The organism is Nonomuraea sp. NPDC059007, assembly GCF_042740555.1.
Classification (GTDB): Bacteria; Actinomycetota; Actinomycetes; order Streptosporangiales; family Streptosporangiaceae; genus Nonomuraea.
On sequence record NZ_JBHYJD010000009.1, the window covers coordinates 1 to 55991 of the forward strand.

The window sequence follows — 55991 nt, forward strand, 5'->3', positions numbered from 1 at the left end:
CCGCCCGCCGCGCCCGCCGCGGGGGGGGGGGGGGGCGGGGGCCCCCCCCCCCCCCCCCCCTGGGGGTCGTGGGGGGCTCGGCCCCCCACAGAGGGGAGCCCGGAGCCTATAACGCGAAGCGCCTGTTTGCGCAGGCCCATGGGTCGTGGGCGCCCCGGCCAAGGCTCGGGGGACGGGGGGCCGGGAGGCCCCCGGCAGGGGGTCGTGGGGGCTTGGCCCCCCACTGAAGGGAGCCCGGAGCCCCTTGCGCGAAGCGCCTGTTTGGGGAGGCCCTTTTGCGCGGAGCGCCCATAATGCGCCTGGTGGGATGCCGGACGGTGTCGGGGCACCGGAGCACCGTGCGGCATCCCGTCATCATCCCGGACTGCGTCCACCGGCCGAGCCGAGGCCGGTGGCCGGGGTGACGTCGAGGCGGTGCTCGCCGGCATAGACGTTCATCGACTCCCCCCGCAGGAAGCCGATCAGCGTCATCCCCTCCTCGGCCGCCAGTTCCACGGCCAGGGAGGAGGGTGCCGAGACCGCGGCCAGCACCGGTACCCCGGCCATGACCGCCTTCTGCACCAGTTCGAAGGAGGCGCGGCCGGAGACCATCAGGACGGTTTCGCGCAGCGGCAGCAGGTCGCCGCGCAGGGCCCAGCCAAGGAGTTTGTCCACGGCGTTGTGGCGGCCCACGTCCTCACGTACGCACATCGCCTCGCCGGTCGGCGTGAACAGGGCGGCCGCGTGCAACCCGCCGGTCCGCTCGAAGACGCGCTGGGCCGAGCGCAGCCGGTCCGGCAGGGCGGTGATCGTCTGGCGGCTCAGCCTGATCGGGTCTTCGCGCGGCGTCCAGCGGGCGACGGTGCGTACCGCCTCCAGCGACGCCTTCCCGCACACGCCGCAGGAGGAGGTGGTGTAGAAGTTGCGGGGTTCAGGGCGGGGTACGCCGGGCGCCAGCCGTACATCCAGGACGTTGTACGTCTGCGTCCCGTCGGCCAGCGCGCCCGCGCAGTAGCGGATGGCGGCGACGTCGGCAGCACGACCGACGGCGCCCTCACTGACCAGAAACCCGGCGGCCAGGTCGAAGTCGTCCCCGGGGGTACGCATGGTGACGGTCAGCGGGGTGCCGTCGAGGCGGATCTCCAGGGGTTCCTCGGCGGCCAGGGAGTCGAAGCGGCGGGTGGTGGTGTCGCGGACGCGCAGGATGGGGCGCTTGATCGTCACTCTAGACATAGCCGTACCCGAAGCGTCCCTTCACGCAGAGGTTGCCGTGGGTGACGGGGTTGTCGTGGGGCGACGTCACCTTGACGATCTTGTTGTCCTGGACGTGGAGGGTGAGGTTGCAGCCGACGCCGCAGTAGCTGCAGATGGTGGTGGTCTCGCTCTGGCGGTCCTCGTCCCAGGTGCCGTCGGCGCGCATGTCGAACTCGGTCTTGAACGACAGTGCCCCGGTCGGGCAGACCTCCACGCAGTTGCCGCAGTAGACGCAGGCCGAGTCGGTGAGCGCCGCGTCCCATTCGGTGGAGATGGTCGCGTCGAAGCCGCGCCCGGCCACGGAGATGGCGAAGGAGTTCTGCCACTGCTCGCCGCAGGCGTCCACGCACTTGTAGCAGAGGATGCATTTGCCGTAGTCGCGCACGTAGAGGTCGTTGTCCACCTTGGGGGGCTGTTCGACGGTGGCCGCGTCCTCGCCGAACCTGGCGGGGTCGGCCCCGTACTCGGCCATCCATTCCTTGGCCCGCGGGGTCGTGGACAGGTCGGTGGAGGAGGCCAGCAGTTCGAGGACGACCTTGCGGCTGTGGCGGGCGCGCTCGGTGCCGGTGGCGACCTTCATCCCGGCCTCGGCCTTGCGCGAGCAGGCCGGGGCCAGCGTGCGCGCGCCCTCGACCTCGACGACGCAGACGCGGCAGGCGTTCTTCGGGGTGAGGGTGTCGCCGTGGCAGAGCGTCGGGATGTCCTTTCCCGCCGTCGCGCAGGCGTCGAGGAGCGTCGCTCCTTCCGGTACGCGTACGGCTTCGCCGTCGATCTCGACGTCGATCAGCCGCCGAGGGGGCTGCAACGGGATCACTTGAAGACTCCCAACCGGTCGATGGCGGATTCGACCGCGTTCCAGGCGGTCTGGCCGAGCCCGCAGATGGAGGTGTCACGCATGGTCTGGCCGACTTCGCGCAGCAGGACCAGGTCGGAGTGGTCGACGCGGCGGGAGAGGCGGTGCAGCGCCTCCTCCTGCCGCACGGTCCCGACCCGGCACGGTACGCACTGCCCGCACGACTCGTCGCGGAAGAACTCGGCGATGCGCAGCAGGATGGCCTTGAGGTCGACGTCGTCGCCGAGTACCAGCACGACGCCGGAGCCCAGGGTGGCACCGGCCTGCCGGGTGCCCTCGAAGGTCAGCGGGATGTCCAGGTCGGTGACGAACGCCCCGGCCGCGCCGCCCAGCAGCACCGCCCTGACCGTGCCGGTGGGCACGGCCAGGTCGAGAAGCTCCCTGAGCGTGGCGCCGAAGGGCAGCTCATAGACCCCCGGTTTCGCGATATTTCCGGATACGCAGAACAACTTGGGCTCCGCCCCCCGATAAGCCGCCGGCCCCCTCTCCAGAATCGGCAGCACGTTGACCAGCGTCTCCACGTTGTTGACCACGGTCGGCTTGCCGAACAGCCCCTTCTCCACCGGGAACGGCGGCTTGCTGCGCGGCTCCCCGCGCTGCCCCTCGATGGAGTTGAAGATCGCCGTCTCCTCCCCGCAGATGTACGCCCCCGCCCCCCGCCGCAGCTCGATGTCGAAGGAGAACCCCTGGCCCAGGATGTCCGCGCCGAGCAGACCCCGGGCACGGGCCGTGGCCATGGCGTTCTCCAGCGCGTGCCGCGCCCGCGGATATTCGCCCCTGATGTACAGGTAGCCCTTGGCGCACCCGGTGGCGTAGGCGGCGATCGTCATGGCCTCGATCAGCGCGTACGGGTCGCCCTCCATGATCACGCGGTCCTTGAAGGTGCCCGGCTCGCTCTCGTCGGCGTTGCAGACCAGGTAGTGCGGATGGTCGGGCTGGCGGGCCGTGGCCTCCCACTTGCGGCCGGTCGGGAACGCGGCGCCGCCCCTGCCGACCAGCCCGGAGTCGGTGACCTCCCTGATCACCCCGGCGGGGCCGAGCCGGAAGGCCCGGCGCAGCGCCTGGTACCCGCCCTGCGCCCGGTAGTCGTCCAGGCTCAGCGGATCCACGACCCCGACCCGCCGCAGCAGCACCAACCCGTCCTGCCCGGCCTGCGGCACCGCCGCCGCCACGGGCGGCTCACCGGCCTGACCCGCGGAATAGGGAGCGTCCACCGCGGCGGAGGGCGGATCGCCCGCGGTCAACGTCAGACAGGCCGGTGCCCGCTCGCACAACCCGAGGCACGGGCTCTCCTGCCAGGATTTCCCTGGCGGTCCGAGCCGGTCGGCGACGGCCTGCCGTACCTCGGAAGAGCCCTGAGCGTGGCAGGCCAGGTCCGTGCAGACGTGCAGCACGGAGGCGGGCCGCTCGGACAGGGAGAACAGCGAGTAGAACGACGCCACCCCGAAGGCCTCGGCGGGCGGCACGGTCAGCCGGCGGCAGATGTAGTCGAGCGCGCCCTCGCTGATCCAGCCCACCCGGTCGTTGACCGCGTGCAGCGCGGGCAGCAGCAGGTCCCGCGCCGGTTCGGCGCGGGCGGCGAAGCGCAGGTCGGCGGCGGTTCTGTCGCCGCCGTCCCACGCGGTGGCGGGCGGTCCGAGCAGCGCGTCGACGGCCGCGCGCTCCTCGTCGGTGGGCTGGGCGTCGCGGAAGCGCAGGTCCATCAGCCCACCTTCACAAGCTTCTCGACGCGTACGGCTGCCGCCTTGAACTCGGCCGTCCCCGCGATGGGGCAGGTCGCCTCGATGGTGAGGGCGTTGGTGTCGACCTCGTCGGGGAAGTGCATGGTCATGAAGACCAGCCCCGGCCGCAGCGCGGGGTCGATGAAGACGGGCGCCACGACCGAGCCGCGCCTGGAGGTGATACGCACCTCCTCCCCGGCGGTGAGCCCGAGGCGCAGCGCGTCCTCCGGGCACAGTTCGATGGTCTCGCCGCGGCGCAGCGGCGAGGCGAACCCGGAGGACTGGACGCCGGTGTTGTAGGAGTCGAGCCGCCGCCCGGTGGTGAGCCGGAGCGGGTACTCCTCGTCGAGCAGGTCCACCGGCGGCGAGTGACGCAGCACGGCGAACGGCGCCGGTGTGCCGCGCTTGACAGGGTCGCTCTGCCAGAGCCGTCCGTGCAGGTAGGGCGGTTCGACGGAGTCCTCGGAGGGGCAGGGCCACTGGATGCCCTGCAGGTCGGCCAGCCGCTGGTAGGTCATGCCGGCGTGGGCGGGGGAGAGGGCGCGCAGTTCGTTCCAGACCTCTTCGGCGCCGTCGTAGTGCCAGTCGTGGCCGAGCCTGCGCGCCAGCTCGCACATGATCCAGATGTCGTCGCGGGCCTCGCCCGGCGGGTCGAGCGCCTTGCGGACGCGCTGGACGCGGCGCTCGCTGTTGGTGAACGTGCCGTCGCTCTCGCACCAGGCGGCGCTGGCGGGCAGGACGACGTCGGCCATCTGGGCGGTCTTGGTGAGGAAGATGTCCTGGACGACCAGGTGGTCGAGCATGGACAGGCGCTTGACGCAGGCCAGCGAGTCGGCCTCGGACTGGACGGGGTTCTCGCCGATGAGGTAGCAGGCGGTGACCTCGCCCTCGGCCATCGCCTCCAGCATCTGGGTGAGATTAAGACCATATTTCGGCTGAATCCCGATATTCCAGGCTGACTCGAAGCGCCGCCGTACGGCCGGGTCGAGGATGTCCTGGAAGCCGGGCAGCCGGTTGGGGATGGCGCCCATGTCGCCGCCGCCCTGCACGTTGTTCTGGCCGCGCAGGGGTGACAGGCCGGAGCCGTAGCGGCCGACGTGGCCGGTGAGCAGCGACAGGTTGATCAGCGCGCGTACGTTGTCGGTGGCGTTGTGGTGCTCGGTGATGCCGAGCGTCCAGCACAGCTGGGCGCGGTCGGCGCGGGCGTACGCGTGGGCCAGTTCCTTGATCGCCTCGGCCGGTACGCCGGTCACCTGCTCGGCGGCGGTGAGCGTCCAGGGCTCGACCGAGGCGGCGAACTCCGCGAAGCCCGCCGTCGCCCGCTCGATGAACGCCTGGTTGTGCAGGCCGGCGTGGATGATCTCGCGGGCCACGGCGTGGGCGAGGGGGATGTCGGTGCCGACGTTCAGGCCGAGCCAGCGGTCGGCCCACTGCGCGGTGCCGGTGCGCCTGGGATCGACGGCGAACATGCGGGCGCCCTTGTGGATGCCCTTGAGTACGTGGTGGAAGAAGATCGGGTGGGCGTTCCTGGCGGCCGAGCCCCACATCACGATCACGTCGGTGTCCTCGACCTCCTGGTAGGAGGAGGTGCCGCCACCGCTGCCGAACACCGCCGACAACCCCGCCACGCTGGGGGCGTGGCAGGTGCGGTTGCAGGAGTCCACGTTGTTGGTGCCCATGACCACACGGGTGAACTTCTGGCCTATGTAGTTCATCTCGTTGGTGGAGCGGGCGCACGACAACATCGCGAAGGTGTCGGGGCCGTGCCGGTCGACGGCGCGCCTGAAGCCCTCGGCGGCGCGGTCGAGCGCCTCGTCCCAGGTGGCCTCGCGCAGCACGCCGTCCTCGCGCACCAGTGGATGGGTCAGGCGGTCATAGCTCATGATCCCTCCATTCTGTATACAGCCTACGGTATGCCTGGCTAGGCCGTAGGAGCAACGTTCTCGTTCAGCAGATCGCTCACCGCGTGGATCGCACGCAGCACCGGCACCTCGGCGCCGGTCAGGTCGGCCAGCTCGACCACCGCCGCCAGCAGGACGTCCAGTTCCAGCGGCTTGCCCTTCTCCAGGTCCTGCAGCGTGGAGGTCTTGTGCTCGCCCGCCTTCTCCGCGCCGCGCAGCCGCCGTTCGATCGACACACCCGGATCGCACCCGACCCTTCCGGCCACCTCGACGGTCTCCCGCATCATGGCCATGACCAGTTCGCGGGTGCCCTGGTGGCGGGCGATTCCGGCCATGGTGGCGCGGGCCAGGGCGCTGATCGGGTTGAAGGCGATGTTGCCCATCAGCTTGATCCACACATCGCGCCGGACGTCGGCCTCGACCGGGCACTTGAGCCCGCCCTCGACCGCGGCCCGGCTGAAGGCGGCGCACCGGGCGCTCAGCTGCCCGCCCGGCTCGCCGATGGAGAACCGGGTTCCCTCCAGGTGCCGGATGACGCCCGGCGCCTCGATCTCGGTGGCGGCGTAGACGACGCAGCCGATCGCGCGCTCCAGCGGCAACGCCGCGGTGACGGCCCCGTCCGGATCGACGCTCTCGATGCGGTAGCCCCGGTAGGGACTGTTGAGCCCGTGGAAGTACCACCACGGGATGCCGTTCTGCGCGGCGATGATGCTCGTGGCCTCGTGCAGCAACGGCTTGATCATGGGGCCCGCGGCGGCGTAGCTGTTCGCCTTGAGGCCCAGGAAGACGTGGTCCACCTGGCCGACGTGGGTCGGATCGTCGGTGGCATGGGGGTGGGCGACGAAATCGCCCCGGGGGCTGAGCACCCGTACTCCCTCGCGGCGGATGGCCGCAAGGTGCTCGCCTCTCGCGATCAGATGCACCTCGACTCCCGCCCTGTGCAGGGCGGCTCCCACGTATGCGCCGATGGCGCCGGCGCCAAGAACAGCGACTTTCATGCTGCGCTCCGTTCTCGCGTCGGAATCTGCATTCGGTATACAGTATGGAAAAATGCCAGTCAAGGAGCCGCCCATGAGCACGCTGTCCTGGGAGCGGGCCCGTGCCCTCGCCGCCGCCCGCGCCCGCCCGCCCGCACCGGCCGATCTCCCCCTCGCCGAGGTGTACGGCTGCCGCCTGGCCGAACCCCTCCGCGCCCTGGTCCCGGTACCGGGCACGGACGTGTCGGCCATGGACGGCTACGCGGTCTGCGGCCCGCCGCCCTGGCGCCTGGTGGGCAGGGTGCTGGCCGGGGGAGCGGCGTACCCGTCGCTGGCCGGCGGCGAGGCCGTCGAGATCGCCACCGGAGCCCCGGTGCCCGCACGGGCGGCGGCGGTGCTGCCCTACGAGGCCGCCGACGCCGACGGCCAGTGGGTCAAGGGCCCGGCCGAGACGGGACGGCACATCAGGCGCCGGGGCGAGGACATCCCCGAGGACGCCGTGGTGCTCGGCGCCGGAACCCTGGTCACCCCGTCCGTGCTCGGGCTGGCCGCCGGGCTGGGGCACGACCGGCTGCGCGTGGTGCCCAGGCCCGCCGTGTCGGTGCTGGTGACCGGTGACGAGGTGGTCTTCGCGGGCGTGCCGGGGCTCGGCCGGGTCCGCGATGCGATCGGCCCGATGCTGCCCGGCCTGGTCGAGTGGGCGGGCGGCCGCCTGGCCGGCGTCGCCAGGCTGCCCGACGGCGAGCGGGCGCTACGCGAGGCGCTCACGAGCCAGGACGCCGACGTGGTCGTGGTCTGCGGGGCCTCGTCGAAGGGGCCCGCCGACCATCTGCGTGCTGTGCTACGAGGCGCGGAGGTGCTGGTCGACGGGGTGGCCGTGCGTCCCGGGCATCCGCAGATCCTGGCCGGGCTGGAGTCGGGGGCCATGCTCGTGGGCCTGCCCGGCAATCCCTTCGCCGCGCTCGGGGCGGCTCTCACGCTGCTGGTGCCGCTGCTCGGCGGGCCGTACCGGGGACAGATGAGCGCGCTGGCGGGGCCGGTGCGGGCGCATCCGCGCGACACCCGCCTGGTGCCGGTCCGGCGTTCGGAGAAGGGCGCGGTTCCCGTGGGGCACGACCGGCCGGGTTCGTTGTGGGGAGCGGCGCTGGCCGAGGCCCTGGCGGCGGTGCCGCCGGGGTGGTGCGGCGGGCCCGTGGAGTTGATCGAGTTGCCGTAGAGGTCTGGACAGGCCGTTCACAAGGGAGTAACCATTGGCGTCATACGGTATGCAGTATGCGGGAGACAGTCGCCGAGAAGGGTACACGATGTCGGAAACGATCTCTGGCGGTCATCTGGTAGCCAAAGCGCTCAAGGCCGAGGGCGTGGATGTGATCTACACGCTGTGCGGCGGGCACATCATCGACATCTACGACGGTTGCGTCGATGAGGGCATCGAAGTGATCGACGTTCGTCACGAGCAGGTGGCCGCGCACGCCGCTGACGGCTACGCGCGCATCACCGGCAAACCCGGCTGCGCGGTGGTCACCGCGGGACCGGGCACGACCGACGCGGTCACCGGCGTGGCCAACGCCTTCCGCGCGGAGAGCCCCATGCTTCTCATCGGCGGCCAGGGCGCGCTGAGCCAGCACAAGATGGGCTCACTCCAGGACCTGCCGCACGTGGACATGATGACGCCGATCACGAAGTTCGCCGCCACGGTGCCGAGCACCGAACGCGTGGCCGACATCGTGTCGATGGCCTTCCGCGAGTGCTACCACGGCGCCCCCGGCCCGTCGTTCCTGGAGATCCCGCGCGACGTGCTGGACGCGAAGATCCCGCTGGAGAAGGCGCGCATCCCCAAGAACTACCGGGCCTCCACCCGGCAGGCCGGCGACCCGGAGGCGATCGAACGCCTGGCCGACATGCTCGCCCACGCCGAGAAGCCGTGCATCCTGCTCGGCAGCCAGGTCTGGACCTGCCGGGCCACCGACGCGGCGATCGACTTCGTCAGAAGCCTGAACGTGCCCGCCTACATGAACGGCTCCGGCCGCGGCACGCTCCCGCCCGGCGACCCGCACCACTTCCAGCTGTCGAGAAGGTACGCCTTCACCGAGGCCGACCTCATCATCATCGTCGGCACGCCGTTCGACTTCAGGATGGGGTACGGCAAGCGCCTGTCCCCGGCCGCCACCGTGGTCCAGATCGACCTCGACTACCGCACGGTCGGCAAGAACCGCGACATCGACCTGGGCATCGTCGGCGACGCCGGGCTCATCCTGTCGGCCGCGGTCCAGGCGGCCGGCGGCCGGATCAGCGACGCCGCCGCCCGGCGCAAGGAGTGGATCGAGGAGCTGCGCGCGGTCGAGACCCAGTCCTACGACAAGCGCCTGTCCAGGCAGCTGTCGGCCAGCTCGCCCATCGACCCCTACCGCCTCGTCCACGAGATCAACGAGTTCCTGACCGAGGACACCATCTACATCGGCGACGGCGGCGACATCGTCACCTTCTCCGGCCAGGTCGTACAGCCCAAGTCGCCCGGCCACTGGATGGACCCGGGCCCGCTGGGCACCCTCGGCGTCGGCATGGCGTTCGCGATGGCCGCCAAGCAGGCCCGCCGCGACAAGGAGGTGCTCTGCCTGTTCGGCGACGGCGCCTTCTCCCTGACCGGCTGGGACTTCGAGACGATGATCCGCTTCGACCTGCCGTTCATCGGCGTCATCGGCAACAACTCCTCGATGAACCAGATCAGGTACGGCCAGGCCGCCAAGTACGGCGAGGACCGCGCCCGCGTCGGCAACACGCTGGGCGACATCCGCTACGGCGACTTCGCCAAGCTGCTCGGCGGCTACGGCGAGGAGGTCCGCGACCCGGACGAGATCGCCCCGGCCCTGCGCAGGGCCCGCGAGTCCGGCAAGCCCTCGCTGATCAACGTGTGGGTCGACCCCGAGGTCTACGCCCCCGGAACCATGAACCAGACGATGTACAAGTGAGGCTCAGATGAAGGCTCTGGAAGGCGTCCGCGTCCTCGACATGACCCACGTCCAGTCCGGCCCTTCGGCCACCCAGCTGCTCGCCTGGCTCGGCGCCGACGTGGTCAAGCTGGAGGCGCCCACGGGCGACATCACCCGTCAGCAACTGCGCGACAAACCCGGCGTCGACAGCCTCTACTTCACGATGCTCAACTGCAACAAACGCAGCATCACCCTCAACATGAAGTCCGAGCGGGGCAAGGAGCTGTTCACCGAACTGGTGAAGGGCGCCGACATCCTGGTCGAGAACTTCGGGCCCGGCGCGGTCGACCGGATGGGCTTCACCTGGGAACGCCTGAGCGAGCTCAACCCGCGCCTCATCTACGCCTCGATCAAGGGCTTCGGCGCAGGCAAGTACGCCAAGTTCAAGGCGTACGAGGTGATCGCCCAGGCCATGGGCGGCTCGATGACCACCACGGGCTTCGAGGAGGGGCCGCCGCTGGCCACGGGCGCGCAGATCGGCGACTCGGGCACCGGTGTGCACGTGGTGGCGGGCATCCTCGCCGCTCTGTACCAGCGGGAGGGCACCGGGCGGGGGCAGCGGGTGCAGGTGGCGATGCAGCACGCCGTACTGAATCTGTGCCGGGTGAAGCTGCGTGACCAGCAGCGGCTGGCGCACGGGCCGCTGCGCGAGTACCCGAACAGGAACTTCGGCGACGAGGTGCCGCGCTCGGGCAACGCCAGCGGCGGCGGCCAGCCCGGATGGGCGGTGCGCTGCGCGCCGGGCGGACCCAACGACTACATCTACGTGATCGTCCAGCCGGTCGGCTGGCGGCCGATCGCCGGCATCATCGGCCGCCCCGAGCTGGCCGACGACCCCGAGTGGGCCACCCCGGAGGCCCGGCTGGGCAAGCTCGACAAGATGTTCCAGCTCATCGAGGAGTGGACCATCCGCCACGACAAGTGGTCGGTGCTCGACCGGCTCAACGCCGAGAACGTCCCGTGCGGCCCGATCCTGTCGACCAGGGAGCTGGCGCAGGACGAGAGCCTGCGCCAGGAGGGCATCGTCGTCGCGGTGGAGCACCCGGAGCGGGGCGAGTTCGTCACCGTGGGCAGCCCGCTGCAGCTTTCCGACTCGCCGGTGGACGTGCGCACCCCGCCCCTGCTCGGCGAGCACAACCAGGAGATCTACGGTGCGCTCGGCGTGAGCGCGGGCGAGCTGGCCGAGCTGAAGACGAACGGAGTCATCTGATGTCCGCGAGGGAAGTCATCGAGAAGGCGCTGGCCGAGGGCCGCACGGCCCTGACCGCCCCCGAGGGGAGGACGATCTGCGAGGAGTACGGCATCGCCACCCCGGGCGAGGGCCTGGCCGCCACCGCCGAGGAAGCGGTCGAAATATCAGCAAAAATCGGCTTCCCCGTGGTCTTGAAGATCGTCTCGCCGGACATCCTGCACAAGACCGAGGCCGGCGGCGTGCTCGTGGGACTCAAGACCCCCGAGGAGGTCCGCGAGGGCCACCAGAAGATCGTCGCCAACGCGCTCGCCTACGACCCCGGCGCCCAGATCGACGGCGTCCAGGTCCAGCAACTGGTCGGCGGCGGCCACGAGGTCATCGTCGGCGCCGTCACCGACCCCACCTTCGGCAAGGTCGTCGCCTTCGGCCTGGGCGGAGTCCTGGTCGAAGTGCTCAAGGACGTGACCTTCCGCCTGGCCCCCGTCTCGGGTGATGATGCCCTGACGATGCTCGACGACATCAAAGCGGCGGAGGTGCTGCGTGGGGCGCGCGGTGCCGAGCCCGCCGACCGCGCCGCCCTCGCCCAGCTCATCGAGCGCGTGGGCAGGCTGGTCGACGAGCACCCCGAGATCGTGGAGATCGACCTCAACCCCGTCTTCGCCGGCGCCTCCGGGGCCGTCGCCGCCGACGTGCGCATCCTCGTCGGCGCCGCGCCCCCGCCGGTCGAACGCCTGCCGAGGGAGCGCATCCTCGACCAGATGACCCGCATCTTCAAGCCGCGCGCCATCGCCGTCATCGGCGCCTCCGCCGAACAGGGCAAGATCGGCAACTCGGTCATGCGCAACCTCATCAACGGCGGCTACCAGGGCCAGATCTTCCCGATCAACCCCAAGGCCATCGAGATCATGGGGCTGCCCGCCTACAAGAGCATCGCCGAGGTCCCCTACGACGTGGACGTCGCCGTCTTCGCCATCCCCGCCGCCTTCGTCGCCCCCGCGCTGGAGGAGGCGGGCAAGAAGGGGGTCGCGGGCGCGATCATGATCCCGTCGGGGTTCGCCGAGACCGGCAACGTCGACGGGCAGCGTGAGATCGTCGAGATCGCCCGCCGGCACGGGGTGCGGATGCTCGGGCCCAACATCTACGGCTACTACTACACGCCGGAGAACCTCTGCGCCACGTTCTGCACGCCGTACGACGTGAAGGGCAGTGTCGCGCTGACCTCGCAGAGCGGCGGCATCGGCATGGCCATCCTGGGCTTCAGCCGTACCACCAAGATGGGCGTCTCGGCGATCGTCGGCGTCGGCAACAAGGCCGACGTCGACGAGGACGACCTGCTCACCTTCTTCGAGCAGGACGACAACACCCGCGCGGTCGCCATGCACCTGGAGGACCTCAAGGACGGGCGCGGCTTCGTCGACGCCGCGCGCAGGGTCGTCAGGAACAAGCCCGTCATCGTGCTCAAAGCCGGGCGTACGGCGATGGGCGCGCGGGCGGCCGGCTCGCACACCGGAGCGCTGGCCGGCGACGACAAGGTCTACGACGACATCCTGCGCCAGGCCGGAGTCGTGCGCGCCCCCGGGCTCAACGACATGCTGGAGTACGCCAGGGCGCTGCCGCTGATGCCCGCCCCGCAGGGGGAGAACGTCGTCATCATCACCGGCGCGGGCGGATCCGGCGTGCTGCTGTCCGACGCGTGCGTGGACGCCGGGCTCACGCTCATGGACATCCCGGCCGACCTGGACGAGGCCTTCCGCGCCTTCATCCCGCCCTTCGGAGCCGCGGGCAACCCCATCGACATCACCGGCGGCGAACCGCCGTCGACCTACGAGAACACGGTCAGGCTCGGGCTGTCCGACGAGCGCGTCCACGCGCTGGTCCTCGGGTACTGGCACACGATCGTGACCCCGCCCATGGTCTTCGCCGAACTCCTCGCCCGCGTGGTGGCGGAGGAGCGGGAGAAGGGCAACGTCAAGCCGGTCGTCGCGTCCCTGGCCGGTGACACCGAAGTGGAGGAAGCCTGCGCGTACCTGTTCGACCACGGAGTCATCGCCTACCCGTACACGACTGAGAAGCCGGTGGCCGTGCTCGGCGCGAAGTATCGCTGGGCCAGAGCGGCCGGACTGCTGCGTTAAGAGCCGGACGCGGCAGGCGAGGGGGCACATCGGGGCAGCCCACAGGAACCAACCTTTCCCCCCAGGAGGTCCTTAGGTGGACACATCCAAACCATCGGCGGCCGCAGCGCCACCGGTTGAGGACGAACGCGTATGGAAAGCGGGCCGGCTGGAGCCGATGCCCATCAGAAAACTGCCCGACGCGCCCCCGTCGGTGCACATTCTCGGGCCGACCGTCTTCCTGGTCGCCCTGGGCGTGGGGATGGGCGAGTCCTACATGTGGCCCAGGCTCGTCCTGCTGTTCGGGCCGGAGATCAGGTGGTTGTTCCTGATCGGCGTCACCCTGCAGGCCGTCGTGATGCTGGAGATGGCGCGGTACGCGATGGCGACGGGGGAGAGCATCTTCTCCGGCGCCGCCCGCGTGTTCAAACCGATCATGTGGTTCTTCTTCGTGACGGCCATCGCCGTCTACATCTGGCCGGGCCACCTGTCGGCGGGCGCGGCGGCCTTCGAGGAGATCACCGGCATTCCCTGGGTGGTCACCGCGGTCATCGGGCTCATCCTGGTCGGGGTGGTCTTCTCCCTGGCCAAGGTGATCTACAACGTGCTGGAGAACCTGCTGTCGGTGCTCATCGGCGTGCTCGTGCTCAGCACCGCGGTGGTCGCGGCGATGGTCGGCTCCTGGGGTGACGTGATCTCCACGATCACCGGCATGTTCTCCTTCGGCTACCTGCCGCCCGAGGCGCTGTCGGCCGCGTGGTTCCCGGTCATCGTCGGGGCGTGCGCGTTCGCCGGGCCGTCCGGGATGCAGCAGATGTGGTACACGCTGCACCTGCGCGACTCCGGCGCCGGCATGGGCGCGCACATCCCGCGCATCCGCGGCCTGCGCCACGCCGGCGAGGAAGAGGCGATGCCGGCGCGCGGGTTCATGTTCGACACCGACGACCCCGCCGAGATGGCCAAGTGGAAGGGCTGGCGGCGCTGGGTCACCTTCGACGCGCTCCTCCTGTTCTGGGGCGTGACCATGCTGGTCACGATCTCGTTCACGGTCATCGCCCAGGCGGCCGTCCGGCAGAACCCCGGGGTGCGCGCGGTCATCTCCGGCGACGACCGCGAGGTGGCGCTGACCGCCATGTCGAACGCCGTCTCCTCGGCCGGCAGCTCGGTGCTCGGGGTGGTCTTCCTCGGCTTCATCGCGCTGATCGGCCTCAACGCCACGCTCGGGCTGTTCGACTCGTTCTCGCGCGGGCAGGCCGACATGACCTACAACTTCGTGCCCGGCGCCCGTAAGCGGAAGATGTCCCACCTGTACGCGGGCTTCCTCTGGGGCGTGATCATCTTCGGCATCCTGATCCTGCTCTTCGGCCCGGCAGACGGGCCCAGCGGGATCCTGGACACGCTGGCGTTCCTGTCGACGTTCGCCATGGGCGCCTACTGCGTGACGCTGCTGCTGGTCAACAACCGCATGCTGCCCAAACCTATCCGGCCGAAGTGGTGGACCAACGTGATCGTCGGCTTCGGCGCGGTGTTCTACCTGGGCATGCTCTTCTACAGCCTGTTCGCGTTCGGCGTGGTCGTGGACTGATGGCGATCCGGCACAGCCTCGAACCCGCCCTGCCCGGGGCGGCGATCGGAGCCGTCGCCGGCGTGGCCGCCGGGGGGCTGACCCTGCTCGCGGGGCAGCCTCTCGGACGGGCCGCGCTGTCGGCGCTCGCGCTGGCCGTACCCCTGGCGCTGTGCGGCGGCGCGTACGGCCTGCTCATCGGACGCTGGCTCTTCCGGCCCGGGGCCTTCGCGCCTGTCGCCCTGTTCTGGATGGTCGCGTTTCCGATGTCCAGACTCATCCAGGAGAGCCTGGCCGGGGTGGGGATGCGGGACGGCGTCCTGTTGTTCCTGGCCTACCAGGCGATGGTGAGCGTCGGCTTCGCCATCGGCTTCGTGTGGCTGCACGAACGCCTGACCGTGAGGAGACGATGAACCTGCCCCTGTGGGTCTGGCTCGCCACGATCGGCGGCTTCGGCCTCATCCTCGCCCTCGACTTCTACCTCGTCGCCCGAAACCCGCGCGAACCCTCCTTCAAGGAGTGCGTCGGCTGGGTCTCCTTCTACGTCTCCCTCGCCGTGCTGTTCGGCTTCGGGCTGCTGGTGTTCTCGGGTCCCGCGCACGGCGGGGAGTTCTTCGCCGGCTGGATCACCGAGTACTCCCTCAGCGTCGACAACCTCTTCGTCTTCCTGCTGATCATGAGCAGGTTCCGGGTGCCGCGGCAGTACCGGCAGAAGGTGCTGCTCATCGGCATCGTGCTGGCGCTGGTCATGCGCGGCGGCTTCATCGCGGCCGGAGCCGAGGCGGTGACCCGCTTCGACTGGCTCTTCTACGTCTTCGGCGCCTTCCTCGTCTACACCGCGTGGAAGCTGATCGGGCACGAGGAGGAGGAAGCGGAGTTCTCCGAGAACATCGCGCTGCGGACGGTACGCCGCGTGCTGCCGGCCACCGACACCTACCACGGCGCCCGCCTGACCGTGCACCACGGCCGCCGCATGGTGACCCCGATGCTCATCGTCATGGTCGCCATCGGGACCACCGACCTGTTGTTCGCCCTGGACTCCATCCCGGCCATCTTCGGCCTGACCAAGGAGCCCTACCTGGTGTTCACCGCCAACGCCTTCGCGCTCATGGGGCTGCGGCAGCTGTTCTTCCTGATCGGCGGGCTGCTGGACCGGCTCGTGTACCTGAGCAAGGGACTGTCGGTGGTGCTGGCGTTCATCGGGGTGAAGCTCATCCTGGAGGCGCTGCACCACGACGGCGTGTCCTGGGCGCCGGAGATCCCGATCCTGGTCTCTCTCGGCGTCATCCTCGGGACGCTCGCCGTCACCACGGTGCTCAGCCTGCTGAAGTCCCGTGCCGTTCGGGACAAGGAGCCGGCTGAGCGCTGACACGGCCGCGGGCGGGCACGGCCGGTCCGCCCGCGGCTTAGACGCCTTCGAGCTTCGCTACGAGCCTGGCCAGCAGGTTACTTGTCTCCATCTGATTGGCCTTGATGTCGTTGATGTCATCTCTCATGACGGCCATGGATTTCTCCATGTTGCCAACCGACCGCTGAAGGACGCCTATGTCGCCCTTCATCACGACGATGTCGCCCTTCATCACGACGATGTCGCTCTTCATGACGACGATGTCGCTCTTCATCTCGGCAATGTCGGCCTTGACGACCGTCATGTCCGCTTTCAGGTCGGAGATGTCGCTTCGCATCTCCTTGATGTCGGTTTCAACGCTGTCCATGCGTTGTTCGAGGTACGGCATGGAAACAAGGGTACCGGCGGGGCTGTCACGGTCGAGGGGATCTGTGGATATCGCGGTCGGCGGTCCACAGGCGCAGGTAGCGGTCGGCCTGCTCGGCCGAGTACTGCCTTCTGAGCGCGGCGCTCAGGCCGACGCCGAAGGAGCGTCCGTCTCCGCTCTGGCCCATGGGATCACCGCGGAGAAAGCTCATCAACGCCTTCATCGTCACGTCACCTCCTGTCCGGTGTCATCCTCTGCCCGAGGAGGGGTCTGGTAATCGGCGGGTCAGCCGGTGCGGCGGCGGCGCCGTACCGGCTTGGGGGCGGGTTCGACGGGCTGGCCGGCGCGCGACTCCAGGTAGGAGGCGCGGGTGTGCTCGGTGTGCTCGCGCATGATCCGCGCGGCGGTCGCCTCGTCGCGGGCCTCGATGGCGTCGATGAGCGCGGTGTGCTCCTCCCACGAGGTCATGCCGCGCCGCCTGGCCACGGGCGTGTGGTACCAGCGCACCCGCCTGGCCACCTGGGCGGCCAGCTCGGCCAGCACCTTGTTGCCCGACAGCGCCGTCACGAGCGCGTGGAGCTCGGAGTTGGTGGCGACCGCGCCGTCGACGTCGTCCGACCGCACCGCCGCGACGCCGCGCGCGCACAGGGCGCGCAGTTGCCGCACGCCGTCCTCGCCGGCGTTCTGCGCGGCCAGCCGCGCCGACTCGGTCTCCAGCAGCGTGCGTACGGCGAGCAGCTGGTCGGCCTCTTCGAGGGTCGGCACGTGGACGAAGGCGCCCTGGCCGGGGAAGAGGTCGACCCAGCCTTCGCCGCTGAGCTGCTGGAGCGCCTCGCGCACCGGTTGCCTGGAGACGCCGAGCAGCTCGGCCAGCTCGCTCTCGACCAGGTGCTGACCGGGCTTGAGCTGGCCGGAGACGATGAGCTCCTGGATGGCCTCGATGACGCTCTCGCGGAGCGTGGCGGGGCGGGGAATCTTGGCCGCGGTCTGACCGGCCTGATCCGACAGCAACATGTTCGCGGCTCCACTAACGGTTTGTCGTCGACTGCCTACAGCATACAGTTTGCGCTTCTCACCTTTCCGGTGAGCCTCATCACACGGGGATCGTGACCGGCCTGCCGGGCGCGCGCAACCGGCGGGCGGCCAGCGCGGGCAGCCCCGCGCACGCGGCGGCGAGCAGGAGCGCGGGCGCGGCGGACCCGGACAGCGCGAGCCAGCTCAGCGCCACCGCCACCAGCCCGGCCGCGGCCTTGGCGCTGTAGACGACGGGATGGATGGTGCCGGTGCCGGCCACGCCGAAGTAGTCGCGGACCAGGCTGGCGACCAGCGGGTAGAAGGCCCCGCCGCCCAGGCCCGCCGCCACCGCCCCCGCCCAGATCCCGAGCGAGGTGCCGGTGCTCGCGTGGGCGGCCAGCAGGAGCTGGCCCAGCGCGAGCAGGGTGAGCACGACGGCCAGCACCGCCGTACGGCCCAGCGCCTCCGAGCACCGCATGGCCAGCGCCCTGCCCGCCCCGTTGAGCCCCACCAGGATCGCCACCGCGCCCCAGGCGCCCGACGCGGCCACGATGACCACGTCGGCGATCGAGACCGCGCCCGCGCCCACCAGGATGGCCGCCAGCACCGGCAACGCCCTGGTGCGCAGCGCCTGGGCCAGCGAGAACTCGCGGAGCGCCCCGGGCGTGCGGCGCAGGACGGCGGCGTCCAGCGCGTACGAGCGGGGGTCGACGGTGTCGGGCCACCACAGGGGAGGCGGCATGCGCAGGTGGCGGGCGGCGGCGCCGATGACCAGGGCCGCGACGATCCCGGCGGCCAGGAACGCCTGGTGGAGCGTGCCGGGGAACAGGCCCGCCCACAGCAACAGCGGCAGCGCCCCGTAGCCGAAGGCGCCGGTCACCAGGCCGACGCGCAGGGCGGGCCGTTCCGGGTGCCAGGCGGCGACGGTCTCGCCGCACACGCCGTAGACGAGTCCGGCGCCCAGGCCGCCGAGTACGGCGTACACGGTGAGGAAGGGCCAGGAGCCGCCGAGGCCGAGGGCGAGGAGGCCGGCGGTGGTGAGGACGGCGCCCGCGGTGAGGGAGAGGTGGCGGCGCAGCAGGGCTCCGGCCGCCTGGCAGACGATCCACACGCCCAGCGGGATGAGCGCGGCCTGGTCGCGGGTGAGCAGGGCGGCGTAGCCGTATTGGAGGGGGGCTATGGCCGCCATCGAGGCCCAGGCGAGCCAGAACGTGCGCGGACGGTCGGCGGGTACGGGGCCGGGCAGGTACGCGCGGCCGCGCCAGTCTCGGATTGCATTCTCCATACTGTATGGAATATCCACACGATCGGATACTTGTCGAGCCTCTGGACGAGGAATATTCCATACGGTATACCGTCTACAAAGGAGGCTCGCATGGACCTGTACGAGTACCAGGCGAAGGAACTCTTCGGTCGCCACGGCATCCCGGTCCCGCTCGGCGACGTGGCCCGCACCCCCGCCGAGGCCCGCGCGATAGCAGCCGAGATCGGCGCTCCCGTCGTCATCAAGGCCCAGGTGAAGACCGGCGGCCGGGGCAAGGCGGGCGGCATCAGGGCCGCACCGGGGCCGCGGGCGGCCGAGGAGGAGGCCGAGCGCGTCCTCGGGATGGACATCAAGGGACACCTCACCCGCGCCGTGCTCGTGGAGGTGGCCACGGTGCCCTTCGAGGAGTACTACGCCGCCTTCCTCGTCGACCGGGCGGTCGGGTCGTTCCTGGCGATGGTGTCGGCGCAGGGCGGCATGGAGATCGAAGAGCTGGCGGAGCGCGACCCCGGCGCGCTGGTCAGGCTGGCGATCGACCCGGCCGTGGGCGTGGACGCCGGCGTCGCCCAGCAGCTCGTGGCCAAGGCGGGCCTGCCCGAGGCGGCCGCGGCCACGCTGCAGCGGCTCTGGGACGTCATGGTGACCGAGGACGCCCTGCTGGTCGAGGTCAACCCGCTCATCCTCACCACCGACCAGCGGATCGTGGCGCTCGACGGCAAGGTCACCCTGGACGACAACGCCGCGTTCCGGCACGAGCGCGTACCCGAGGAGCCGACCGGCGGCCTGGAGGACCGCGCCCGCGCGAAGGGGCTCAACTACGTCAAGCTGGACGGCCGCGTGGGCGTGATCGGCAACGGCGCCGGGCTGGTCATGAGCACGCTCGACGTCGTCGCCGGGGCCGGCGCCGACCCGGCGAACTTCCTCGACATCGGCGGCGGCGCCTCCGCCCAGGTCATGGCCGACGGGCTGGAGATCATCCTGTCCGACCCGGACGTGCGCTCGGTGCTGGTCAACGTCTTCGGCGGCATCACCACCTGCGACGCGGTGGCCACGGGCATCGTCACCGCGCTGGAACTGCTGGGTGAACGCGGCCGGGCCCGGCCCATCGTGGTCCGGCTGGACGGCAACAACGCCGAGGTCGGCCGGCGCATCCTCAGCGACGCCCGGCACCCGGCGGTCCGCCAGGTGCCCACCATGGACGGCGCCGCCCAGCTGGCGGCCAGACTCGCGGCAGGTGCGTGATGGCGATCTTCCTGACCAGGGACAGCCGCGTGCTCGTCCAGGGCATGACGGGCTCCGAAGGCGCCCGGCACACCTCGCGCATGCTGGCCGCGGGAACCAACGTGGTGGCCGGGGTGACGCCCGGCAAGGGCGGGCGCACGGTCGACTTCGGCGAGCGGACGGTTCCGGTCTTCGGCTCGGTCGCCGAGGCCGCGGGCGAGACCGGCGCCGACGTGTCCGTCGTCTTCGTGCCGCCGCGCTTCACCGGCGCGGCCGTGGAGGAGGCGGTCGTGGCGGCGGTGCCGCTGTGCGTGGTGATCACCGAGGGCGTGCCGGTGCACGACGCGATCAGGTTCCGCGCCCTGGCCCGCGGCGGGACGCGGATCATCGGCCCCAACTGCCCCGGCCTGATCAGCCCCGGCCAGTCGTCGGCCGGGATCATCCCCGCAGACATCACCACCGCCGGGCGCATCGGCCTGGTCTCCAAGTCGGGCACGCTCACCTACCAGCTCATGTACGAGCTGCGCGACCTGGGCTTCTCCACCGCGGTCGGGATCGGCGGCGACCCGGTCATCGGCACCACGCACATCGACTGCCTCCAGGCGTTCCAGGACGATCCGGGCACCGACGCGATCGTGATGATCGGCGAGATCGGCGGCGACGCCGAGGAGCGGGCCGCCGCCTACATCTCCGCGAACATCACCAAACCGGTCGTCGCCTACGTGGCCGGCTTCACCGCCCCGGAAGGCAAGACGATGGGCCACGCCGGCGCGATCGTCTCCGGTTCCTCGGGTACCGCGCAGGCCAAGAAGGAGGCGCTGGAGGCGGCCGGCGTGCGGGTCGGGCGTACCCCGTCGGAGACCGCGCGGCTCATGCGGTCGGCGCTGGCCATGACATGACGCGCGTCCCCTGCATGGAGGCGGTGGCCGCGGTGCTGGAGTCGGAGGGAGTGACCACCGTCTTCGGCGTGCCGGGCGCCGCCGTCCTGCCCCTGTACGCCGCGCTCCGCCACAGCTCCATCCGGCACGTCACGGTACGCCACGAGGAGAGCGGCGCCCACGCCGCCGACGGCTGGGCCAGGGCGACGGGCGACGCCGGCGTCTGCGTCGGCACCTCGGGCACCAAGATGGTCGCCGGTCTCCACGCCGCGCTGGCCGACTCCGTCCCGATGATCTGCGTCACCGGCCAGGCGGCCGGCATCGTGGAGATCGCCAGACCCGTCACCAAATGGGCCGTCCGGCTCAAGGAGCCCGCCCAGGCGCCGTGGGTCTTCCGCGAGGCGTTCAGGGTCGCCCGCTCCGGCCGGCCCGGCCCGGTCCTCATCGACCTGCCCGTCGACGTGCGGCGCGGCACCTGCCTCTACGACCGCGCGCTGGACGCGCCGCTGCCGGTCACGGTCCCGCGCCCGCTGCCGCAGGTCGTGCGCGCCGCCGTCGACCTGGTGTGTACGGCCAGGCGGCCCCTCATCCTGGCCGGAGGCGGGGTCGTCGGCGCCGGGGCCTGCGCCGAACTGCTCGAACTCGCCGAACACCTCCAGATCCCCGTCCAGGTCACGCTCATGGGCAAGGGCGCCTTCCCCGAGGACCATCCCCTGTTCGCGGGCATGGCCGGGATCCAGACGCAGACCCGCTGGGGCAACGCCGCGTTCCTGGCCAGTGACCTGGTGCTCGCCGTCGGCGCCCGCTTCGGCGAGCGGCACACCGGCGACCTGGACGTCTACCGCAAGGGCCGCCGCTTCATCCACGTCGACATCGAGCCCACCCAGTTCGGCAGGGTCTTCGAGCCGGACTTAGGGGTGTTCGGGCATGCCAGGCCCGTATTGGCTGAGATGGTGGCGGAGGCGCGCAGCCGTACGGCGGCCCTGCAACCCGGCAAATGGGTGCGCAGGGTCGGCGAACTGCGCCGCACGATGGCACGCCGCGACGACTTCGACGACGTGCCGATCAAGCCGCCCCGCGTGTTCAGGGAGATCAACGACTTCTACCCGCGCGACACCACCTTCGTCACCGTGTTCGGGCTCCACCAGATCTGGTCGGGCCAGTTCCAGACGACCTACCTGCCCCGCCGCTACCTCGTGCGCGGGCAGGCCGGGCCACCGGGATGGGAGGTGCCCGCCGCGATCGGCGTCAAATGCGCCCATCCTGAACGACAGGTCGTCGCGGTCGCCGGCGACTCCTCCTTCCCGTTCGTGATGGAGGAGGTCGTGGTCGCGGCGCGGTACCGGATCCCGTTCGTCATCGTGATGATCAACAACGAGTGCCTCGGGCTGATCGGGCAGGCGGAGCTCCCGTACGACATGAACGACGCCGTGGACCTCCACGACGGCGAAGGCGGCGTCGACCACGTCAAGGCGATGGAGTCCTTCGGCTGCCCGGCCCGCCGGGTGGAACGGCCGGGCGACATCCGGGACGCCCTGGCCTGGGCGTCCGCCGAGGCGGCGCGGAAGCGGCTGCCCGTGCTGGTGGAGGTCATGGTCGAGCGGGAGTCCAAGGCGGCCATGGGCCCCGCGCTCGACGCGATCAAGGAGTTCGAGCCCCTGCCCGAGCTCGTCACCGTCGACTGGTCGGACTAGGAGGCCAGATGCGGATCAAACCGGGCACAGCCTGGCAGGACACTTACGACAGATGCTGTACGGCGGCGCCGGAGGCGTTCCACGACGACAGGGTGCTCAACCACTGGGGCGGCTTCTGGCACCGCGACGGCCGCCCCGACACCCCGGTCTTCTCGCCGATCGACGGCACCGCCATCGCCGTCCCGCCCAGGCTGGACCGTTCGGGCGCGGGCCGCGCGGTGGCCGGCGCCGAGTCCGAGCACCGGCAGTGGCGGCACGTGCCGGTGGCCGAGCGCAAGGCCCGTGTCACGGCCGCCGTCGAGGCGATGGCCGAGCATCGCGACCTGCTCGCGATGCTGCTCGTGTGGGAGATCGGCAAGCCGTGGAAGACGGCCTGCGCCGACGTGGACCGCTGCCTGGACGGCGTGCGCTGGTACGTCGGGGAGATCGACCGCATGACCGCCGGGCGCACCCCGCTGCCCGGCCCGGTCAGCAACATCGCGAGCTGGAACTACCCGATGAGCGTGCTCATGCACGCGATGCTGGTCCAGGCGCTGGCCGGGAACGCGGTGATCGCCAAGACGCCCACCGACGGCGGTCTTGCCTGCCTCACGCTCGCCTGTGCGCTGGCCGTACGGGAGGGGCTGCCGTTCACGCTGGTCAGCGGGGGCGGGGCGGCGCTGTCGCCGGTGCTGGTGGGCGGGCGGGCACTGGGGTGCGTGTCATTCGTGGGCGGCAGGGACGCGGGGGCCCAGGTGGCGACCTCGCTGGCCGACGTCGAGCGGCGGCACGTACTGGAGCAGGAGGGTCTCAACTGCTGGGGCGTCTGGGAGTACTCGGGGTGGGAGCTGCTCACGCGGCAGATCCGCGCGTCCTTCGACTACGCCAAGCAGCGGTGCACCGCTTATCCGCGCTTCGTCGTACAGCGTGAGCTTTTTCCGGACTTCCTGGCCGCTTACCTGGAAGCGGTGGGATCGTTGCGGTTCGGGCATCCGCTGGCGGTGGAGTCGCCGGAGGACCCGTTGCCGCAGCTCGACTTCGGCCCGCTCATCAACGCGGCGAAGGCGGCCGAGTTGGCAGGTCAGGTGGACCAGGCGATCGCAAGGGGTGGCGTGCCGTTGTACCGGGCGCGGCTGTCCGACGGACACTTCCTGCCGAACCAGGATATTTCCGCTTACTTCGCGCCGACGGCGATCCTCAACCCGCCCCGCTCCTCACCCCTGCACCACGCCGAGCCGTTCGGGCCCGTCGACACCATGATGCTCGTGGACACCGAGGCCGAGCTCCTGGCCGCCATGAACGCCAGCAACGGCGCCCTGGTCGCCACCCTGTCCTGCGACGACGAGGAGACCTTCGCCCGGATCTCGCCCGAGGTGCGGGCCTTCAAGGTCGGCCACAACAAGCCGCGTTCGCGTGGGGACCGGGACGAGCTGTTCGGCGGCCTGGGGGCGTCGTGGCGCGGCGCCTTCGTCGGCGGCGACCTCCTGGTCCGGGCCGTGACCACCGGCCCGGAAGGCGAACGCCTGCCCGGCAACTTCCCCACCTACACCCTGCTCGCCAGTTGACCCCACCCCGCGCCGCTCCCGGCCGGAAACCCCGGCCGGGACGCGCACACGCGCCGACCTGCGACGCGTGGGCCCGGACGTGCGCGTTCTGGCGACGCACGGTCAGCGAGGTGGCCCTGCAAGGACGTGGATAGCGGGAGCGTGGGCGGTTGGGGCGCGGGAGTGGATGGCGTGGCTGGTCAGAAGGCGCCGAAACGGCTGGCCACGACCAGGAGCAGGAACGTCAGCATGGCCACCCGCAGCAGCTTGCCGCCGGTGCCGAGCGACGGCCACGACAGGTACGCCAGAAGTCCCACGAAGGCGACCACCGGCAGCACCGCCACCCCGCCCAGCCAGTTCTGCACGGCGAACCCCGCCAGCAGCAACACGACCATGACCACCGGCGTGATCCAGCGCGGAACCTGCGTGAACAGATAGGCCATGGGAGTGGCGCTGCGTTGCTCCACGGCCTTGCGCAGGCCGGTCGCGCCGGGCGTGAAAAACCGCTCACCGGGCGGCAGCGGGCGCTTGGCCTTGGCCGCCGCCCTGGGCTGGGCCAGCGGATGCCTGCGGTCATTGTCTTGGGCCACGGCCCGAGCCTAACCCTCCAACCCCCAACCCCGCCCCCACCAACCCCAACTCCCCGAACCCCGTCGCCCCGGTTCCTGACGCCCTGGATCTCGCCTCCCCTCCGGCCGTCCCGGCCGGCTCCGAGGCGGGCGGCAAGCTCGCAGGGGGTGACCGGGTCGCGCGTGACAGGAGCCAGTGGGGTCCCTAGGATGGACGGCACGGCGACTCCCAGCGCCGCACCTCCTGAAAGCGAGCATCCACGCTGCCCGCCGAGCACCACGGAGGCAAAGGGGACGCAGGCGCCTCGGGGGGAACGAATCTTCGGCATAGCCCAGAGCATCGCGGCGGCCGGGGTCGGCGGGCGTGGACCGGGCCCCTGCGCGACCGCGGACACGGACACCGGTTATGACCGACAAGAAGCAGCTCAAGGCCCGCATCCGGGCACGCATGGCGAAGACCGGCGAGAGCTACACCACCGCCAGACGGCACACGCTCGGCGCTCAGGGGACGCCCGACGACCACGGGTGGGAGTTCAGGGGCGGGCAGCATCCCAGCACGGCGGTCGTGTCGCGGCTCACGGGGGTTCCCGAGCCGCTGGTGCTCCTGGCCGGTGGCGGGATCGGGGCCGGATACATCCTCTGGGAGTTCAAGCGGCACAACAGCGCCGCCCTGGTCATGGCCTTCCTCAACCAGTGGCAGTACTACGACCGCTGGATGACCAAGACGCTCGACCGGCTCGGCGTGCCGTACACGCACCACACGACGGGCGGCGCCAAGGGGGCGGCGCGGCGGATGGCGGAGGAGCTCGACGCGGGGCGGCCGTGCGTGGTGCTGCCCGACCGCTATCACATCGGCTACTGGCGGCTGCCGAAGGAGCTCGACGGGTACGGCGGGCACCCCGTCATCGCCTACCGCAGGGATGGCGGGTACGTGCATGTCGACGACCGGGGCAGCGGGCCGATCCTGGTGCCGGAGGAGCGGATGGAGGCGGCCAGGGGGCGGGTCACCTCGTACAAGAACAGTCTGTATGTGCTGGGAGAGCCGCCTGCCCAGGTCGACGTGGCGGGGGCGGTGCTCGAGGGGCTCAGGGACTGCGTGGAGCACCTGTCGTCGGCGTCCGACTCGTTCTCGCTGCCGGCCTGGCGCAAGTGGAGCCGCCTGCTCACCGACGAGCGCAACGCCAAGGGGTGGCCGAAGGTGTTCGGGGACGGCACGCGGCTTGCGGGGGCGCTGCTGTCGATCTGGGAGTGCGTCGAGCCGGTGGGCATCGACGGCGGGAACCTGCGCGACCTGTTCGCCGACGGGCTCGACGCGGCGGCCGGGCTGCTCCAGAGGGAGGAACTGGGGGAGTCGGCGGCCGAGTTCCGGCGGATTCATGGGATGTGGCATGAGATGGCGGAGACGGCGGTGCCGTATGAGGAGTTCGGGCGGATCCGGGAGCTGACGGTGGCGGTCCGTGAGGCGGTGCTGTCGGACGGCGCGGCCCGCGAGGAGGACGCGGAGGAGCTGTGGCGGCTGCGGGCGGAAGCCGATCGCGCGCCGAGAAAGGTGGATTTCTCCGCAATCGCCGAACGGGTGAGCGCGATCCATGCGGCGGAGTCCGCCGCGATCGCGCGGCTGCGGGAGATCGTCTGACATTCTAAGAAGGTGCTCGCCGTCATTCGCTACATGGTTCCGGAAGCTCAGTCCCAAGAGTTCCTCAAGCAAGGTCAGAACATCGTCGACACCCTGCGCGCCCAGCCGGGATTCCTCCGCGGGAGGCTGGCGCGTTCCGTCGACGAGCCGAACCTGTGGGCGCTGGTGAGCGAATGGGAGGGCGCGGGCTACTACCGCCGCGCCCTTTCGGCCGCGAAGATGGCGATGTATCCGTTGATGATTCTCATGGTCAACGAGCCGAGTGCCTTCGAGGACATCTACGTATCCGGACAAGAGGAATAGTCGCGCGCGAGGGCGACCGGACGTCCCCTAAGCTGGGACCTCATCCGTTTCCCCTCGCCGACCTCCAGCCGGAAAGAGACCCATCCTCATGGCACGCCGTACAGACGTCATGGACACCATCGTCAGCCTCGCCAAGCGCCGCGGGCTCGTCTACCCGTCGAGCGAGATCTACGGAGGCCTCCGTGCGTCATGGGACTACGGTCCGCTGGGCGTGGAGCTGAAGAACAACGTCAAGCGGCAGTGGTGGCAGTCCATGGTGCAGGCCCGCGACGACGTGGTGGGCCTCGACTCGTGCGTCATCCTGGCCCGCGAGGTGTGGCAGGCCTCCGGCCACGTGGAGACGTTCACCGACCCGCTGACCGAGTGCCAGTCGTGCCACAAGCGGTTCCGGGCCGACCACCTCGTCGAGTCGTACGAGGAGAAGAACGGCAAGGCCCCCGAGAACGGCCTGGCCGACATCACCTGCCCCAACTGCGGCAACAAGGGCGCCTTCACCGAGCCGCGGCAGTTCAGCGGCCTGCTGAAGACCTATCTCGGCCCGGTCGAGGACGAGTCCGGCCTGGCCTTCCTGCGCCCCGAGACCGCGCAGGGCATCTTCATCAACTACCTCAACGTGCAGCAGTCGGCGCGCAAGAAGATCCCGTTCGGCATCGGCCAGATCGGCAAGTCGTTCCGCAACGAGATCACGCCGGGCAACTTCATCTTCCGCACCCGCGAGTTCGAGCAGATGGAGATGGAGTTCTTCGTCAAGCCCGGCAGCGACGAGGAGTGGCACCAGTACTGGATCGACGAGCGCTACCGCTGGTACTCCGACCTGGGCATCAACAAGGACAACCTGCGCCTGTACGAGCACCCCAAGGACAAGCTGTCCCACTACTCCAAGCGCACCGTCGACATCGAGTACCGTTTCAACTTCACCGGCTCCGAGTGGGGTGAGCTCGAAGGCGTCGCCAACCGCACCGACTTCGACCTCACCGCCCACGGCAAGGCCTCCGGCGTCGACCTGTCCTTCTTCGAGCAGGACACCGGCGAGCGCTACGTGCCCTACGTCATCGAGCCCGCGGCCGGTGTCGACCGGGCCACGCTGACGTTCCTGCTCGACGCCTACACCGAGGACGAGGCGCCCAACGCCAAGGGCGTCATGGAGAAGCGCACGGTCATGCGCCTCGACCACCGCCTCGCGCCGGTCAAGGCCGCGGTGCTGCCGCTGTCGCGCAACGCCGACCTGTCGCCGAAGGCCCGCGACCTCGCCGCCCAGCTGCGCCGCCGCTGGAACGTCGAGTTCGACGACGCCGGGGCGATCGGCCGCCGCTACCGCCGCCAGGACGAGATCGGCACGCCGTTCTGCATCACGGTCGACTTCGACACCCTGGAGGACCAGGCGGTGACGATCCGCGAGCGCGACTCGATGGCGCAGCAGCGCATCGCGCTCGACCAGGTCGACTCCTACCTCCGCCAGCACCTCAACGACTGAGGTCCCGCCAGACATACGAGGGCGTCCGGCTTCCCGCCGGGCGCCCTCCCGCGCTTTCTCCGGTCCGGCGCACGCCCTCCCGATGCGGTGCTTTTTCGGTACGGCGGGCCGCGGCGTCAGAGCCCTCGTGGTCCGGGTGGTCAGGGGCTCGCGGGTCCGGGTCACGGGCTGCCGGGGTTTGGGGCGGTCAGGGGCTCGCGGGGTCTGGAGTCACGGGCTGCCGGGGTTTTGCGGTGGTCAGGGGCTCGCGAGGTCTGAGGTCATGGACTGCCGGGGTCCGGGGCTCGCGGGGGCGATCAGGGTGCGGGCCGGGTCCCAGGTGGTGTGCCGCAGGAGGCGGGAGCGCATGCCCGCCCACCCGGCCGGCCCGGCGATCACCACCCACGCGTCCGGCTCACCCGAGGCGAACCGGCGGGCCTGCCGCAGCCACGAGGCGGCCTCCTCCGGCCAGCTCACGACCTCGCCCACCACCCCGCCCCCGGCCTCCCACTCCCGGACGAACCGTTCGGCCGCCGCCACGGACCCGGGGTCGCGGCCGTGCCCCACGGTGACGGTCACCACCCCGGGAACCTGCCACTTCAACAGCCCGGCGAGCTCCGCCACGTCCCTGACCTGTCCTGGCTCAACCACTCTTCCTCCACTTCCGGTACTTCTCGGGCAGGCACACCGCGCACGGCCGGTACCCCGCCGCCAGCGCGGCCGGCTCGTCGGCGAAGAAGACCCGGTGCCGGACGTACCCGCCCGCGGCGATGGCCCGCAGTGCGGACGGGCAGTCCAGCCGCCCGTAGATGCGCCGTCGCCGGTAACCGCCGAGCGTCCCTGGCGACGGGCCGAGGTAGGTGCGGCCGTCGGCCCCGGTCAGCACGTAGGAGCTCATGTGGCGTCGTGGAAGACCAGGCCCAGGGTGTGCCGCAGGCCCGAGCGGACCGTGCTCACGCCGTGCCGTACCGGTGCGGCCGACCAGCCGCGGGCCGATCTCACCGGGCGGTCGCGGGTGGTGAACACCAGGCCGTGGCCCTGCGGCAGCATGGTGACCGTGCCACGCGACTGGGCCCGGGGCCGCTGCTCCACCAGCAGGAACTCGCCGCCGGTGTAGTCGGCGCCGGGCACGTCCAGGCCGACGACCACCTGGAGCGGGAAGACCAGGTCGCCGTAGAGGTCCCGGTGCAGGGCGTTCCAGTCGCCCTCGCCGTACTTGAGCAGGATCGGTGTGGGTTTGAGCTGACCGGCGGCGTGGCAGCGTTCCAGCCACTCGCCGAACTCCTCCGGCCAGGTGGAAGCCCATCCGAGCCGGGCCGCCCACTCGCGGGCGATGGGCAGCAGCCGGGGGTAGAGCGTCTCCCGCAGCGCCGCCACCACCTCGGGGAACGGCTCCCGGAAGTACCGGTACTGCCCTGAACCGAAGCGGTAGCGCGCCATGTCGATCGTCGAGCGGAAGCGGGCCACGTCGTCGTACAGACCGGCGATCTCCCGGCATTCCGCCGCCGTCAGCAGCGGGCCGGTGAGCCCGCAGCCGTGGGCGTCGACCTCGCGGGCGACCGCGGGCCAGTCGGTCGCCGCGACCCGGTCCCGGATCGCGGCGTCGTGGGTTCTGTCCTGGATGTCGGTCATGATCGTCCTTCAGATGAGCGCCGGCTGGAGGGCGCCCTCGTGGGTGAGCAGGAACCGCTTGCGCTCGATCCCGGCCGCGTAGCCGGTCAGCGCGCCGCCCGCGCCGATGACGCGGTGGCACGGCCGTACGATCAGCAGGGGGTTGGCCCCCACCGCCGCGCCGACCGCGCGGATGCGGTCGCGCGGCGCGCCGATGCGCGCGGCGATCTCGCCGTAGGTGGTCGTCTTCCCGTACGGCACGGCCGCGACCTCGGCCCAGACGCGGTGCTGGAACGCGGTCCCGGACGGCCGCAGGTCGAGGTCGAAGGCGGTGCGGTCCCCGGCGAAGTACTCGGCGAACTGCCGCACCGCCTCGGCGAAGGGCGCGTCGTCCCTGGTGGCCCCGTTCGGCACGGCCGTGCCCACCTTGACGGAGGTCAGCGCCCCGTCGCTGCCGGTGAGGACGATCTCGCCGATCGGGCTGTCGATGGTGGTGTAGATGCTCATGTTGAGTAGAACACCGGCGAGGGCGGAAATGAGGCGCGGTTTTCGGACTTCGTGCTGGTCACCCGGCCGCGGGAGGCGGCGGCTACTCGACCGGGCCGGGTGACGTCCCCTCAGCCGAGGTGGCTGCCGAACCAGCCGAGCAGCCGATCCCACGCCTGCGCCGCGGCCGCCGGGTTGAAGCGCTGGCCGGTGTCGTTGAAGAACGCGTGCCCGGCGCCCTTGAACGTGGCGATCTCGTGCGTGAGACCGGCCTTCTCCAGGGCAGCCCGCGCGGCGTCGCGGGTGGCGTTGACCCGGTCGTCCTGCTCGGCGTAGACGCCGAGGACGGCCGCCTTCGTGCCGGTCATGTCGGCGCCCGCGGGCAGGGGGCCGTAGAACGGGACCGCGGCGGCAAGGCGCGGCTCGTTCGACGACAGCAGCAGCCAGGTCATGCCGCCGCCGAAGCAGAAGCCGACCATGCCCAGCTTGGCGCCCTCCGCCCGGTTCTGGAGCTCGCCCAGCGCGGCCTTCATGTCGGCGACGAACTGCTCCGGCGTGATCTCGCCCAGTTTGGCGGTGGCCTGCGCGGTGTCGGTGAAGGCGGCGGTGCCGCCGTCGCGGGAGAGCAGGTCGAGGGCGAGCGCGGAGTAGCCGCTCGCGGCCAGGCGCCCGGCGACGGATCGGGTGTGGTCGTTGAGGCCGCGGTTCTCGTGGATGACCAGGACCGCGCCCTTGGGGCTCGCGGCGGCTGCCCAGGCGCCCTGGAGCGCCGCGCCCTGCGGGCCGGGGAACGTGATGGCCTCGGTCTGCAGGGGAGAGGGGCCGACCGGTGTCCCCGAGGGGCTCGGCTGCGCGCTCGTCGGGGCCGGGGTCATGCCGGTGGCCGGTGTGCCCGGCGTGGCGGTGGGCGGGTCGGCGCCGCAGGCGGCCAGCAGCGCGCCGGCGGCGGGCAGGGTGAGCCCGAGCAGGCCCAGCCGCCTCAGGGCCTCGCGGCGCGGGATGAGTCCCTCGGCGTGGTCGAGGGCCACCTCTTCCGCGAGATACCGCTTGAAGGGTGACATCATGTCCGGACCGTACGCCGGGCCACCGAAAGCTCAGATAAAGGCCACGCCGGGCAATCCTCAAAGCTCGCGACAAGCCGCAAAAGCCCCCGGCAAGCCTCGGAGGTCGGGCAAGGCCGCTGTGCCGGCGATGGATCCTGTCTTCTCCGAGTATGGAGCGGGTTGAGGACGGCGCGGGATATAGCCCCCGTAGGGCCTGTCGGGCGAAAAATCGTATAAAGGCGTGCGTTACGGCAGCTTTCGCGGGTTGTTGGTGACATGGGCGATGACATCGGGAGTCGTCCTGATGCTCATCCCGCGAAAGGAACAGCATGTTGCTTCGCATATCGCGTAATGCTTCCGGGCACCGGCGGACACGCCTGCCACGCCTGGCGGCGCTGGCGCTGGCCGGTGGGGCGGTCCTGGCCACCACCGGCGCCGCCCACGCCGCCGCCCCCGCACCCGAGCCGGTCGAGCTAAGGCTCGTGCTGAACGACTGCCCCGACGACAAGGTCCAGCCGTGACCCAGGGGCCGGACGATGCCCGGGAGGACACCGCCCTGCTGGAGAGCGCGCTCTTCGCCGTCAAGCGGGTGATCGTCGGCCAGGACCACATGGTCGAGCGCCTGCTCGTGGCGGTGCTGGCGCGCGGCCACTGCCTGCTCGAAGGCGTCCCCGGCATCGCCAAGACGCTCGCCGCCGAGACGATGGCCAAGGTGGTGGGCGGTACGTTCGCCAGGATCCAGTTCACGCCCGACCTGGTCCCGTCGGACATCGTCGGCACCCGGATCTACCGCCCCTCCACCGAGAGCTTCGACGTCGAACTCGGCCCGGTCATGGCCAACCTGCTGCTGGCCGACGAGATCAACCGCGCCCCGGCCAAGGTGCAGTCGGCCCTGCTGGAGATCATGGCCGAGCGGCAGGTGAGCATCGGCGGCGTCACGCACCCGGTGCCCGCGCCGTTCCTGGTGCTGGCCACCCAGAACCCCATCGAGTCGGAAGGCGTCTACCACCTGCCCGAGGCGCAGCGGGACCGGTTCCTCATGAAGATCGACGTGGGCTATCCCAGCGAATCGGAGGAGCTGGCGATCGTCTACCGCATGAGCGTGGACCCGCCGCGGGCGCGGGCGATCCTGGACCCGGCCCGGGTGATCGCGCTGCAGCGGCGCGCCGACCGGGTGTTCGTGCACCACGCGGTCGCCGAGTACGCGGTCCGCCTCGTCTACGCCACCCGGGCCCCGGCCCGCTACGCCGTACCCGACGTGGAGCGGTTGCTGGCCTTCGGCGCCAGCCCGCGCGCCACGCTGGGCCTGCTGGCGGCCGGTCGCGCGCTGGCCCTGCTGCGCGGCAGGGAGTACGTCCTGCCGGAGGACGTCGGGGACGTGGCGCACGACGTGATGGCGCACCGGCTGGTGCTGTCGTTCGACGCGCTGGCGGAGGGGGTCACGCCGCGTCAGCTGGTGGACCGCGTTCTGGGCGCCGTCCCGACGCCGGTGATCGCCCCTCAGACGGGCGGCGCGCCGCACCTGGGAACCGCCCAGAACCTGGAAACCGCCCAGAACCTGGCCCAGGCCCGGCGGGGGGAGTCGGCGGCATGATTCACGGGTACGAGCGGGCCGAGCCCGCGCTGCGCCGCCTGGAGCTGACGATCACCCGGCGGCTCGACGGCCTGCTGCAGGGCGACCATCTCGGCCTGCTGCCCGGTCCGGGAAGTGAGCTCGCCGAGGCGCGGCCGTACCAGGCGGGTGACGACGTGCGGCGGATCGACTGGAACGTCACCGCGCGCACCGCCGAGCCCCACGTGCGCGACGTGGTCGCCGACCGCGAGCTGGAGCTGTGGGTGCTGCTGGACGCCAGCGCCAGCATGGACTTCGGCACCGCCGCCATGGAGAAGCGGGACCTGGCCCTGGCCGCGACGGCCGCGATCGGGTTCCTGACCCAGCGGACCGGCAACCGGATCGGCGCCCACCTCCTGCACGGCTCCGGCCTCAGGGCGTTGCCGGCCAGGACCGGCCGGCCGCACCTGATGGCGCTGCTGCAGGAGATCTTCACGATGCCGCGGGCCAGGCCGGGGACGAAGGCCGCCGTCCTGGGCGCGGCGGCGCATCGGCTGGGCCGGACCGTGGTGCGCCGCGGGCTGGTCGTGGTGGTCTCCGACTTCCTGGACCCGCCGGAGACATGGGAGCCGGAGCTGCGGCGGCTGGCCGTACGCCATCAGGTGCTCGCGGTCGAGGTGCTGGACCCGCGCGAGCTCGCGCTGCCCGACGTGGGGCTGCTCACGCTGATGGACCCGGAGACGGGCCGGCGGCGCGAGTACGCGACGGCCAGCGCCCGGCTGCGCCGCCGCTACGCCGAGGCCGCCGCCGGGCAGCGGGCCGGGATCGAGACGGCGCTGCGCCGGGCCCGCGCCGCGCACCTGCGGCTGCGCACCGACGGCGACTGGGTGCGCGACCTGGTGGAGCACGTGCTGCGCCAGCGCCGGCTGGCCCGGATGGGCGCGCGCGGGTCGTGGCAGGGAGGGGGCGGCGCCGCATGACGCTGATCTCTCCGGTCTGGCTGTGGCTGCTCGTGCCGGTCGCGCTGCTCGCGCTCGCCTACGTCCTGATGTCGGTACGGCGCAGCGCCTACGCGGTCCGCTTCACCAACCTCGACCTGCTGGACAAGGTGGCCCCGAAGCGCCCGCGCTGGCGGCGGCACGTTCCGGCCGGCGCGCTGCTGGGGATGTTCGCGCTGCTCGTGGTCGGTTTCGCCCGGCCCACGGCGGAGGTGCAGGTGCCCAGGGAGCGGGCCACGATCATGGTGGCGTTCGACGTGTCGGCCTCGATGGGCGCCACGGACGTCGCCCCGGACCGGTTCACGGCGGCGCGGGCGGCGGCGACGCAGTTCGTGCGCGGGTTGCCGGAGCGCTTCAACCTCGGGCTGGTGACGTTCTCGTCGGAGGCGTCGGTGGCGGTGCCGCCGACCACGGACCGGCAGGCCGTCTTCGGCGCGCTGGACCGCCTGACCACCTCCTCCGGCACCGCCATCGGCGATGCCGTCTACTCCTCGCTGGAGGCCATCGCCGGCGTGGACGGCGAGGCGGAGCCGCCGCCCGCGCACATCGTCCTGCTGTCGGACGGCTCCAACACCACCGGCCGCGGGATCCGCGAGGCCGCCGAGCAGGCCGCCGCGCGCGGCGTCCCGGTCACGACCATCGCGTACGGCACGCCTGGCGGCACCGTCGAGCTGCAGGGCAACCGGGTGCCGGTGCCCGTGGACGGCCCGGCGCTGCGCGAGCTGGCGGGAGCCGCGGGCGGCGGCTTCTACGAGGCGGCCAGCGGCGACGAACTGCAGGCCGTGTACGAGGACATCGGCACCTCGGTCGGCTACCGGACCGAACGGCAGGAGATCTGGATGTGGTTCGTCGCGGCGGGCCTGGTGGCGGCGCTGCTCGCGGCTGTCGGGTCCATGATCTGGTTCTCGAGGCTGCCATGACCGGGGCGCACAGGGGGCTGGGGACGCCGCGTGGGCCCGACTTCGTCTCGCCGCTGCTGGATCACGCGCCACCCCGGGAGGGGGCGGGAGCCGTACCGGCTGGGCGGGCTCCTCGCAGAGGAGTGCTGTTGCTCAGCGCGGTGCTCGTCGCCGGGCTGACCGGGGCGGTGGCCGGGTTCGCGGGCGCGGGGCTGGCGACGGGTCCGGCGCCGGTCACACTGCCCCGCGCGGCCCCCGCCGCGCCCAACACGACGGGACTGTCCGGTACGGCGGCGCGGCTGCTGCCGAGCGTGGTCTCGATCGATGTGGGCCGGGGCGGCGGTTCCGGCTTCATCGTGGACGGGGCCGGCCACATCATCACCAACGCGCACGTCGTCGGCGAGGCGAGCACGGTGAGCGTGGTGCTGAACGACGGTCGCAGGTTCTCCGCCAGAGTCCTGGGTGCTGATCAGGATGAGGATCTGGCGGTGCTGGAGGTGGCGGGCGTTACTGGGCTCGCGCCCGCCACCTTGGGCCGTTCGGCCGACCTGGCGGTCGGTGACCAGGTGCTGGCGATCGGTTCGCCGCTGGGCCTGTCGGGCACGGTGACGTCGGGCATCGTCAGCGCCCTCGACCGCCAGGTACGGCTGGGCGGCACCTCCCGCAGCGCGGTGCAGACCGACGCCTCCATCAATCCCGGCAATTCCGGCGGCCCGCTGGTCAACGCCCGCGGCGAGGTCGTCGGGGTGAACACGGCGATCGCGTCGGGCCGGGGCGGCGGCAACATCGGCATAGGCTTCGCGATCCCGATCGATCGCGCAGCTCCCATAGCCGAACAAATCATCAGAGACTAGGAAATATGCGCCTGTTGGTCGTCGAAGACGAAGAGGACCTGGTCGACGCGCTGCGCGTCGGCCTGGCCCGCGCCGGATATGCCGTGGACGTGGCTCTGGACGCGCCAGTCGCCCATGAGAAACTCCAGGTGAACACGTACGACCTGGTGCTGCTCGACCTGAACCTGCCCGGCGGCGACGGCTTCCAGGTCTGCAGGGAGATCCGGGCGGCGGGCAAGGGCGTGCGCGTCATCATGGTGACCGCCCGCGACCGGCTCGACGACCGGGTCCGCGGGCTCGACGAAGGCGCCGACGACTACCTCGTCAAACCCTTCGCCTTCCCCGAACTGCTGGCCAGGGTGCGCGCGCTCCTGCGCAGAGACACCGGCGGCACCTCCGTCCTGGAAGTCGGACAGCTGCGGATCGACACAGCCAGGATGGAGGTGTCGCTGGGCGGCCGCGCGCTCGCGCTCACCCCCAAGGAGTACGGCGTGCTCCACTACCTCATGACCCGGCCGGGGCACGTCGTGTCCTCGGAGGAACTGCTGGAGCACGTCTGGGACGAGCACGCCGACCCGTTCACCAACACCGTCCGGGTGACGGTCGGCAACCTGCGGCGCAAGCTCCAGGAGGACGGCCTCATCGAGACCGTCATCAGCAGGGGCTACCGGCTGAAGGAGCCGGCATGATCCACACGATCCGGTTCCGGCTGACGGTGCTGTACTCGGGGCTGCTGTTCGTGCTGGCCGCCCTGGTGCTTGGCGGCATCTACTGGGGCCTCTCCAAGACCACCGACCAGCGCCCCTACACCACCGAGTACGCCAAGGCCTACCGGGGCGGCGAGTACGTGGGCAAGGAGGAGGTCGTGTTCGTGGAGGAGGTCGAGAACGCGATCAACGTCAGGACCCTGGCCACGCTGCGCGACTACTCGCTGGTGACGCTGGGCGCGTTGTTCCTGGCCAGCCTCGGCATCGGCTGGGTACTGTCCGGCCGCGTGCTGCGCCCGGTGCGGGCCATCACGCGCACGACCGAGGAGATCCAGGCCACCGACCTGACCCGGCGCATCCGGCTGAACGGCCCGCGCGACGAGCTGCGCGACCTGGCCGACACCGTCGACACCATGCTGGACCGCCTGGAGTCCGCCTTCAGCGCCCAGCGCAGGCTCATCGACGACGCCTCGCACGAGCTGCGCAGCCCGCTCACGATCATCCGGGCCAACGTGGACGCCGTCCTCGCCACCCCCGACGCCAGCGACGAGGAGCGCACCCGCGCGGTCGCCGTCGTCGACCGCGCCACGACCCGCATGACCCGCCTGGTCGAGGACCTGCTGGCCAGCGCCAGACGCCAGGGCGCCGCCTTCGCCGACGCCGACCTCGACCTGGGCCGCGTCGTGCAGGAGGCCAGCGAGGAGTACGCCGCGCTGGCCGCCGCCCGCGGCCTCACGCTGACCCGGCGGCTGGAACAGGACCTCGCGATGAGCGGCGACCACGACGCGCTGCGCCGCGCCGTGGCCAACCTCCTGTCCAACGCGGTACGGCTCTCGCCCCCCGACGGCCGCGTCCGGGTGGCGGCGGGCCGGGAGGACGGCTGGCTCTGGACCGCGGTCGCCGACGACGGCCCCGGCCTGGCGGAGGAGGACCAGCCGAGGGTCTTCGACCGGTTCTGGCGGGGCGAGAGCAGCCGCCGCGACCGGCACACGGGCCTGGGCCTGGCCATCGTCCGGCAGATCGTGGAGTCGCACGGGGGCAGGGTCGCGGTCTTCTCCCGGCTCGGCGCCGGGGCGACGTTCGTGCTGTGGTTGCCGCCGCTGGACGGCACGGGCACCGCGGTCCCCGCCGGGAACCCGTTCCCCTAGCCGAGCACGTGCCCGGTGAGCTTGACGCCCTCCTCGACCGACAGGGCGACGCAGTAGGCGGTCCGGTGCTTCGGCCAGGTCGCCTGCACCGGGGCGAAGGCGGTCCAGGTCACCGTGTCACGGAGCGCCTTCTTGATCCTGACCTTCTCCTCACAGCCCTTCGTGGAGTGTTCGATCACCTTGTCGTCGCCCGGCCACGGCTCATCGGGCAGGACCCAGATCCCGGCGAACTCGTAGACGTGCGCCTTCTCGCAACCCACCAGCGTCGCGAAGCCGTCGGGGGAGATGTCGTCGAAGCAGTCACCGGGGCGCAGATCGGTGGCGTGGTAGGTCTCCGGGGTGGCAGATGGCGCCGCCGAGGGTGCGGCCGCCCCGGAGGAGGCGGAGCAGGAGGTGGCCGCCAGCAGCGCCGCGGCGGCTAACAGGGATCGCACGCAGGGCAGCGTGTCATTCGGAGATCACATCGCGATATCGCCTCTTGCACAGCCACAACGTGAGCGCGTACGCCACTCCGGGCAGGACGATGAGGGCGGCGCGCAAGCCGTTCAGGATGGCCGGATAGACCTCGGCGGGGACGGCGAGCAGGGGCAGGCCGGCGGTGAGGTCGGTGGTGAACCAGGTCGCCGACCAGATGACGGTGAAGAAGACGACGACCGCGACACCCAGCGCGGTCCGTACGGGCGCGGCGGCGGGACGTTGCACGACCTGGTGGTAGGCGCGGTCGCCGGTGAAGCGGCGCTCGATGAACGGCCAGAACAGCAGGGCCGTGAAGAAGCCGCCGAGGACGAGCATGGGGATCCAGAGCCCGGCGGCGAAGGTGAAGCCCGCGATCGTGAACTCCCACGGCGGCAGCAGGCGCAGCATGCCTTCCAGCACGCCGTAGTACCAGAACGGCTGCGCCGACGGCGGCGCGGCGCCGGCCCGATAGGCCTGCGCGGCGGTCCAGACGGGGTTGACGATGACGAACGTGGCCAGCGCGGTGATGACCGTGAACGTGCCCAGCGAGGTGATGCCCTGCTTGAGGGAGAAGGCGGGGAAGAACGGCACCCCGGTGACCTTGCGGCCCTCGCCGTGGTGCTCGGTGTGCTTCTGCCGCCAGGTCAGCACCAGCGCGTGCAGCGGCACCAGCGCCAGCAGGAGGCCGGGCACCAGCAGGACGTGGGCGACGAACGCGCGCGGGATCACCTGACCGGGGAAGGGGCCGTCGAAGACGAAGGACGACAAGTACGTGCCGACCAGCGGGATCGACAGCAGCAGGCCCTGGGTCTCGCGCAGCCCGGACATCCCGAGCTGGTTGGCCGGCAGCGTCACCCCGAGGAACGCCTCGAACAGCGCCAGCCCGAACAGCAGCGCCCCCAGCACCCACGTCAGCTCACGCGGCTTCCTGAACGCCCCGGTGAAGAAGACGCGGAACATGTGGGCCACGATCGCCAGCACGAAGATCGTCGCCGACCAGTGGTGCATCTGGCGGATGAGCAGCCCACCGCGCACGTCCACGGTGAGCTCGCGCACCGACTCGAACGCCGCGCCCGCCTCCGGCTTGTAGAAGAACGTGAGGAACGTGCCGGTCAGCACGAGCAGGACGAAGGAGTAGAGCGCGAACTCGCCCAGCAGGAACGACCAATGGGTGGGGAAGAGTTTGCGCAGGTTGGGTGCCAGCCAGCGGCCGGTGCCGAGCCGGTCGTCGAGGTAGCGGGCGCTGCCGGCCGCGGCCCGCGCCGATCCGGCGGTCAGGCGCGCGCGGCGTGTCGGCTTGGTGGTGGGGGTGGCCATCGGCGCCTCCCGGTCAGGGGGTGTCCCTCATTCTCCTCCTGCCCCACATCTTTCTCAAGAATTGGTTTAAACCAATTGGTATAAACCAATTTCCGGGAGACTAGAGTTTTAATTGGATTAGACCTCATGAAGGCCATTGACCTGGGGAAACAGTGACTTAACCGACGTGTGCAGTTTCATCATCTTTTTCGCCGGTACAGTCCAGGGCAGAGGCGTTGATTGGAGCTGTGGTGGCCAAGTTCGTTTACGATTTCACCGAGGGCAACAGGGATCTCAAGGACCTGCTCGGCGGCAAGGGAGCCAACCTCGCCGAGATGACCAACCTCGGGCTGCCGGTTCCCCCCGGGTTCACGATCACCAGCGAGGCGTGCCGCCACTACCTGGCGGAAGGCTCCGTCCCCGAGGGACTGGAGCGGGAGATCGCCGACCACCTGAGCGCGCTCGAGAGCGCCATGGGCAAGAAGCTCGGCCAGGCCGACGACCCGCTGCTCGTCAGCGTGCGCTCGGGCGCCAAGTTCTCCATGCCCGGCATGATGGAGACCGTCCTCAACATCGGGCTCAACGACGAATCCGTCCACGGCCTGGCCAAGCAGGCGGGCGGCAACGACCGCTTCGCCTGGGACTCCTACCGCAGGCTCATCCAGATGTTCGGCAAGACCGTCCAGGGCATCGACGGCGAGCTGTTCGAGCACGCGCTGGAGGAGCTCAAGAACGGACGCCAGGACACCGACCTCACCGCGCAGGAGCTCCAGGGGCTCGTCGAGACCTACAAGGGCGTCGTGCGCGAGCAGACCGGCAAGGACTTCCCCGCCGACCCCCGCGAGCAGATGCGCCTGGCCGTCATGGCCGTCTTCGACTCGTGGAACGCGCCCCGCGCCATCCTCTACCGCCGCCAGGAACGTATCCCCGCCGACCTCGGCACCGCGGTGAACATCGTCGCCATGGTCTTCGGCAACCTCGGCGACGACTCCGGCACCGGCGTCGCCTTCACCCGCGACCCCGGCTCCGGCCGCCAGGGCATCTACGGCGACTACCTCCAGAACGCCCAGGGCGAGGACGTCGTCGCCGGCATCCGCAACACCGTCCCCCTGCAAGATCTGGAGCGCATCGACAAGCGCTCCTACGACGAGCTCCTGTCGATCATGGAGACGCTGGAGACCCACTACCGCGACCTGTGCGACATCGAGTTCACGATCGAGCGCGGCAAGCTGTGGATGCTGCAGACCCGGGTCGGCAAGCGTACGGCGGCCGCCGCCTTCCGCATCGCCGTCCAGCTCGTCGACCAGGGCCTCATCACGCTCGACGAGGCCGTCACCCGGGTGAGCGGCGACCAGCTCGCGCAGCTGATGTTCCCCCGCTTCTCCAAGGAGGGCGACCTCAAGAAGATCACCAAGGGCATGAACGCCTCGCCCGGCGCCGCCGTCGGCAAGGTCGTCTTCACCTCCGAGCGCGCGGTCGAGCTGGCCGGCCAGGGCGAGGACGTGATCCTCGTCCGCCGCGAGACCAACCCCGACGACCTGTCCGGGATGATCGCCGCCCGCGGCGTGCTCACCTCGCGCGGCGGCAAGACCTCCCACGCCGCCGTGGTCGCCCGTGGCATGGGCAAGACCTGCGTCTGCGGCGCGGAGGAGCTGGAGGTCTCGGCCTCGCAGAAGCGCTTCACCGCCCCGGGCGGCATCGAGGTGCGCGAGGGTGACGTCATCTCGATCGACGGCAGCACCGGGGAGGTGTTCCTCGGCGAGGTGCCGGTCGTGGACTCGGTGGTCGTGGAGTACTTCGAGGGCGCACAACCCGACGACGAACTGGTGAAGGCGGTGGACCGGATCATGGCGCACGCCGACTCGGTACGCCGGCTCGGGGTGCGGGCCAACGCCGACAACCCCGAGGACTCGGCCAGGGCGCGGCGCTTCGGGGCCCAGGGGATCGGGCTGTGCCGTACCGAGCACATGTTTCTGGGCGAGCGCCGCCAGCTCGTCGAGGACCTCGTCCTGGCCACCTCCAAGCAGGAACGGCAGGCGGCGCTGGACGCGCTGGAGCCACACCAGAAATCCGACTTCATCGGCATTTTTCGGGCTATGGAGGGTCTTCCTGTCACGATTCGCCTCATCGACCCGCCCCTGCACGAGTTCCTGCCCGACCTCGTCGCCCTCTCGGTCAAGGCCGCCACGGGCGAGGCCACGGACAAGGACCGCGCGCTGCTGGCCGCCGTCAAGAGACTGCACGAGCAGAACCCCATGCTGGGCCTGCGAGGGGTACGGCTCGGCCTGGTCATCCCCGGCCTGTTCGCCATGCAGGTCCGGGCCATCGCCGAAGCCGCCCGCGAGGTGCCGGGCGCCCGCCCGGAGATCATGATCCCGCTCGTGGCCGCCGTCCAGGAACTGGAGGCGGTCCGCGAGGAAGCCGTCAAGATCCTCCAGGCGACCGGCGTGGACGCCCTCGTCGGCACCATGATCGAGACCCCGCGCGCCGCGCTCACCGCCGGGCAGGTCGCCGAGGCCGCCGAATTCTTCTCCTTCGGAACCAACGACCTCACCCAGATGACCTGGGGCTTCTCCCGCGACGACGTCGAAGCCGCCTTCTTCTCCCGCTACCTGGAGCTCGGCATCTTCGGCGTCTCCCCGTTCGAGACCCTCGACCGCGACGGCGTCGGCCGCCTGGTCCGCATCGCCGTCGAGGAGGGCAGGGCCACCCGGCCCGACCTCAAGCTCGGCATCTGCGGCGAACACGGCGGCGACCCCGAGTCGGTCCACTTCTGCCACGAGGCCGGGCTCGACTACGTCTCCTGCTCGCCCTTCCGCATCCCGGTCGCCCGCCTGGAGGCCGGCCGGGCCGTACTGACGCGGAACGACTCCGACACCCGCTGACGGCAATGGCGCCAGGCCGGGCGGCCTGGCGCTTCATCCACGCGTAGGGAGGTGGTCACCGGGGCAGTACTCCCAGCACAGGAGGGGTTGGGTGGACAGGAGTAGACTCACCGTTCTTATGTCCCGCTATGACCAGCATGATCAGGAACGCTGGGTGCCGGAACCACCCGGCAACCCCGAGCGCAGCCCGTTCGGGCGGGACCGGGCCCGCGTGCTCCACAGCGCCGCCCTCCGCCGCCTCGCCGCCAAGACCCAGGTCGTCGGGCCCGGTGAGACCCTGGGCGTCGGCCAGCACATCCCGCGTACCCGGCTGACGCATTCGCTGGAGTGCGCCCAGGTCGGCAGGGAGATGGGCGCCACCCTGGGCGTCGACCCCGACCTCGTGGAGACCGCCTGCCTCGCGCACGACCTCGGGCATCCGCCGTTCGGGCACAACGGCGAGGTCGCGCTCAACGCGCTCGCCCCCTCGTGCGGCGGCTTCGAGGGCAACGCCCAGAGCCTGCGCCTGCTCACCCGCCTGGAGGCCAAGGTCCTCACGGAGACGGGCGAGAGCGCCGGGCTCAACCTGACCAGGGCCGCGCTCGACGCCTCCATCAAGTACCCCTGGACCTGCGACAAGTCCCCCAAGTTCGGCGTCTACCAGGACGACCTGCCGGTCTTCGCGTGGATCCGCGACGGCGCCCCGGAAGGCCGGGTCAGCTTCGAGGCGCAGATCATGGACTGGGCCGACGACGTCGCGTACTCCGTCCACGACCTCGAAGACGCGCTGCACGCCGGGTACGTCACCCCGGAGGCCCTCCAGTCGGCGGAGGAGCGCCGTCAGGTCTGCGAGGTCACCCGCCTCTGGTACGCCCGCGACGCCGACCCCGGCCGGCTCGAAGAGGTCTTCGCCAAGCTCATCGCCGACCCGCTCTGGCCCCGCACGTTCGCCGCCACCCTGGCCGACCTGGCCGGCCTCAAAGCCCTCACCAGCGGCCTCATCGGACGCTTCTGCCGCTCCGCGCAGAGCGCCACCATCGGCGCGTACGGCCCGCGCCACCGCGCCGACCTCGTCGTGCCCGACGACACCCGGCTCGAATGCGCGCTGCTCAAAGGCGTCACCGCCCACTACGTGATGACCCGCGACGACCACCACGCCAACCAGGCCAGACAGCGCGAGCTCATCACCGAACTGGCCTCCCTCATCACGCTCGGCGCGCCCCGCACGCTCGAACCCGCCTTCCGCCCCGACTACCTCAAGGCCGAGGACGACGCCGGGCGCGTTCGTGTCGTCATCGACCAGATCGCCTCTCTCACCGACACTTCAGCCGTCGCCTGGCACCGGCGACTTTCCTGACGACCTGCGGGGGCGGATACTGCCCCCATGGCCACATTTGTGATCGTCGGTGCCGGGCTTGCTGGGGCCAAGGCGGCGCAGACGCTGCGCGAAGAGGGCTTCGACGGCGAGATCGTCCTCATCGGCGCGGAAACGGAACGGCCCTACGAGCGCCCGCCCCTGTCCAAGGGCTATCTGCAGGGCAAGAGCGAGAGAGAAAAGATCTTCGTCCATGCCACCGGCTGGTACGCGGAGCACGATATCGACCTGCGCCTCGGCCTCCGGGCGACCCGGCTGGACCTCGGCAGCCGCACCGTCAGGCTGTCGGACGGGTCGCGGCAGCCGTACCAGAAGCTGCTCATCGCGACCGGATCCAGCCCGCGGCGGCTGCCGGGACCCGCACGCTACCTGCGCACCGTGCAGGACAGCGAGGCGCTCAAGGAGCGCTTCGCCCGCGGCGGACGGGTGCTCGTCGTCGGCGCCGGCTGGATCGGCCTGGAGACCACGGCCGCGGCCCGCGCGGCCGGCTGCCAGGTGACGATCGTCGAGCCCGAGCCCACGCCGCTGCACCGCGTGCTCGGGCCGGAACTCGGCGAGGTCTTCGCGGACGTGCACCGCCGCAACGGCGTCGACCTGCGCCTCGGCACGCCCGTCGCGGAGATCACGCAGACGGGGGTACGGCTCAGCAGCGGCGAACGGCTCGAAGCCGACCTCGTCCTCGTCGGCATCGGAGCCACGCCCGACACCGGCCTGGCCGTGGACGCCGGGCTCGACGTCGCCGACGGCATCCTGACCGACGCCGCGCTGCGCACCTCCGACCCCGACGTGTACGCCGCCGGCGACGTGGCGGAGTCCTTCAACCCGCTGTACGGCCGCAGGCTGCGCGTCGAACACTGGGCCAACGCCCTGAACGGCGGCCCGGCCGCGGCGCGCTCCATGCTCGGGCAGGACGTGGTGTACGACCGCGTGCCGTACTTCTTCAGCGACCAGTTCGAGATCGGGATGGAGTTCTCCGGCGACATCCAGGGCTACGACGAGGTCGTCTTCCGCGGCGACGTCGGCGAACTGGAGTTCATCGCCTACTGGCTGCGCGACGGCCGGGTCGTCGCCGGGATGAACGTCAACGTGTGGGACGTCGTCGGCGACATCCAGGACCTCATCAGGTCGGGGGTCAAGGTCGACTCGCAGGAGTTGTCGTCGGGTCACCGATGACGACCGGCGGCTCCTCGTCCTTCGGCTTCTTCGTGTCGGTGGTCGACTGCGGCGCCTTCTTCGACTTGCACTGCACCTGGCAGGGCGGCGTCTCGCCCAGCTTCTTGCGCAGGTCGAAGGCGGCGTCGCGGGGGGAGTAGGTCTTGTTGCCCTCGGCCCAGGCGTCCAGGTACGTCCAGGGTTCGACCATGCCGCGGCGTACCCACCAGTAGGCGGGGCCGGTCTTCCAGGAGATGGCGAAGTACAGGTTCGCGCCGGTGTCGCGGGCGTTGCCCGACTTGCCGACCTGGCCGAGGACCTGGCCCGCCTTGACCTTGGTGCCCGGGGCGAGGCCCTCGGTGACGCTGTCGAGATGGCCGCCCAGGTAGCGGACGCCGTCGTCGCCGATGAGCGTGACGAACCTGCCCTCGCGGTCGGCGCCCTTGTCGGTGGAGGGGCGCCAGCGGTTCTTGGTGTTGACCTCGTCGATCGTCCCGCCGATGGGGGCGACGAACGAGCACCCCTGTGCGGCCCAGATCGTGGTCTTGGGAAGGACGAGGAGTTGCCGCTGGTACGTGGTCCGGCAGCCCTTCACGGGGAAGACGTACTCGTACTTGGACATCTTCGGCGGCGGCACCTTGACGGGGTCATCGCCCTGGGGCCGTGCCTGCGGCTCCTTGGGCGGGATGGTGCCGGTGACCTGTGGGGTGGCGGAAGGGGCGACGGTGGTGGGCGCGCTGGCGCTGACCCCGGCGACACCGGCACCCTGCGCACAACCCGCGCTGACCAGCAATGCCCCCGCAGCGGCGGCACAACGCCCCAAAAGCCCCGATCGCATGATCTCCACCCGTGTCACCGTATCCAACGACAACCGTTCCCTTTGTAGCCGACCGGGAGCTCCCGCATCACCTGTTTGCCCGAAAGGGCTTGGGGCTGCGCCTATCGCTGGGGCCACGCTTCGCGCGGATCCGGACTGTGTCTCCCAGGATGCACCCGGACCCCCACCATACGGGCGAGCCGCCCGCTCCGCTCACCCCCGGTTGGATGATGGCCAGGTGCCCCCGAAGGTAAGTCCGGTGATCTCGCCCGGTGAGCTGACCGCCCACGCCCCTCAGCCCGTCCTGGCCGCGGCCGGCGGAATCCTGCTGCGCCCCTGGGAACCGGCCGACGCCCCGATGATCGTCGATGCCTTCAGGGATCCGGCGACCCGCCACTGGCACGCGCGTACCGTCGAGTCGGTCGCCGAGGCCGAGCGGCTCATCGAGGGGTACGCGGACGGCTGGCGGCAGGAGGCGAGCGCGACGTGGGCGGCGGTGAGCGAGGCCGGGGAGGTTCTGGGCCGGGTGGCGCTCCGGGGCATCGACCTGGCCGGTGGCGAAGCGGAGGTGGCGTACTGGATGCGGGCCGCGGCGCGGGGGAGGGGCGTCGCGACGGCGGGCGTGCGGGCGGTCGGCGGATGGGCGTTCGGGGCGGGGCTGCACCGGCTGGTCATCGAGCACTCGACCGGCAACGAAGCGTCGTGCCGGGTGGCGGAAAAGGCCGGATTCCTCCTGGAAGGCGTCAAAAGGAGCGCGCACCTGTACGCCGACGGCTGGCACGACGTGCACCTCCATGCCCTGATCAATGAAGCCCGTCGCGCATGCGGCGGCGATTGTGTTGGTGGGTCGCAATAGACTCAGCCGCGTGGCTGGCCGGATCCGTGATGTCGACATCGCACTCGTTCGTGAGCGTTCCCCCATCGCCGAGGTGATCGGCGAGCACATCCAGTTGCGCAACGCCGGCGGAGGCAACCTCAAAGGCCTGTGCCCCTTCCATGACGAGAAGAGCCCGTCCTTCAACGTCACCCCCGAGCGCGGCATGTATTACTGCTTCGGCTGCTCCGAAGGTGGCGATGTCATCACCTTCGTGGAGAAGACCGAGCACCTGCCGTTCAGCGAGGCGGTGGAGCGGCTGGCCGCGCGGGCGGGCATCACGCTCCAGTACGAGCAGGGCGGCTATGTGCCCAAGCGCGATCACGGGGAGCGGGCCCGGCTGATCGAGGCGCACAAGGCGGCGGCGGAGTTCTACCGCGACCGGCTGCTGTCGCCGGACGCGGCTCCGGGCCGGAAGTTCCTGTCGGAGCGGGGGTTCGAGCGGGCCGACGCCGAGCTCTTCGGCGTGGGGTACGCGCCCAACGAATGGGAGGCGCTGACCCGCCACCTGTTGGGGCGGGGCTTCACGGCGGAGGAGATCGTCAAGGGCGGGCTGGCCAAGGAGGGGCGGCGGGGGCCCATCGACCGGTTCCGCGGCCGGTTGATCTGGCCCATTCGCGATGCCACGGGCGATGTCATCGGGTTCGGGGCACGCAAGCTGATCGAGGCCGACGACGGCCCCAAGTACCTCAACACCCCTGATTCCCCGCTCTACAAGAAGTCCCAGGTGCTCTACGGCATCGACCTGTCCAAGAAGGAGATCTCCAAGCGCTCGCAGGCCGTCATCGTCGAGGGCTACACCGACGTGATGGCCTGCCACCTCGCCGGCGTGCCCACGGCCGTGGCCACCTGCGGGACCGCGTTCGGCGAGGAGCACATCAAGGTCCTGCGGCGCTTCCTGCTCGACCAGTCGGCCGCCACCGGTGAGGTGATCTTCACCTTCGACGGTGACGCGGCGGGCCAGAAGGCGGCGCTGCGGGCGTTCGCCGACGAGCAGAAGTTCGTGACCCAGACCTACGTGGCCATCCAGCCCGACGGGCTCGACCCCTGCGATCTGCGGATCAAGCAGGGCGACGCGGCGGTTCGCGATCTGATCGCCAGCCGCGAACCGCTCTTCCAGTTCGCGATCCGCTCCACCATCGCCCGCTACGACCTGCGCAGCAACGAGGGCAAGATCGCGGCGCTGGACGCGGCGGCGCCGATCGTGGCCGGGATCAAGGACGTCGGCCTGCGCAAGCGCTACGCGATCGACCTCGACCGGTGGCTCGGGTTCATGGACGAGCGCTTCGTCATGCAGCGCATCGCCGAGGTCGGCGGCGCGCAGCAGGGGCGTCCGCAGCGGGCGCGGCGGGAGGCGCCGATCGACCCCAACGTGCGGGTCGAGGGTGAGCTGCTCAAGCTGGCCATCCAGCGTCCCGCGCTGCTCGGGCCGCGCTTCGACGCGCTCGACCCGGCGGCGTTCACCGGGGCCGACCACGTGCTGCTCCACGGCGTGATCGTCGCGGCGGGCGGCGTGGCGGCGGCCGGGTTCGGCGGGCGCGAGTGGGTCGACCGCCTGCTGGAGCACGCGCCCGACGAGGCCGCGCGCGGGCTGGTGACGCGCTTCGCCGTCGAGGTCATCCGGGCCGAGGCACACGTCGAGGAGAGGTACGGCGCGGCGATGCTGGCCGCCATCGAAGCGGTCGCGGTCGACCGGGCCATCGCCCAGGTCAAGGCGAGGATCCAGCGGCTCAACCCGGTGGAGGAGCAGCAGGAGTACAACCGGATGTTCGGCGAACTGGTCGCCCTCGAACAACAACGCCGCGTCCTGCGCGACCGCGCCGCCGGCAGCTGACCCGCGGGCGAGCGGCGTCAGCCTGACCGTCCGTCCGTCCGGCTGACGCCGCGGGCCAGGCGGGCCGCCGTCTCCCCGAGGTACGCGCGGAACTCGGGCGGCTTCACCACCTCGAAGTCGGCGGCCAGCGCGGTCAGGATGAGCACCGGCCAGTCGAACTCGTCCACGCGCAGCACGAGGCGGCAGCTCCCGTCGTCGACGGGTTCCACGACGCCGCCCGTCGCCGCGACCACGCGCCGGGCGTGCTCCAGCGAGGTCTGGACGATCACCACGATCTCCCAGGCGGTGGACTGCGAGGTGAAGCGGTCGCGCACGAACGCGGCCGGATCGCCGCCCGGCACCTCCCTGGGGCGGAACGGCACGTCGGTGGTGGCCGGGTCCCGCATCCGGTCCACCCGGAAGGTCCGCCAGTCGTGCCGGTCGAGGTCCCAGGCCAGCAGGTACCACCGGTGCCGCACGGACACCAGCCGATGCGGCTCCACCTGCCGCTTGCCCTCCGCACCTGGTTCCGGACGGGATGCCGGATCAGGGGCATCGTAGGTGAAGTGGAGGCGTTCGGTGTCGCGGCAGGACTGGGCGAGGGTGGTGAGGGTGGCGGGGTCGGTCCGGGGCCCCGTCGAGGTGAACGGGCGGACCGTGTAGCGGGCCAGGGCGTCGACCCGGCGCCGCAACCTGGGCGGCATGACCTGGACGATTTTGGCGAGGGCCTGGACGGACGCCTCCTCCGCGCCCACGACCGCGCCGTCCGCGGCCGCCTGGAGGCCGACCGCGATGGCCACCGCCTCGTCGTCGTCCAGGAGGAGGGGTGGCATGGCCGTACCGGATCGGAGCTGGTAGCCGCCGTCGACGCCGCGGGCGGCGTCGACCGGGTAGCCGAGCTCGCGCAGGCGGTCGATGTCGCGGCGCAGCGTGCGTTCGCTGACGCCGAGGCGGGCGGCGAGGTCGGTGCCGGGCCAGTGGCGGTGTGTCTGCAGGAGGGACAGCAGGCGCAGCATCCGGCCGCTCGTGTTCGCCATGACCGGAAGCATATTGCGGACGGAAAGTGGCCGGAATGAGTTCTAGCGTGGGTGGCATGACGGTTCTGGTGACGGGCGCCACGGGATTCGTGGGCCGCAACGTGGTGAAGCAGCTCCTGGACGAGGGAGTGCGGGTAAGGGCGACGACGCGCAGGCCCGAGGCGGCGCACGGGCTGCCGGACGGGGTCGAGGTGGCCGGGGCAGACCTGGAGCGGCCGGGGACGCTGGAAACGGCGCTGGCGGGGGTCGGGGCGCTGTACCTGTTCCCGGTCGAGGAGACCGCCGAGGAGGTGGTGGCGCTGGCCAAGGAGGCGGGCGTGCGGCGGATCGTCGATCTGTCGGCCGCCTCGGTCAGCGTCGGGCTGCATCACAACCCGGTCGAGACGGTCGTGGAGAGGTCGGGCCTGGAGTGGACGCACGTGCGGCCCGGCGGGTTCATGGCGAACATGCTGCAGCTCTGGGCGCCGTCGGTGCGGGCCGAGCGGGTGGTGCGCTATCCGTTCGCCGACGAGCCGATGAACCTCGTCCACGAGGCCGACATCGCCGCCGTCGCCGTACGGGCGCTGCTGGAGGACGGGCACCACGGCCGCGCGTACACGATCACCGGGCCCGCCTCGTGGACGGTCCGCGAGCAGGTCGCGGCCATCGGGGCGGCGCTCGGCGAGCCGGTGCGCTACGAGGAGGTCTCGCGCGAGCGGGCCAGGGAACTGCTCAAGGCGCAGGGCGGGTTCGCCGCCGCGTCGGCCGATCTCATGCTCGGCTTCGTCGACTACGACGGCGGCGCGGCCTCCGGCGAGGACGGCTACTCCGAGCAGGACTGGTCGGCGCTGGAGCGCCCGTGGCCCGATCTGGAGCAGGTGCTGGGCCGTCCCGGACGCACGTACGCCGATTGGGCCCGCGACCACATCGGGGATTTCCGGTGAATTCAGTGGATTGATTCCCGACGTCTCGGGCAGGGAAAGGCGGGCGCCCGGCACCCGGGCGCACCTAACCGGAGCGCGCAATTGACTTTACTTTCCTGATCAAACTCCGGCTAAACCTTAAACCGATCTCAATTTGGCAAGACCCTCAGCCTTACCTTCTGTGACAAAAATGGGTCTGCCATTTTATGGAACCAATACTGCAGACTGTGTCCCGTGGGTGCATCGGTACTGCCAGCAGGAGCGCCATCGGTCGACCAGGTGGCGGACCTCGTCGCGAAGGGAAGGGAGCGCGGCAGCGTAACCGTCGATGACGTCGCCGCCGCGCTCGACCGATCCGAGCTGCCGTCCGACGCGCTGGAACGCGTCGTGCGCATGCTCGCCGAGAACGGCGTGGAGGTCCTCGAGCCTCAGGGCGACGAGGAGACCACCCGCGCCGACGAGGAAGACGTAGGCAAACGCGCGCCGACCAGCGATCTTGTCCGCATCTACCTGCGCGAGATCGGCCGCGTGCCGCTGCTGACCGCTGAGGAGGAGGTGGAACTCGCCAAGTCGATCGAAGCCGGTCTGTTCGCCGAGGACAAGCTGGGCAACGGGGTCTCCCGCCTGGCCTTCCCCGAACTACGCGAGCTCGTCTGGCAGGGGACCAGGGCCAAGCAACGCCTCATCGAGGCCAACCTGCGACTCGTGGTGTCGATAGCCAAACGCTATGTGGGCCGCGGAATGCTCTTCCTGGACCTGATCCAGGAAGGCAATCTCGGCCTGATCCGCGCGGTCGAGAAGTTCGACTACACCAAGGGCTACAAGTTCTCCACGTACGCCACGTGGTGGATCCGGCAGGCGATCACTCGGGCGATTGCCGACCAGGCGCGCACCATTCGCATTCCGGTGCACATGGTGGAGACGATCAACAAACTCGTCCGGGTGCAGCGTCAGCTCCACCAGGACCTCGGGCGTGAGCCCATCCCCGAAGAGATCGCCAAGGAAATGGACCTGCCGGTCGATCGCGTGGTGGAGATCCAGCGCATCGCCCAGGAGCCGGTCTCGCTGCAGTCGCCGATCGGTGAGGAAGATTCCGACCTGGGCGACTTCATCGAGGACGCCGACGCGGTGGTCCCCATGGAAGCCGCCGCCTTCATCATGCTCCAGGACCAGCTCGACGACATCCTGGCGACCTTGTCGGATCGCGAGCAGCGCATCATCCAGTTGCGCTTCGGCCTCGCCGACGGTCATCCGCGCACGCTGGAGGAGGTCGGACGCGAGTTCGGCGTCACCCGCGAGCGCATCCGGCAGATCGAGTCCAAGACCCTGGCCAAGCTGCGCCACCCCACCCGCGCGCAGATGCTCAGGGACTACCTGGACTGAGTTCACCGACGCACGCGGGCCCGGACGCCTCCGGGCCCGCGCGTCCGTGTCTACGAGCAGCCCTCGAACTGGGGCACCGCGATCGTCGAGAAGTCCAGGCCGGTCGTGCCGAACCACTTCTTGAACAGCGACTTGGCCGTGCCGTCCTGGTACATGTCGGTGATCGCGCGGTTGACCGCCTCGCAGCCCTCCACGTCACCCACCCGCAGGCCCACGCCGGTCCGCTGCTCGTTGAAGCGCGCGTTGAGCAGCCGCAGGCCGGAGCCGTCCTTCGCGGCCAGGCCGGCGAGGATGATGTCGTTGGTGGTGATGGCGTCCACCTGCTTGGCCTTCAGGTACTGCAGGCAGGTGCCGTAGTCGGGCACCGGGACGAGCTGGGCGGCCACCTTGCGCTCCTCGACCACCCGCTGGCCGGCGTTGGCGCCCTGCACCTCGCAGATCCGCCGTCCCGCCAGGTCCCTGACCTTCTTGATCCGCTCCTCGTCGGGCCGTACCAGGATGTCCTGGTACGACAGGTGGTAAGGACCGGCGAACAACACCCGCGACTTGCGTTCCTGGGTGATGGAGAACGTGGCCAGCACCAGGTCGGCCCGGTCGTCGGCGAGCACCTTCTCCCGGTCGGCGGCCAGCACCGGCACGAACTGCGGCCGTGCCCCGAGCTTGCCGGCGAGGTAGCGGGCCACGTCCACGTCGAGGCCCTCGAACCCGCCGGAAGCCGTGCGCACGCCGATCCCCGGCAGGTCGGTACGGACGCCGATCCTGATCGTCTCCTTGCCCATCACGCTCTCGACCCCGCCGGTCCCGCAGGACACCGCCACGAGCGCCAGAACGGCCAGCGCCGCGATCCGCCTCATCGGTACTCCCTCAGCCGGGGCCACACGCCAGCGGCGATCAGGACGGCGGCCGCGCCGAGCGCCCACGGCGCCAGCCGCCACAGCCCGTCCAGCGCCCCGTCACCGGCGGCGACGGTCTTGGTGAACGTCGCCTCGTAGCGCTCGCCGACCGTCACCAGTTCCTTGTCGAACGCCGTGAAGCTCTTGGCCAGCTCGTCGAGCTTGGCCGAGACGGCCTGCGGGGTCTGCCCCGAGGTCGCCAGCGCGCGCATCCGGCCGTCGGCCTCCTGGAAGCGCCGGTAGGCGGCGAAGTTACCGGGGATGTTGCCGCGGACCGGGGCCAGCAGGCCCAGGCTGACCTGCCCGTTCTTGGCCAGGGTGGCGTGGTAGGCCTCCACGTTGCCGCCGTCGGCGTAGACGAGCGACTGCGACTTGTCGAGGAAGGCGTGCTCGTAGGTGTCGGCTCTGTCCGGGTCGAGCAGGTAGCGCGCCTGGTCGGCGTGGAGGCTGTTGCCGATGGCGCGGGCGCGGGCGGTGGTCAGCACCGCGTCGAAGCCGTCGCGCTTGGCCGCCGCGATCGACTGCAGCGCCTGCCCCAGCACGCCCACCCCGACCAGCCCCGCGATGACGGCCAGCCCGGTCGCGAGGAGCAGCGCGGGCGCCAGCCGCCGGCGGAAGGCACGGGCCAGATAGAGCTGCAGGGCCACGATGAGCCCGCCGACCGCGATCAGCGCGGCGATCAGCCCGAGCATGAGCAGCCGGACGGCCGCGCTCTCCTCGTCGTGGGTACGGCGCACGATCGTGCCGCTCTCCAGCGTCAGGTTGTACGCCTTCGGCAGCAGCTCCAGCCGCATCAGGTCGGTGGCCTGCCGGTAGACGCGCAACACCTCCACCGGAGGTACGCCCGCGGCGTGGGCCGACTGGGTGTTGAGCAGCAGGGCCTCGCCGGCCAGGCGTTCGTAGCGGCCCAGGCCGTCCAGGACGGACTGGATGGTGAGCCGCTCCGCCGGGTCCCCGTCGGCCAGCTCGAACGCGTCCAGCAGCGCCTGGTTGGCCTCCGTGCGGCGGCGCTCGTACTGGGCCAGGGCGGCGGTGCGGCGCTCCTTGTACTGGCTGCCCATGAGCAGCACGTCGGCGACCTGCGCGTCCATGTCGCTCAGCCCGAGATAGAGGCCGGCCGTGGCGACGACCTGCGGGCCGGAGTCGTGGCCGATCACCCGCAGGCCCTCGCGGGCGCTGCCGCTGCCGAAGGCGAGCAGCGCCGACAGCAGCGCGAGCGCGATCAGCACCGCGCCGGTGAGGGTGCGGACGCGGCCGGGCACGCTGTGGCGCGAGACGGCGTGCTGCGTGATCACCGGCGCGGGGACCGCGCTCTGGGTCTGCGCGGGCGGTGGCGTGGTGGCGGGCTGGACGATCGTCATGGCATGTTCTCGCGGATGGTGATGACGGTCCACGCGCCCACGTGGATGCGGTCGCCCGGCTTCACCGGCACCGGCACGTTGACCTTGAGCGCCTTGCCGTTGACGCGGGTGCCGTTGGCGGAGCCGGGGTCGACGAGGTCCCAGCCGCCGTCGTCCCTGAGCAGGAGGACGGCGTGCAGGTGGGAGACGCCCGGGTCCTGCGGCGGGCCGCTGAGGTCGATCTCGGGGTCGTTGCCGCCGGAGGATCGGTGCCGGCCGATCCGCACGTGCCGGCCGGCCATCGCGAACGAACGCTCGGGACAGTACGGCGGGAAGGCCATGGCGGCCGCGTCGGGACCGCCTTCGGCGATGATCTCGTTGAAGTAGGCCCGGTCGGCGCCGGCGATCGCCTCCCAGCGCGTCGGCGGGGTCGCGCCAGGGCCGGGGGAGACGGGGGAGGACAGGTCCGGGTGGCCCTGCGTGTCGGCGGGTGCGTTGAAGTCGTGGCCGCAGACCTCGCAGAACTGCCCCGCCCGCGGCGCCTGGCACACCGGGCACGGCTCGCCGCCGCCGGCCGGGGCCGCCGCGACCTGAGTGGGGGGCTGGACGGTCAGAGAGGCCGCGACCCCGCCGCCGGGCATCTGGGTGCCGCAGACGTCGCAGTAGTCGTCGGCGCCCGACGGGTGCCCGTTCGGGCAGGTGGCCATCAGCCCTCCTCCTTCCTCAGCTTGCTGGTGCGCACCGAGCCCGTGTCGAGCTCGATCATGTCGGCCTTGTCGACCTGGCGGCGCAGCCGGGCGGTGCCGGAGGAGTCGATCTCGACCACCTTGTCCAGCAGCCTCGCGGTGTCGCCGTGACCGGACTCGACCGCGATCTTCCTGGCCCTGGCCAGACGGGCGGTGGCGGTGTCCAGGTCGCCGGCGTCGCGGGCGCTGAGTCCCTCCTGGATCAGCACGGCCATCTCGGCCTGGCCGCTGTAGTGGGCGACCTTCGGGTTGAGCCGGGTGGACAGGGCCAGGTCGTCGGTCCACTGGGCCAGCACGTTGCCGCTGGCGAAGACCTCCTGCGTGTCCGGCAGCACGAGCTTCACCCAGCCGGCCCTGATCTCGTTGCCGATCTGGCCGGGCTGGTCGAGCTCCACGCACAGGTGGTAGACGCGCTCCTCGGCGCCCCAGGAGCCGGTCGGGTAGTCGCCGGTCAGCGGGTTCACGTCGGTGCGCTTACCGGTGAGCTCCACGAGCGTGGGGTTGACCTGCTTGACGAACTTGATCCGCGAGTTCTGCGGCGCCCACAGGCGCAGGGCCAGCTCGGCCACGGTCTTGCCCATCGACTGCTGGGTCAGGTCGCGGAAGAACGCGGCCAGGTCGCCCTGGTTCCTGACGAAGGCGGAGGTGCCCAGCAGCGCCTCGGCCACCTTGCGCAGCTCGGCCGGAACCCAGTCCTCGCCGATGCCGAGGCTGTCGCAGACGAACCTGCCCTCGCACGCCTGCAACGCGCGGGCGAAGACGTCGGCGCTCTGGTTGTTCTGCCCGTCGGTCATCAGGATCGCGTGCTTGATGGCGTTCGGGTGGTAGCGGAACAGGTTCTCGGCCAGCTGGAGCCACCGGCCGATCTCGGTGCCGCCACCGGCGCCCAGCCGCCTGATCGCGCCCAGCGCCTCCTTGCGCGAGGCACCGTGCGCCGGGACCAGCCTGCCGCTCTGCGGATAGATCACCGCGGCCTCGTGGTTGCCGGCGATCACCGCGAAGTGCACGCCGTCGCGCAGCGCCTGCACCGCCGCGGAAGCGGCCTCCCTGGCATCCCTGATCTTGCTCCCGCTCATGGAGCCGGACACGTCGATGATGATGATCTCCGCGGCCTCGGTGGGCCCCGTGTCCTTGGTGACAGTCCCGGAGGACTCAATCGTCAGGACGGCGTGCACCTCCCGGCCGTCGGTCGGCAGGAACTTGTTCTGGTCGATATTCAGCTTGAAGTCAGCCATCAGTGCCTCCTAGGGGGTTCACGGGGATCAGAACGACGGTCACGTTGTCCCGCCCGCCCGCGTCGAGCGCGTGCTTGAGCAGGTCGCGGGCGAGCGCCTGAGGCTCGCCCGCGTCGGGCACACCGTCGCCGAGGTAACCGGACAGGCCGTCCGTGCACACGCACAGAAGGCCCGGCTCGCTGGGCGCGAAGGTCCGCACGTGCGGTTCGACCGGACCGGCGTCGGCGCCGAGCCAGGCGGTGATCTCGCCGGTGGGCGCGGCGTCGTCCACGGTCAGCTGGGTCCAGCCGGGCAGCCAGTACGCGCGGCTGTCGCCCGCCCAGGCCAGCGTGATCCGCCCGCCGCCCACCAGCGCCGAGACATAGGTACAGGCCGGCGGGTTGTCCGGGTCGTCGGCCAGATCGGCGACGGCGCGGAAGGCCAGCTTGAACGCCTCCTCCGACGAGGCGCCGCCGGCCAGCGCGGCCGAGGCGGTCCGGACGGCCGCCGCCGACGCCTCGTCCGCCCTGGGCGAGGAGGCGACGCCGTCGCAGACCACCGCCACGGTCATGCCGCCCGCCTCCAGCAGCGCCATCGCGTCCTCGTTGCGGGTACGGCGCAGCCCCTTGTCGGTCACCCCCGCGGCGCCCGTCTCCAGGGTCGCCTCCTCGTGGTCGCGGCCGGTGGGCTGGCGCAGGCCGCAGCGTTCGCAGTAGCCCTCGGGGTCCACGGTGGGGGTG

At 71.0% G+C, this 55991-nt stretch carries 52 protein-coding genes (1 of these 52 running past the window's edge); 28 read left to right on the forward strand and 24 right to left on the reverse strand.

The features are described from left to right. Positions 1-354: 354 nt before the first annotated feature. Genes fdhD through ACFWY5_RS16435 form a run of 5 tightly spaced genes read right to left on the reverse strand, consistent with a single transcriptional unit; the run spans position 355 to position 6706 of the window. Positions 355-1212: a formate dehydrogenase accessory sulfurtransferase FdhD gene (fdhD, locus tag ACFWY5_RS16415; protein ID WP_379622032.1), complete on the reverse strand. Its 858-nt coding sequence runs from the start codon at positions 1210-1212 to the stop codon at positions 355-357. Further along, complete coding sequence (locus ACFWY5_RS16420; protein ID WP_379633102.1) at positions 1205-2044, reverse strand: 2Fe-2S iron-sulfur cluster-binding protein; 840 nt, start codon at positions 2042-2044, stop codon at positions 1205-1207. Before ACFWY5_RS16420 ends, fdhD begins: the two co-directional genes overlap by 8 nt. Next, positions 2044-3789: an NAD(P)H-dependent oxidoreductase subunit E gene (locus tag ACFWY5_RS16425; RefSeq protein WP_379632669.1), complete on the reverse strand. Its 1746-nt coding sequence runs from the start codon at positions 3787-3789 to the stop codon at positions 2044-2046. The genes ACFWY5_RS16420 and ACFWY5_RS16425 overlap by 1 nt, the downstream gene beginning before the upstream one ends. Then, a complete protein-coding gene (locus tag ACFWY5_RS16430) occupies positions 3789-5690 on the reverse strand; it encodes a molybdopterin oxidoreductase family protein (RefSeq protein WP_379632671.1) in 1902 nt (633 codons plus the stop codon). The genes ACFWY5_RS16425 and ACFWY5_RS16430 overlap by 1 nt, the downstream gene beginning before the upstream one ends. A 38-nt stretch (positions 5691-5728) precedes the next feature. Further along, positions 5729-6706: a 2-dehydropantoate 2-reductase gene (locus ACFWY5_RS16435; RefSeq protein ID WP_379632673.1), complete on the reverse strand. Its 978-nt coding sequence runs from the start codon at positions 6704-6706 to the stop codon at positions 5729-5731. A 73-nt stretch (positions 6707-6779) separates the two neighbouring features. On the opposite strand from ACFWY5_RS16435, the gene ACFWY5_RS16440 reads away from it, so the two are divergent. From ACFWY5_RS16440 to ACFWY5_RS16470, 7 genes are all read left to right on the forward strand, one after another. Then, positions 6780-7901 carry a molybdopterin molybdotransferase MoeA gene (locus ACFWY5_RS16440; RefSeq protein WP_379632675.1) on the forward strand — a complete coding sequence of 374 codons (1122 nt, stop codon included), beginning with the start codon at positions 6780-6782 and terminating at the stop codon, positions 7899-7901. Between the two features lie 88 nt (positions 7902-7989). After that, the gene (locus ACFWY5_RS16445; protein WP_379632677.1) at positions 7990-9654 is read left to right on the forward strand and encodes a thiamine pyrophosphate-binding protein; all 1665 of its coding nucleotides are present in this window, start codon (positions 7990-7992) and stop codon (positions 9652-9654) included. A 7-nt stretch (positions 9655-9661) separates the two neighbouring features. Beyond that, the gene (frc, locus tag ACFWY5_RS16450) at positions 9662-10885 is read left to right on the forward strand and encodes a formyl-CoA transferase (RefSeq protein ID WP_379632679.1); all 1224 of its coding nucleotides are present in this window, start codon (positions 9662-9664) and stop codon (positions 10883-10885) included. Continuing rightward, positions 10885-12999 carry an acetate--CoA ligase family protein gene (locus ACFWY5_RS16455; RefSeq protein WP_379632681.1) on the forward strand — a complete coding sequence of 705 codons (2115 nt, stop codon included), beginning with the start codon at positions 10885-10887 and terminating at the stop codon, positions 12997-12999. The genes frc and ACFWY5_RS16455 overlap by 1 nt, the downstream gene beginning before the upstream one ends. 157 nt (positions 13000-13156) lie before the next feature. After that, positions 13157-14563, forward strand: a complete 1407-nt coding sequence (locus ACFWY5_RS16460; RefSeq protein ID WP_379632683.1) for an Nramp family divalent metal transporter — start codon at positions 13157-13159, stop codon at positions 14561-14563. Then, positions 14563-14955, forward strand: coding sequence for a hypothetical protein (locus ACFWY5_RS16465; protein ID WP_379632684.1), 393 nt, complete (start codon positions 14563-14565; stop codon positions 14953-14955). The genes ACFWY5_RS16460 and ACFWY5_RS16465 overlap by 1 nt, the downstream gene beginning before the upstream one ends. Next, complete coding sequence (locus tag ACFWY5_RS16470; protein WP_379622052.1) at positions 14952-15911, forward strand: TerC family protein; 960 nt, start codon at positions 14952-14954, stop codon at positions 15909-15911. Before ACFWY5_RS16465 ends, ACFWY5_RS16470 begins: the two co-directional genes overlap by 4 nt. 37 nt (positions 15912-15948) lie before the next feature. On the opposite strand, the gene ACFWY5_RS16475 is transcribed toward ACFWY5_RS16470, so the two are convergent. The 4 genes from ACFWY5_RS16475 to ACFWY5_RS16490 all read right to left on the reverse strand — a co-directional run bounded on the left by ACFWY5_RS16475 (position 15949) and on the right by ACFWY5_RS16490 (position 18556). After that, positions 15949-16278 (reverse strand): hypothetical protein, encoded by a 330-nt coding sequence (locus tag ACFWY5_RS16475; protein WP_379632686.1) that lies wholly within the window; start codon positions 16276-16278, stop codon positions 15949-15951. A gap of 25 nt (positions 16279-16303) precedes the next feature. Continuing rightward, a complete protein-coding gene (locus ACFWY5_RS16480) occupies positions 16304-16468 on the reverse strand; it encodes a hypothetical protein (RefSeq protein ID WP_379622056.1) in 165 nt (54 codons plus the stop codon). Between the two features lie 74 nt (positions 16469-16542). Beyond that, positions 16543-17271, reverse strand: a complete 729-nt coding sequence (locus ACFWY5_RS16485) for a GntR family transcriptional regulator (RefSeq protein WP_379622058.1) — start codon at positions 17269-17271, stop codon at positions 16543-16545. Between the two features lie 79 nt (positions 17272-17350). Continuing rightward, positions 17351-18556, reverse strand: coding sequence for a hypothetical protein (locus tag ACFWY5_RS16490; RefSeq protein ID WP_379632688.1), 1206 nt, complete (start codon positions 18554-18556; stop codon positions 17351-17353). A gap of 90 nt (positions 18557-18646) precedes the next feature. On the opposite strand from ACFWY5_RS16490, the gene sucC reads away from it, so the two are divergent. From sucC to ACFWY5_RS16510, 4 genes are read left to right on the forward strand one after another with little or no spacing between them, the layout of a single operon-like run. After that, positions 18647-19777 (forward strand): ADP-forming succinate--CoA ligase subunit beta, encoded by a 1131-nt coding sequence (gene sucC, locus ACFWY5_RS16495; protein ID WP_379632690.1) that lies wholly within the window; start codon positions 18647-18649, stop codon positions 19775-19777. Then, positions 19777-20655, forward strand: a complete 879-nt coding sequence (gene sucD / locus ACFWY5_RS16500; protein ID WP_379632692.1) for a succinate--CoA ligase subunit alpha — start codon at positions 19777-19779, stop codon at positions 20653-20655. The genes sucC and sucD overlap by 1 nt, the downstream gene beginning before the upstream one ends. Continuing rightward, entirely contained in the window at positions 20652-22328 is a 1677-nt protein-coding gene (locus ACFWY5_RS16505) for a thiamine pyrophosphate-dependent enzyme (RefSeq protein ID WP_379632694.1), read from the forward strand. Before sucD ends, ACFWY5_RS16505 begins: the two co-directional genes overlap by 4 nt. Before the next feature lie 8 nt (positions 22329-22336). Then, positions 22337-23872 (forward strand): aldehyde dehydrogenase family protein, encoded by a 1536-nt coding sequence (locus ACFWY5_RS16510; RefSeq protein WP_379622068.1) that lies wholly within the window; start codon positions 22337-22339, stop codon positions 23870-23872. A gap of 179 nt (positions 23873-24051) precedes the next feature. On the opposite strand, the gene ACFWY5_RS16515 is transcribed toward ACFWY5_RS16510, so the two are convergent. After that, entirely contained in the window at positions 24052-24441 is a 390-nt protein-coding gene (locus tag ACFWY5_RS16515) for a DUF6703 family protein (protein WP_379622070.1), read from the reverse strand. 385 nt (positions 24442-24826) lie between these two features. Between ACFWY5_RS16515 and ACFWY5_RS16520 the strand changes: the two genes are divergently transcribed. The 3 genes from ACFWY5_RS16520 to ACFWY5_RS16530 all read left to right on the forward strand — a co-directional run bounded on the left by ACFWY5_RS16520 (position 24827) and on the right by ACFWY5_RS16530 (position 27833). Continuing rightward, positions 24827-26056 carry a BtrH N-terminal domain-containing protein gene (locus ACFWY5_RS16520; protein WP_379622072.1) on the forward strand — a complete coding sequence of 410 codons (1230 nt, stop codon included), beginning with the start codon at positions 24827-24829 and terminating at the stop codon, positions 26054-26056. A gap of 12 nt (positions 26057-26068) precedes the next feature. Beyond that, the gene (locus tag ACFWY5_RS16525) at positions 26069-26359 is read left to right on the forward strand and encodes an antibiotic biosynthesis monooxygenase family protein (protein ID WP_184966420.1); all 291 of its coding nucleotides are present in this window, start codon (positions 26069-26071) and stop codon (positions 26357-26359) included. An 88-nt stretch (positions 26360-26447) separates the two neighbouring features. After that, positions 26448-27833 (forward strand): glycine--tRNA ligase, encoded by a 1386-nt coding sequence (locus ACFWY5_RS16530; RefSeq protein ID WP_379622074.1) that lies wholly within the window; start codon positions 26448-26450, stop codon positions 27831-27833. A gap of 237 nt (positions 27834-28070) precedes the next feature. On the opposite strand, the gene ACFWY5_RS16535 is transcribed toward ACFWY5_RS16530, so the two are convergent. From ACFWY5_RS16535 to ACFWY5_RS16555, 5 genes are all read right to left on the reverse strand, one after another. Further along, positions 28071-28463, reverse strand: coding sequence for a hypothetical protein (locus ACFWY5_RS16535; RefSeq protein ID WP_379632696.1), 393 nt, complete (start codon positions 28461-28463; stop codon positions 28071-28073). After that, on the reverse strand, positions 28456-28710 hold the full coding sequence (locus tag ACFWY5_RS16540; protein ID WP_379622078.1) for an Ada metal-binding domain-containing protein: 255 nt from the start codon (positions 28708-28710) through the stop codon (positions 28456-28458). Before ACFWY5_RS16540 ends, ACFWY5_RS16535 begins: the two co-directional genes overlap by 8 nt. Next, positions 28707-29444 carry a 2OG-Fe(II) oxygenase gene (locus ACFWY5_RS16545; protein WP_379622080.1) on the reverse strand — a complete coding sequence of 246 codons (738 nt, stop codon included), beginning with the start codon at positions 29442-29444 and terminating at the stop codon, positions 28707-28709. Before ACFWY5_RS16545 ends, ACFWY5_RS16540 begins: the two co-directional genes overlap by 4 nt. 9 nt (positions 29445-29453) lie before the next feature. Next, a complete protein-coding gene (locus ACFWY5_RS16550) occupies positions 29454-29930 on the reverse strand; it encodes a methylated-DNA--[protein]-cysteine S-methyltransferase (protein ID WP_379632698.1) in 477 nt (158 codons plus the stop codon). A 110-nt stretch (positions 29931-30040) separates the two neighbouring features. Continuing rightward, positions 30041-30973 (reverse strand): dienelactone hydrolase family protein, encoded by a 933-nt coding sequence (locus tag ACFWY5_RS16555; RefSeq protein WP_379632700.1) that lies wholly within the window; start codon positions 30971-30973, stop codon positions 30041-30043. 308 nt (positions 30974-31281) lie between these two features. Here ACFWY5_RS16555 and ACFWY5_RS16560 point away from each other — a divergent pair, with 308 nt between their 5' ends. From ACFWY5_RS16560 to ACFWY5_RS16590, 7 genes are all read left to right on the forward strand, one after another. Continuing rightward, positions 31282-31473: a hypothetical protein gene (locus tag ACFWY5_RS16560; RefSeq protein ID WP_379632702.1), complete on the forward strand. Its 192-nt coding sequence runs from the start codon at positions 31282-31284 to the stop codon at positions 31471-31473. After that, positions 31470-32546 (forward strand): AAA family ATPase, encoded by a 1077-nt coding sequence (locus ACFWY5_RS16565; protein ID WP_379632704.1) that lies wholly within the window; start codon positions 31470-31472, stop codon positions 32544-32546. The genes ACFWY5_RS16560 and ACFWY5_RS16565 overlap by 4 nt, the downstream gene beginning before the upstream one ends. Then, positions 32543-33484 carry a DUF58 domain-containing protein gene (locus ACFWY5_RS16570; protein ID WP_379632706.1) on the forward strand — a complete coding sequence of 314 codons (942 nt, stop codon included), beginning with the start codon at positions 32543-32545 and terminating at the stop codon, positions 33482-33484. Before ACFWY5_RS16565 ends, ACFWY5_RS16570 begins: the two co-directional genes overlap by 4 nt. Then, positions 33481-34422, forward strand: coding sequence for a VWA domain-containing protein (locus tag ACFWY5_RS16575; RefSeq protein WP_379622092.1), 942 nt, complete (start codon positions 33481-33483; stop codon positions 34420-34422). Before ACFWY5_RS16570 ends, ACFWY5_RS16575 begins: the two co-directional genes overlap by 4 nt. Before the next feature lie 128 nt (positions 34423-34550). After that, positions 34551-35255 carry a S1C family serine protease gene (locus tag ACFWY5_RS16580; protein WP_379632708.1) on the forward strand — a complete coding sequence of 235 codons (705 nt, stop codon included), beginning with the start codon at positions 34551-34553 and terminating at the stop codon, positions 35253-35255. A 5-nt stretch (positions 35256-35260) separates the two neighbouring features. After that, positions 35261-35923, forward strand: coding sequence for a response regulator transcription factor (locus tag ACFWY5_RS16585; protein WP_379622096.1), 663 nt, complete (start codon positions 35261-35263; stop codon positions 35921-35923). After that, positions 35920-37089, forward strand: coding sequence for a sensor histidine kinase (locus tag ACFWY5_RS16590; protein ID WP_379632710.1), 1170 nt, complete (start codon positions 35920-35922; stop codon positions 37087-37089). Before ACFWY5_RS16585 ends, ACFWY5_RS16590 begins: the two co-directional genes overlap by 4 nt. Here the strand turns inward: ACFWY5_RS16590 and ACFWY5_RS16595 are convergent. Beyond that, complete coding sequence (locus ACFWY5_RS16595; RefSeq protein WP_379632712.1) at positions 37086-37523, reverse strand: hypothetical protein; 438 nt, start codon at positions 37521-37523, stop codon at positions 37086-37088. The genes ACFWY5_RS16590 and ACFWY5_RS16595 overlap by 4 nt on opposite strands. Positions 37524-37536: 13 nt before the next feature. Further along, a complete protein-coding gene (locus tag ACFWY5_RS16600) occupies positions 37537-38862 on the reverse strand; it encodes a cytochrome bc complex cytochrome b subunit (RefSeq protein WP_379622102.1) in 1326 nt (441 codons plus the stop codon). A gap of 230 nt (positions 38863-39092) precedes the next feature. On the opposite strand from ACFWY5_RS16600, the gene ppdK reads away from it, so the two are divergent. The 3 genes from ppdK (at position 39093) to ACFWY5_RS16615 (ending at position 44253) form a co-directional block, all read left to right on the forward strand. After that, on the forward strand, positions 39093-41726 hold the full coding sequence (gene ppdK, locus ACFWY5_RS16605; RefSeq protein WP_379632714.1) for a pyruvate, phosphate dikinase: 2634 nt from the start codon (positions 39093-39095) through the stop codon (positions 41724-41726). Between the two features lie 118 nt (positions 41727-41844). Further along, positions 41845-43062, forward strand: coding sequence for a deoxyguanosinetriphosphate triphosphohydrolase (locus ACFWY5_RS16610; protein WP_379622106.1), 1218 nt, complete (start codon positions 41845-41847; stop codon positions 43060-43062). 27 nt (positions 43063-43089) lie between these two features. Continuing rightward, positions 43090-44253, forward strand: coding sequence for an NAD(P)/FAD-dependent oxidoreductase (locus ACFWY5_RS16615; protein WP_379622108.1), 1164 nt, complete (start codon positions 43090-43092; stop codon positions 44251-44253). Here the strand turns inward: ACFWY5_RS16615 and ACFWY5_RS16620 are convergent. Continuing rightward, a complete protein-coding gene (locus ACFWY5_RS16620) occupies positions 44213-45070 on the reverse strand; it encodes a M23 family metallopeptidase (protein ID WP_379622122.1) in 858 nt (285 codons plus the stop codon). The genes ACFWY5_RS16615 and ACFWY5_RS16620 overlap by 41 nt on opposite strands. 238 nt (positions 45071-45308) lie before the next feature. Between ACFWY5_RS16620 and ACFWY5_RS16625 the strand changes: the two genes are divergently transcribed. Together ACFWY5_RS16625 and dnaG are read left to right on the forward strand one after the other, a co-directional pair. Beyond that, complete coding sequence (locus ACFWY5_RS16625; protein WP_379632717.1) at positions 45309-45905, forward strand: GNAT family N-acetyltransferase; 597 nt, start codon at positions 45309-45311, stop codon at positions 45903-45905. A gap of 10 nt (positions 45906-45915) precedes the next feature. Beyond that, on the forward strand, positions 45916-47757 hold the full coding sequence (dnaG, locus tag ACFWY5_RS16630; RefSeq protein ID WP_379622112.1) for a DNA primase: 1842 nt from the start codon (positions 45916-45918) through the stop codon (positions 47755-47757). A gap of 17 nt (positions 47758-47774) precedes the next feature. On the opposite strand, the gene ACFWY5_RS16635 is transcribed toward dnaG, so the two are convergent. Next, the gene (locus tag ACFWY5_RS16635) at positions 47775-48773 is read right to left on the reverse strand and encodes a helix-turn-helix transcriptional regulator (protein ID WP_379632719.1); all 999 of its coding nucleotides are present in this window, start codon (positions 48771-48773) and stop codon (positions 47775-47777) included. A gap of 56 nt (positions 48774-48829) precedes the next feature. Between ACFWY5_RS16635 and ACFWY5_RS16640 the strand changes: the two genes are divergently transcribed. Then, positions 48830-49696, forward strand: coding sequence for an SDR family oxidoreductase (locus tag ACFWY5_RS16640; protein ID WP_379632721.1), 867 nt, complete (start codon positions 48830-48832; stop codon positions 49694-49696). A 258-nt stretch (positions 49697-49954) separates the two neighbouring features. Next, positions 49955-51058: an RNA polymerase sigma factor RpoD gene (gene rpoD / locus ACFWY5_RS16645; RefSeq protein WP_312896804.1), complete on the forward strand. Its 1104-nt coding sequence runs from the start codon at positions 49955-49957 to the stop codon at positions 51056-51058. A gap of 50 nt (positions 51059-51108) precedes the next feature. On the opposite strand, the gene ACFWY5_RS16650 is transcribed toward rpoD, so the two are convergent. The 5 genes in view from ACFWY5_RS16650 to ACFWY5_RS16670 are tightly spaced (each overlapping or abutting the next) and all read right to left on the reverse strand, a layout consistent with a single transcriptional unit that may run on beyond the window. Further along, positions 51109-51912 (reverse strand): transporter substrate-binding domain-containing protein, encoded by an 804-nt coding sequence (locus tag ACFWY5_RS16650; protein WP_379632723.1) that lies wholly within the window; start codon positions 51910-51912, stop codon positions 51109-51111. Beyond that, on the reverse strand, positions 51909-53312 hold the full coding sequence (locus tag ACFWY5_RS16655; RefSeq protein ID WP_379619639.1) for a hypothetical protein: 1404 nt from the start codon (positions 53310-53312) through the stop codon (positions 51909-51911). Before ACFWY5_RS16655 ends, ACFWY5_RS16650 begins: the two co-directional genes overlap by 4 nt. Further along, complete coding sequence (locus ACFWY5_RS16660) at positions 53309-53998, reverse strand: FHA domain-containing protein (RefSeq protein ID WP_379632725.1); 690 nt, start codon at positions 53996-53998, stop codon at positions 53309-53311. The genes ACFWY5_RS16655 and ACFWY5_RS16660 overlap by 4 nt, the downstream gene beginning before the upstream one ends. Next, complete coding sequence (locus ACFWY5_RS16665) at positions 53998-55272, reverse strand: VWA domain-containing protein (RefSeq protein WP_379619634.1); 1275 nt, start codon at positions 55270-55272, stop codon at positions 53998-54000. The genes ACFWY5_RS16660 and ACFWY5_RS16665 overlap by 1 nt, the downstream gene beginning before the upstream one ends. Continuing rightward, positions 55265-55991, reverse strand: partial view of a PP2C family serine/threonine-protein phosphatase gene (locus ACFWY5_RS16670; RefSeq protein WP_379632727.1) — the 3' portion only. 98 nt of this gene lie beyond the right edge of the window; only the last 727 of its 825 coding nucleotides appear in the window; the start codon falls outside the window, past its right edge — the gene reads right to left on this strand; the stop codon is at positions 55265-55267. Before ACFWY5_RS16670 ends, ACFWY5_RS16665 begins: the two co-directional genes overlap by 8 nt.

Bases quoted from the DNA above. Each gene is read 5' to 3' on its own strand.
- ACFWY5_RS16650 (WP_379632723.1), bottom strand. From the start codon at position 51,912: ATGAGGCGGATCGCGGCGCTGGCCGTTCTGGCGCTCGTGGCGGTGTCC.
- ACFWY5_RS16460 (WP_379632683.1), top strand. From the start codon at position 13,157: ATGCCCATCAGAAAACTGCCCGACGCGCCCCCGTCGGTGCACATTCTC.
- ACFWY5_RS16480 (WP_379622056.1), bottom strand. From the start codon at position 16,468: ATGAGCTTTCTCCGCGGTGATCCCATGGGCCAGAGCGGAGACGGACGC.
- sucC (WP_379632690.1), top strand. From the start codon at position 18,647: ATGGACCTGTACGAGTACCAGGCGAAGGAACTCTTCGGTCGCCACGGC.
- ACFWY5_RS16545 (WP_379622080.1), bottom strand. From the start codon at position 29,444: ATGACCGACATCCAGGACAGAACCCACGACGCCGCGATCCGGGACCGG.
- ACFWY5_RS16505 (WP_379632694.1), top strand. From the start codon at position 20,652: ATGACGCGCGTCCCCTGCATGGAGGCGGTGGCCGCGGTGCTGGAGTCG.
- ACFWY5_RS16575 (WP_379622092.1), top strand. From the start codon at position 33,481: ATGACGCTGATCTCTCCGGTCTGGCTGTGGCTGCTCGTGCCGGTCGCG.
- ACFWY5_RS16440 (WP_379632675.1), top strand. From the start codon at position 6,780: ATGAGCACGCTGTCCTGGGAGCGGGCCCGTGCCCTCGCCGCCGCCCGC.
- fdhD (WP_379622032.1), bottom strand. From the start codon at position 1,212: ATGTCTAGAGTGACGATCAAGCGCCCCATCCTGCGCGTCCGCGACACC.
- ACFWY5_RS16555 (WP_379632700.1), bottom strand. From the start codon at position 30,973: ATGATGTCACCCTTCAAGCGGTATCTCGCGGAAGAGGTGGCCCTCGAC.
- ACFWY5_RS16510 (WP_379622068.1), top strand. From the start codon at position 22,337: ATGCGGATCAAACCGGGCACAGCCTGGCAGGACACTTACGACAGATGC.
- ACFWY5_RS16640 (WP_379632721.1), top strand. From the start codon at position 48,830: ATGACGGTTCTGGTGACGGGCGCCACGGGATTCGTGGGCCGCAACGTG.
- ACFWY5_RS16585 (WP_379622096.1), top strand. From the start codon at position 35,261: ATGCGCCTGTTGGTCGTCGAAGACGAAGAGGACCTGGTCGACGCGCTG.
- ACFWY5_RS16655 (WP_379619639.1), bottom strand. From the start codon at position 53,312: ATGACGATCGTCCAGCCCGCCACCACGCCACCGCCCGCGCAGACCCAG.
- ACFWY5_RS16615 (WP_379622108.1), top strand. From the start codon at position 43,090: ATGGCCACATTTGTGATCGTCGGTGCCGGGCTTGCTGGGGCCAAGGCG.
- ACFWY5_RS16520 (WP_379622072.1), top strand. From the start codon at position 24,827: ATGACCGACAAGAAGCAGCTCAAGGCCCGCATCCGGGCACGCATGGCG.
- ACFWY5_RS16660 (WP_379632725.1), bottom strand. From the start codon at position 53,998: ATGGCCACCTGCCCGAACGGGCACCCGTCGGGCGCCGACGACTACTGC.
- ACFWY5_RS16490 (WP_379632688.1), bottom strand. From the start codon at position 18,556: ATGGAGAATGCAATCCGAGACTGGCGCGGCCGCGCGTACCTGCCCGGC.
- ACFWY5_RS16570 (WP_379632706.1), top strand. From the start codon at position 32,543: ATGATTCACGGGTACGAGCGGGCCGAGCCCGCGCTGCGCCGCCTGGAG.
- ACFWY5_RS16635 (WP_379632719.1), bottom strand. From the start codon at position 48,773: ATGGCGAACACGAGCGGCCGGATGCTGCGCCTGCTGTCCCTCCTGCAG.
- ACFWY5_RS16610 (WP_379622106.1), top strand. From the start codon at position 41,845: ATGTCCCGCTATGACCAGCATGATCAGGAACGCTGGGTGCCGGAACCA.
- ACFWY5_RS16600 (WP_379622102.1), bottom strand. From the start codon at position 38,862: ATGGCCACCCCCACCACCAAGCCGACACGCCGCGCGCGCCTGACCGCC.
- ACFWY5_RS16430 (WP_379632671.1), bottom strand. From the start codon at position 5,690: ATGAGCTATGACCGCCTGACCCATCCACTGGTGCGCGAGGACGGCGTG.
- ACFWY5_RS16530 (WP_379622074.1), top strand. From the start codon at position 26,448: ATGGCACGCCGTACAGACGTCATGGACACCATCGTCAGCCTCGCCAAG.
- frc (WP_379632679.1), top strand. From the start codon at position 9,662: ATGAAGGCTCTGGAAGGCGTCCGCGTCCTCGACATGACCCACGTCCAG.
- ACFWY5_RS16465 (WP_379632684.1), top strand. From the start codon at position 14,563: ATGGCGATCCGGCACAGCCTCGAACCCGCCCTGCCCGGGGCGGCGATC.
- ACFWY5_RS16590 (WP_379632710.1), top strand. From the start codon at position 35,920: ATGATCCACACGATCCGGTTCCGGCTGACGGTGCTGTACTCGGGGCTG.
- ACFWY5_RS16445 (WP_379632677.1), top strand. From the start codon at position 7,990: ATGTCGGAAACGATCTCTGGCGGTCATCTGGTAGCCAAAGCGCTCAAG.
- ACFWY5_RS16665 (WP_379619634.1), bottom strand. From the start codon at position 55,272: ATGGCTGACTTCAAGCTGAATATCGACCAGAACAAGTTCCTGCCGACC.
- ACFWY5_RS16620 (WP_379622122.1), bottom strand. From the start codon at position 45,070: ATGCGATCGGGGCTTTTGGGGCGTTGTGCCGCCGCTGCGGGGGCATTG.
- ACFWY5_RS16435 (WP_379632673.1), bottom strand. From the start codon at position 6,706: ATGAAAGTCGCTGTTCTTGGCGCCGGCGCCATCGGCGCATACGTGGGA.
- ACFWY5_RS16475 (WP_379632686.1), bottom strand. From the start codon at position 16,278: ATGCCGTACCTCGAACAACGCATGGACAGCGTTGAAACCGACATCAAG.
- ACFWY5_RS16485 (WP_379622058.1), bottom strand. From the start codon at position 17,271: ATGTTGCTGTCGGATCAGGCCGGTCAGACCGCGGCCAAGATTCCCCGC.
- ACFWY5_RS16470 (WP_379622052.1), top strand. From the start codon at position 14,952: ATGAACCTGCCCCTGTGGGTCTGGCTCGCCACGATCGGCGGCTTCGGC.
- ACFWY5_RS16550 (WP_379632698.1), bottom strand. From the start codon at position 29,930: ATGAGCATCTACACCACCATCGACAGCCCGATCGGCGAGATCGTCCTC.
- ACFWY5_RS16455 (WP_379632681.1), top strand. From the start codon at position 10,885: ATGTCCGCGAGGGAAGTCATCGAGAAGGCGCTGGCCGAGGGCCGCACG.
- ACFWY5_RS16560 (WP_379632702.1), top strand. From the start codon at position 31,282: ATGTTGCTTCGCATATCGCGTAATGCTTCCGGGCACCGGCGGACACGC.
- ACFWY5_RS16425 (WP_379632669.1), bottom strand. From the start codon at position 3,789: ATGGACCTGCGCTTCCGCGACGCCCAGCCCACCGACGAGGAGCGCGCG.
- ACFWY5_RS16540 (WP_379622078.1), bottom strand. From the start codon at position 28,710: ATGAGCTCCTACGTGCTGACCGGGGCCGACGGCCGCACCTACCTCGGC.
- sucD (WP_379632692.1), top strand. From the start codon at position 19,777: ATGGCGATCTTCCTGACCAGGGACAGCCGCGTGCTCGTCCAGGGCATG.